Origin of the sequence: Sulfurimonas hongkongensis, from assembly GCF_000445475.1 — a bacterium.
Taxonomy (GTDB): Bacteria; Campylobacterota; Campylobacteria; order Campylobacterales; family Sulfurimonadaceae; genus Sulfurimonas; species Sulfurimonas hongkongensis.
The window spans coordinates 1-57671 of the sequence record NZ_AUPZ01000017.1 but is presented as its reverse complement, the minus strand read 5'-3'; the positions used below and the strand labels follow the sequence as shown (position 1 = coordinate 57671).

At 35.5% G+C, this 57671-nt stretch carries 44 protein-coding genes and 1 tRNA gene (1 of these 45 running past the window's edge); 24 read left to right on the top strand and 21 right to left on the bottom strand.

All coding sequences use genetic code 11. The features are described from left to right. Together M947_RS22355 and M947_RS22350 are read left to right on the top strand one after the other, a co-directional pair. On the top strand, positions 1–69 hold the final stretch of the coding sequence (locus tag M947_RS22355) for a hypothetical protein (protein ID WP_021288396.1). Its footprint begins 717 nt before the window's first position; 69 of the gene's 786 nt are visible here — the last part of the coding sequence; the start codon falls outside the window, past its left edge; its stop codon occupies positions 67–69. 534 nt (positions 70–603) lie between these two features. Next, a complete protein-coding gene (locus M947_RS22350; RefSeq protein WP_021288394.1) occupies positions 604–816 on the top strand; it encodes a DpnI domain-containing protein in 213 nt (70 codons plus the stop codon). Here M947_RS22350 and M947_RS22345 read toward each other — a convergent pair. Genes M947_RS22345 through M947_RS22320 form a run of 6 tightly spaced genes read right to left on the bottom strand, consistent with a single transcriptional unit; the run spans position 800 to position 9891 of the window. Beyond that, positions 800–1969: an OprD family outer membrane porin gene (locus M947_RS22345; RefSeq protein WP_021288393.1), complete on the bottom strand. Its 1170-nt coding sequence runs from the start codon at positions 1967–1969 to the stop codon at positions 800–802. The genes M947_RS22350 and M947_RS22345 overlap by 17 nt on opposite strands. Beyond that, positions 1970–3349, bottom strand: coding sequence for a DASS family sodium-coupled anion symporter (locus M947_RS22340; RefSeq protein ID WP_021288392.1), 1380 nt, complete (start codon positions 3347–3349; stop codon positions 1970–1972). A 6-nt stretch (positions 3350–3355) separates the two neighbouring features. After that, a complete protein-coding gene (locus tag M947_RS22335) occupies positions 3356–4645 on the bottom strand; it encodes a TolC family protein (protein WP_021288391.1) in 1290 nt (429 codons plus the stop codon). After that, positions 4642–7788, bottom strand: a complete 3147-nt coding sequence (locus M947_RS22330; protein ID WP_021288390.1) for an efflux RND transporter permease subunit — start codon at positions 7786–7788, stop codon at positions 4642–4644. Before M947_RS22330 ends, M947_RS22335 begins: the two co-directional genes overlap by 4 nt. A 4-nt stretch (positions 7789–7792) precedes the next feature. Further along, positions 7793–8956, bottom strand: coding sequence for an efflux RND transporter periplasmic adaptor subunit (locus M947_RS22325; protein ID WP_021288389.1), 1164 nt, complete (start codon positions 8954–8956; stop codon positions 7793–7795). A gap of 29 nt (positions 8957–8985) precedes the next feature. Then, complete coding sequence (locus tag M947_RS22320; RefSeq protein WP_021288388.1) at positions 8986–9891, bottom strand: energy transducer TonB family protein; 906 nt, start codon at positions 9889–9891, stop codon at positions 8986–8988. A gap of 108 nt (positions 9892–9999) precedes the next feature. On the opposite strand from M947_RS22320, the gene hemL reads away from it, so the two are divergent. The 3 genes from hemL to M947_RS0112115 are packed head-to-tail and all read left to right on the top strand — an operon-like array spanning position 10000 to position 12113. Further along, positions 10000–11295 (top strand): glutamate-1-semialdehyde 2,1-aminomutase, encoded by a 1296-nt coding sequence (hemL, locus tag M947_RS22315; RefSeq protein WP_021288387.1) that lies wholly within the window; start codon positions 10000–10002, stop codon positions 11293–11295. Next, positions 11285–11626 carry an AtpZ/AtpI family protein gene (locus tag M947_RS22310; protein WP_021288386.1) on the top strand — a complete coding sequence of 114 codons (342 nt, stop codon included), beginning with the start codon at positions 11285–11287 and terminating at the stop codon, positions 11624–11626. The genes hemL and M947_RS22310 overlap by 11 nt, the downstream gene beginning before the upstream one ends. Beyond that, positions 11610–12113: a hypothetical protein gene (locus tag M947_RS0112115; protein ID WP_021288385.1), complete on the top strand. Its 504-nt coding sequence runs from the start codon at positions 11610–11612 to the stop codon at positions 12111–12113. Before M947_RS22310 ends, M947_RS0112115 begins: the two co-directional genes overlap by 17 nt. Positions 12114–12119: 6 nt before the next feature. Here M947_RS0112115 and rpoD read toward each other — a convergent pair whose 3' ends face one another. Continuing rightward, the gene (gene rpoD / locus M947_RS22305; protein WP_021288384.1) at positions 12120–13973 is read right to left on the bottom strand and encodes an RNA polymerase sigma factor RpoD; all 1854 of its coding nucleotides are present in this window, start codon (positions 13971–13973) and stop codon (positions 12120–12122) included. A gap of 139 nt (positions 13974–14112) precedes the next feature. Between rpoD and M947_RS22300 the strand changes: the two genes are divergently transcribed. From M947_RS22300 to M947_RS22285, 4 genes are all read left to right on the top strand, one after another. After that, the gene (locus M947_RS22300; RefSeq protein WP_021288383.1) at positions 14113–14934 is read left to right on the top strand and encodes a flagellar hook-basal body protein; all 822 of its coding nucleotides are present in this window, start codon (positions 14113–14115) and stop codon (positions 14932–14934) included. A 10-nt stretch (positions 14935–14944) separates the two neighbouring features. Next, a complete protein-coding gene (flgG, locus tag M947_RS22295) occupies positions 14945–15733 on the top strand; it encodes a flagellar basal-body rod protein FlgG (protein WP_021288382.1) in 789 nt (262 codons plus the stop codon). A gap of 118 nt (positions 15734–15851) precedes the next feature. Next, positions 15852–22436 carry a calcium-binding protein gene (locus M947_RS22290; RefSeq protein ID WP_021288381.1) on the top strand — a complete coding sequence of 2195 codons (6585 nt, stop codon included), beginning with the start codon at positions 15852–15854 and terminating at the stop codon, positions 22434–22436. A 93-nt stretch (positions 22437–22529) separates the two neighbouring features. After that, positions 22530–23345, top strand: a complete 816-nt coding sequence (locus M947_RS22285; RefSeq protein WP_021288380.1) for an HDOD domain-containing protein — start codon at positions 22530–22532, stop codon at positions 23343–23345. 260 nt (positions 23346–23605) lie between these two features. Here the strand turns inward: M947_RS22285 and M947_RS22280 are convergent, their stop codons facing one another. The 9 genes from M947_RS22280 to M947_RS22240 form a co-directional block, all read right to left on the bottom strand. Next, a complete protein-coding gene (locus M947_RS22280) occupies positions 23606–24493 on the bottom strand; it encodes a tetratricopeptide repeat protein (RefSeq protein WP_021288379.1) in 888 nt (295 codons plus the stop codon). Continuing rightward, the gene (locus tag M947_RS22275) at positions 24490–25041 is read right to left on the bottom strand and encodes a hypothetical protein (protein ID WP_021288378.1); all 552 of its coding nucleotides are present in this window, start codon (positions 25039–25041) and stop codon (positions 24490–24492) included. The genes M947_RS22280 and M947_RS22275 overlap by 4 nt, the downstream gene beginning before the upstream one ends. A gap of 8 nt (positions 25042–25049) precedes the next feature. Further along, positions 25050–27140, bottom strand: coding sequence for an EAL domain-containing protein (locus M947_RS22270; protein ID WP_021288377.1), 2091 nt, complete (start codon positions 27138–27140; stop codon positions 25050–25052). Next, positions 27140–29425 (bottom strand): TolC family protein, encoded by a 2286-nt coding sequence (locus M947_RS22265; protein WP_021288376.1) that lies wholly within the window; start codon positions 29423–29425, stop codon positions 27140–27142. Before M947_RS22265 ends, M947_RS22270 begins: the two co-directional genes overlap by 1 nt. A gap of 25 nt (positions 29426–29450) precedes the next feature. After that, positions 29451–30104 carry a hypothetical protein gene (locus tag M947_RS22260; protein ID WP_021288375.1) on the bottom strand — a complete coding sequence of 218 codons (654 nt, stop codon included), beginning with the start codon at positions 30102–30104 and terminating at the stop codon, positions 29451–29453. Positions 30105–30109: 5 nt separating this feature from the next. Further along, positions 30110–31192: a hypothetical protein gene (locus tag M947_RS22255; protein ID WP_156022392.1), complete on the bottom strand. Its 1083-nt coding sequence runs from the start codon at positions 31190–31192 to the stop codon at positions 30110–30112. A 14-nt stretch (positions 31193–31206) separates the two neighbouring features. Next, a complete protein-coding gene (locus M947_RS22250; RefSeq protein ID WP_021288373.1) occupies positions 31207–32160 on the bottom strand; it encodes a hypothetical protein in 954 nt (317 codons plus the stop codon). Positions 32161–32335: 175 nt separating this feature from the next. Beyond that, positions 32336–33610 (bottom strand): HlyD family type I secretion periplasmic adaptor subunit, encoded by a 1275-nt coding sequence (locus M947_RS22245; protein WP_021288372.1) that lies wholly within the window; start codon positions 33608–33610, stop codon positions 32336–32338. Continuing rightward, positions 33607–35709, bottom strand: a complete 2103-nt coding sequence (locus tag M947_RS22240; RefSeq protein ID WP_021288371.1) for a type I secretion system permease/ATPase — start codon at positions 35707–35709, stop codon at positions 33607–33609. Before M947_RS22240 ends, M947_RS22245 begins: the two co-directional genes overlap by 4 nt. A 181-nt stretch (positions 35710–35890) precedes the next feature. Between M947_RS22240 and M947_RS22235 the strand changes: the two genes are divergently transcribed. The 9 genes from M947_RS22235 to M947_RS22200 all read left to right on the top strand — a co-directional run bounded on the left by M947_RS22235 (position 35891) and on the right by M947_RS22200 (position 41900). Further along, entirely contained in the window at positions 35891–36394 is a 504-nt protein-coding gene (locus M947_RS22235) for a 3-isopropylmalate dehydratase small subunit (RefSeq protein ID WP_021288370.1), read from the top strand. Beyond that, the gene (gene leuB / locus M947_RS22230; RefSeq protein ID WP_021288369.1) at positions 36394–37461 is read left to right on the top strand and encodes a 3-isopropylmalate dehydrogenase; all 1068 of its coding nucleotides are present in this window, start codon (positions 36394–36396) and stop codon (positions 37459–37461) included. The genes M947_RS22235 and leuB overlap by 1 nt, the downstream gene beginning before the upstream one ends. A 9-nt stretch (positions 37462–37470) precedes the next feature. After that, positions 37471–37719 carry a tetratricopeptide repeat protein gene (locus tag M947_RS22225; RefSeq protein ID WP_021288368.1) on the top strand — a complete coding sequence of 83 codons (249 nt, stop codon included), beginning with the start codon at positions 37471–37473 and terminating at the stop codon, positions 37717–37719. Then, positions 37710–38120: a CiaD-like domain-containing protein gene (locus M947_RS22220; protein ID WP_021288367.1), complete on the top strand. Its 411-nt coding sequence runs from the start codon at positions 37710–37712 to the stop codon at positions 38118–38120. Before M947_RS22225 ends, M947_RS22220 begins: the two co-directional genes overlap by 10 nt. Then, complete coding sequence (gene purU / locus M947_RS22215) at positions 38117–38953, top strand: formyltetrahydrofolate deformylase (protein WP_021288366.1); 837 nt, start codon at positions 38117–38119, stop codon at positions 38951–38953. The genes M947_RS22220 and purU overlap by 4 nt, the downstream gene beginning before the upstream one ends. A gap of 100 nt (positions 38954–39053) precedes the next feature. Beyond that, a complete protein-coding gene (locus tag M947_RS22210; RefSeq protein ID WP_031348153.1) occupies positions 39054–39527 on the top strand; it encodes a tRNA (cytidine(34)-2'-O)-methyltransferase in 474 nt (157 codons plus the stop codon). After that, the gene (locus M947_RS23560; RefSeq protein ID WP_021288364.1) at positions 39527–39685 is read left to right on the top strand and encodes a DUF3149 domain-containing protein; all 159 of its coding nucleotides are present in this window, start codon (positions 39527–39529) and stop codon (positions 39683–39685) included. The genes M947_RS22210 and M947_RS23560 overlap by 1 nt, the downstream gene beginning before the upstream one ends. Before the next feature lie 214 nt (positions 39686–39899). Beyond that, positions 39900–40559 carry a LexA family transcriptional regulator gene (locus tag M947_RS22205; protein WP_021288363.1) on the top strand — a complete coding sequence of 220 codons (660 nt, stop codon included), beginning with the start codon at positions 39900–39902 and terminating at the stop codon, positions 40557–40559. A gap of 9 nt (positions 40560–40568) precedes the next feature. Continuing rightward, complete coding sequence (locus M947_RS22200) at positions 40569–41900, top strand: SH3 domain-containing protein (RefSeq protein WP_021288362.1); 1332 nt, start codon at positions 40569–40571, stop codon at positions 41898–41900. 12 nt (positions 41901–41912) lie between these two features. On the opposite strand, the gene M947_RS23720 is transcribed toward M947_RS22200, so the two are convergent. Next, on the bottom strand, positions 41913–42218 hold the full coding sequence (locus M947_RS23720) for a flagellar basal body rod C-terminal domain-containing protein (protein WP_021288361.1): 306 nt from the start codon (positions 42216–42218) through the stop codon (positions 41913–41915). A 137-nt stretch (positions 42219–42355) separates the two neighbouring features. Then, the gene (locus tag M947_RS22190) at positions 42356–43555 is read right to left on the bottom strand and encodes a tetrahydrodipicolinate N-succinyltransferase N-terminal domain-containing protein (protein ID WP_021288360.1); all 1200 of its coding nucleotides are present in this window, start codon (positions 43553–43555) and stop codon (positions 42356–42358) included. Between the two features lie 119 nt (positions 43556–43674). Here M947_RS22190 and M947_RS22185 point away from each other — a divergent pair, with 119 nt between their 5' ends. Continuing rightward, positions 43675–44178: an ankyrin repeat domain-containing protein gene (locus tag M947_RS22185; protein ID WP_031348151.1), complete on the top strand. Its 504-nt coding sequence runs from the start codon at positions 43675–43677 to the stop codon at positions 44176–44178. Positions 44179–44200: 22 nt separating this feature from the next. Here the strand turns inward: M947_RS22185 and M947_RS22180 are convergent. Next, positions 44201–44285: transfer RNA gene (locus tag M947_RS22180), tRNA-Leu, on the bottom strand. Between the two features lie 138 nt (positions 44286–44423). Here M947_RS22180 and M947_RS22175 point away from each other — a divergent pair. Then, positions 44424–46547, top strand: a complete 2124-nt coding sequence (locus M947_RS22175) for a flagellin N-terminal helical domain-containing protein (RefSeq protein WP_021288358.1) — start codon at positions 44424–44426, stop codon at positions 46545–46547. 106 nt (positions 46548–46653) lie between these two features. Continuing rightward, positions 46654–48810 (top strand): FtsK/SpoIIIE family DNA translocase, encoded by a 2157-nt coding sequence (locus M947_RS22170; RefSeq protein WP_021288357.1) that lies wholly within the window; start codon positions 46654–46656, stop codon positions 48808–48810. Positions 48811–48873: 63 nt separating this feature from the next. Here the strand turns inward: M947_RS22170 and fumC are convergent, their stop codons facing one another. Further along, on the bottom strand, positions 48874–50271 hold the full coding sequence (fumC, locus tag M947_RS22165) for a class II fumarate hydratase (protein ID WP_021288356.1): 1398 nt from the start codon (positions 50269–50271) through the stop codon (positions 48874–48876). 199 nt (positions 50272–50470) lie between these two features. Between fumC and acnB the strand changes: the two genes are divergently transcribed. Next, positions 50471–53014 carry a bifunctional aconitate hydratase 2/2-methylisocitrate dehydratase gene (gene acnB / locus M947_RS22160; protein ID WP_021288355.1) on the top strand — a complete coding sequence of 848 codons (2544 nt, stop codon included), beginning with the start codon at positions 50471–50473 and terminating at the stop codon, positions 53012–53014. A gap of 31 nt (positions 53015–53045) precedes the next feature. Here acnB and lolA read toward each other — a convergent pair whose 3' ends face one another. Continuing rightward, positions 53046–53561: a LolA-like outer membrane lipoprotein chaperone gene (lolA, locus tag M947_RS22155; protein ID WP_021288354.1), complete on the bottom strand. Its 516-nt coding sequence runs from the start codon at positions 53559–53561 to the stop codon at positions 53046–53048. A gap of 178 nt (positions 53562–53739) precedes the next feature. Between lolA and secA the strand changes: the two genes are divergently transcribed. Together secA and M947_RS22145 are read left to right on the top strand one after the other, a co-directional pair. Beyond that, positions 53740–56334 (top strand): preprotein translocase subunit SecA, encoded by a 2595-nt coding sequence (secA, locus tag M947_RS22150; protein ID WP_021288353.1) that lies wholly within the window; start codon positions 53740–53742, stop codon positions 56332–56334. Then, positions 56331–57533, top strand: coding sequence for an ABC transporter permease (locus M947_RS22145; protein WP_021288352.1), 1203 nt, complete (start codon positions 56331–56333; stop codon positions 57531–57533). The genes secA and M947_RS22145 overlap by 4 nt, the downstream gene beginning before the upstream one ends. The last annotated feature ends 138 nt before the right edge of the window (positions 57534–57671 follow it).

Genomic DNA, 57671 nt, shown 5'->3' with positions numbered 1-57671 from the left:
AAGGCTATAAAAAGATTAAAAGACACAATGGTTCAGTCTATGATGAGCATGACTAACTCTAAGCTTTAGCTTTACAAATTTTTTTGTAAAAAAAGAAAAACTGCAAATACTAGATTTGTAGTTTTAAGCCACATCTTTGATAGTGTAGATATAATTTTATTCATGTTAGGTAAGAAATTTGATTTCTGCTTTTTTAACTGTTTAAAAAATTGAATGCAATTATCAAAATAGATCCTAAATTAAAACAAGAGAATTGCTTGTTGCTATACAAAAATGTTTCTTTAGAGTTCAGATGACGCTCGCTCCGTCATTCCATGTTTGACTGGATCCTGAATCACGTTCAGGATGACGCTCGCTACATCATTCCGTGCTTGACACGGAATCTAGTTTATAAATTAATCAGAGGGTTCAATTAAATTGGACACTTCCTTGGCAAGTGGCTCATAATTGTAAAAAAATAACCATAGTGATAATTAAGAAAGAGAGTGTTTGTTATGAGGGTTATTAAGTGAATTTAAGTTTATACTCTTCTCTAAGTGATGAATATAAAAACAATAAACCAGTTGCAGATTTTTTTGTTCAAGATGCAGTGAAGATTATGAGTTGAAAAGTAAAAAAGGCAATCCACTTGGTAAAACTATCGCCGATGGTGCATATAACACTATGATTGAGCGAATTATTGGTGATACTAGTCTAAATTTCTTCTTTAGAGAAGAAATAAGCGAAGAAATAGTTTTAGATTATTCTGACTTTAATGATAATGTTAAGATTGAAATGATTTGCGAAAAGAATGAAAGATCTAAAACTTATAAGTAGCTATGGCTCTAAAGTAGTTTGCGTCTTTTTTGCTAGAGGTGAATTTTAGACTTTCATATCTTAGATAGATGGATGCCTCTTTTGTAAAGAAGTGTTTGAAGTGAAGGTAGTAAGCGTTAAAATCATCGCCTCTTTGATCTTTTGTTTGTGTGTTTGTTAGTGTGAGTGCTACTTCACTGTGATATTTTCCAAGATCTAGATCATAGTTGCCTTTTAGCATCCAAGTCTCTGGTTTATAGTTTCCTCTACCGTTTGCTATCATTGAAGTTGTATAGACTTTTGCTGCACCACCGTAACCTCCTACAACACCGCTTAGTCCAAAGTTTTGGGAGTAGTTTAGAGAGAGCGAGTAGTTTTTTGCATCTATGCTAGATCTTAGTGCTACTAAGTTTATGTTATCTCCACCATTTTTATCATCTGTTTTTGCATACTTCCCGCCATCACCACTCTTAAAATACTGTACACCAAAACATAAGAGCGTGTTTGCATTTAACGCTATATCGTAGTCACCTTGAGCTACAAAAGTAGAGTAGAGTTTTGGCGAATAGTAGTAATAAAATCCAGTTTTAAGGCCACTGATGCCATTGTAGTGAAGTGAGAACATTGTGATGCTATCAAACTCACCACTTGCACTCTGTTTTTTGTACTCATCTGTCGTATTAGAGCGGATAGCATCAATATAGTAGAGTTGAACTTTTAAGTTTTTGATACTCTCGCCGGTATATGCAAAACCCCTGTATGACCACGGAACTATTCTTGTAGTATCATCATTCATCATGGGAGTGTTTAGCATAAAGTTACCAACCTTTAAGATTCTGCTTTTGGTTCTATAGGCTAAAAATGACTCACTTATTGCTGTTAATGCAGTGCCATCTTTTTTAAAAAGAGCAGTTTTTTCTCTGTTTGTTGAGTCAAAAGTAGGGTTTGAGGTGTGGAATCTAATAGACGCAAAAAAAGGATTTTTAGTATCAGTTGAGTATTTTAGATATCCACCAGTAGAGGTAGCGTAAGCATTAGAGCCATTTTTTTTGTCTATGTTGTAGTAAAAGAGTTGTATCTCTGCATTAATATCTCCATCTGTAAAAGCTTTTTGAAGGGTTGGCTCAGCACTAAGAGATAGACTTAAAAAAACTAGAGGTAAAAGCTTTTTCATCTATGTGACCAAGAGCAACCAAGCTGTACCAAGAGTTAGAAAGACAAAGGTATTTAGAAGCGTTATAATTCCACCGACCTTGTAAATCTCTTTTGCTCTTAAGTAACCACTTCCTGCATATATAACATTCGCTGATGAGCCTTGTGGTGTTATGATGGCGTTAAAATTTGTAGCAAACAAAAGCATCATAGCCATAAGTTGCGCGGGAACTCCAGCACTGATACCAACACCTAGAAACAGAGAAAAAAGAGCTAGCATTTGAGCGGTTTGTGAGACAAAAAAGTAGTGAATGAGGACATAGATAAGGGTGAGGATAAGATAAACAATGCCCCAACTATAACCCTCTACTAACTCTGAGACATGAACGCCAATCCACCCAATAAACCCAAGTGCCTCAAGGTCAACACTCATAGCATAAAGAATTGCAAACCAAACTAACGTTAGTAGTGCATTCCCTTCACTTCTCATATCATCAACGCTTAGTATATTTGTTAGCATCAAAATACCAAGCCCTAAAAAAGCAACCGCAGTTTTGTCAATGTTATAACTAGCCGAGACTACCCATAAAGATATCATACCAATAAAAACAGCCATCATAATCCACTCGTTTCTGCTAACTTTGCCCATGGTTTTTAGTGCTTCATCTGCTAACTTTGGAGCTTCTGGTGTCTCTTTTATCTCTGGTGGATAGATTTTATAAATAACCCAAGGAACAAGAAAAAAAAGTACAACCACAGGTAGTGAAGCTCCTAGTGCCCAAGAACCATAAGTCACATCAATCCCAAACTCACGAGCCATTTGTGCGCCTGCTGGATTTGCTGCCATGGCAGTTAGCCACAGGGTTGAAGAGATGGTAAGTCCTGCCATTGAACACATCATCAAAAATGAGCCCAATTTTTTTCGAGTTCCATCAGTTACTTTCGAGCCACTATCGGATGAGAGAGAGTGAACTATAGGGTAGAGTACTCCTGAGCGAGCAGTATTACTTGGAAAGGCAGGAGCTATAAACATATCTGCTGCAATAACAGAGTAGGCTAGTCCTAAGCTAGATTTGCCAAAGCGTTTTATAATTAAAAAGGCTATACGTTTTCCAAGGCCTGATTTTATGATGCCTCTTGCGATTAAAAAGGCAACAATAATGAGCAAGATAAAAGCCTCTGAAAAGCCACTATAAGCCTGCTTGATTGTCATAGTTTTAGTTAAAACTGCCGCACTAAGAGCGAGTATAGACGAGGTGAAAATTGGCATCGCTTTTATGATTACTGCGAAAATAGAACTTATAAATATAGCAAAAAGATGCCACGCTTTTGGCTCAAGTCCAATAGGTGTAGGGCTAAACCAAATAACAAGTCCTAAAATTAAAACAAGAGCTAATCTCATACTTCTCTACTTCCCTATAGCATTATCAAGCAGTGCTATTGCATCATAATATTCATAAAAGGATACCACTAGGTTTGACTTAGCATCTATGTAACCTTGTCTTGCTTGTTGAAGCTCTATAAAGTCTGATAAACCATACTCATATCTCTTTTGAGCTTGTTCAAATTTCTCGCTAGAGACTTCTAAAAGACTTTGTGATAGTGTTACTGAGTCTCTTGTTTTGTTAAGGTTTATATATGCTTGTGTGGTCTGTTTTTTTATAAAAAGCTTAGAGTTGTTTAACTTTGAGTTGGCCATATTTAACTCTATCCTCTTTTCTTCTTTAAATGCCGTACTTGCTCCACCTTCATAGATATTGTAGTCTAAATTTAGAGCTATTTTGTATTGATCTTTTGGCATTGTATCTTCAAACTTATCTGCTTTTTGCTTAGTATAGTTAGCTCCAAGATAAAGCACGGGAAAAAATCCAGACTCTGCAACTATATTTTGTGCTTCTGCGGACTTTATATCAGATAAATTTTTCTTTATCTCAAACCTATTTTTATAAGCAAAATCAATAGAGTCTTGCAAATTTAGAGCATAGCCAGCGAGTAAGTCTAAGATGTTTTCAAAATTAAGCGCTTTAGAATAGACTTCATAGTTGGTAGAATTCCCCATAAAACCAACAACTTCATCTAAAGACGCATAAGCCAACTCTAAGTCATAGAGACTCTTTTTTAAGTCTAGTTTTGATTTTATAAGCTCGACCTTTGCATCTGAGACATCTATCTTTGTTTTGATACCAGATTCAAAATACTTTTGTGCACGGTATAGTTGGGCTTCATTTAATTTTACATTTTCTCTATTTACATCTATGAGAGCTATAGCTTGAAGAACATTATAGTAAGCACTCTTTACATCTCTTTTTTTATCTGAGATTTTTTGCTCATTTGCGTTTAGGTATGCATCAGAATCATACTTTAAACTATCAACACTTCCACCAGTTTTTCCAAAGTCATATATGATTTGTTTGAGTGTTAGTTGCCCCAAAAGCAGAGTGTCATCTACCATGCTGTCTTTGTTTGTTGGTATATCACTCATACCCATCTCTGCTGCACTTAGACTCAAATCCACCTTTGGCAAATAAGATGCAAAACCTTTGTCATAACGACTAAGAGATGCTTTGTAGTCATCTGCACTTATCTTTAAGTCTGGTGAGTTCTCTAGCGCTTTGATGATTAACTCATCGATAGTGTAGATATCTTTTGCATTTAAGCTTAGAGTTAGTAAAAGTATACTTAACAATCTTAGCATCATATAGACTCCCTTCTTTTTATCTCATCTTCAACGCTTATAAATTTCTCTCTCATAGATTCTAAGAGTACATACAAAACTGGCACAAAGAGCGTAGATATAAAAGTTGCAGTTATCATTCCAAACATAAGCACAATTCCTATGGAGACTTGAGTGATGGAACCAGCTCCAGTAGCAAAAGCTAAAGGAATGATACCAAACATAAAAGAGAGTATTGTCATCATAATTGCACGAAAACGAAGTGAACCACCCTTGATGGCAGACTCAACTATGCTAACTCCACTCTCTCTTTGCTCTTTTGCAAACTCTACTATTAGGATGGCATTTTTTGCAGCAAGGGCTACGAGTAGGACGAGTCCGACTTGTGCAAAGGTGTTTAGTGGAAGATCCACGAGATGAAGCCCAACAATTGCACCAGCAACAACCATTGGAACTGAGAGGAGTATCATCAAAGGGAGTATCCAGCTCTCATATTGAGCAGAGAGTACCAAAAATACAACAAGTAAAACAAATATAACAACATAGATTTGAGCATTTCCAGCTAGAGTCTCTTGATAACTCATCCCAGCCCACTCATAGCCATAAGATGCAGGCAAAACACTCTTTGCTATCTCATCCATGGCAGCCATGGCATCTCCTGAACTATATCCAGGTGCTGCTGATCCGTTTATCTGAATGCTCCTGTACATATTGAAGTGTGAGAGGTTTTGAGGACCTACAATCTCTTTAACGCTTAGAAGTGCATTTAGGGGTATCATATTGTCAGAGTTGTTTTTTACAAAGAGTTTATCTATATCATCCTTTGTACTTCTAAACTCTTTATCCGCTTGAACAAAGACTCTAAAAACCTTACCAAACTTTGTAAAGTCATTTACATAGATGGAACCCAAATAGGCTTGCATCGTTGTAAAGAGGTCAGAAATATTTACCCCAAGTGCATTCGCCTTTTCTCTGTTGATATCTATGTTATACATAGGATAGTTTGTAGCAAAAGTTGTAAAAGCATAAGCAATTCTAGGATCGCCAAATGCTTCTTTTATGACTTCATTTGCATAGTGTTGAAAATTTTCTAAATCACCTGAGAGATAGTCTTGGAGTCTAAAGTCAAAACCTCCAACGCTCCCAACTCCTGGGATTCCTGGCATATTAAAAGCTGCAATATTTGCCTCACTAATAGATGCAGTCTTTTGCTTTATAAGCTCTACGATTCCATCAACACTACTCTCTTTAGTAGTCCTTTCATCCCAGTCTTTTAAAGAGACAAACATCGCTATAGCTGAACTATCCATTGCCGAAGTTATGATATTGTATCCCTCAACACTAACAACATTTGCAACTCCATCTATATTGTAGATAATATCTTCGACTTTTTTTCTAACCATACTACTTTGAGATAGTGAAGATCCAGGTTTTAAGTTTACTGAGACCATACAAACACCTTTGTCTTCTGATGGAACAAAGCCTGTAGGAGTTGTGCTAAAGAGATAGTACGTAAAGTAAAAAATTCCTACCATAATAGCAAGCATGATATATCTAATCTTTATAAGATAGCCTATAAGAAGTGTATACTTTTTAGTTAGATAGTTAAAAAATATATCAAACTTATGAAAGAGTATAAACTTTTTCTCCCCCTCTTTTTGTCTTTTAATGATGATGGCACTAATGGCAGGAGATAGCGTTAGAGCATTTAGGGATGATACTAAAACAGCAAAAGCAATAGTAAGTGCAAACTGCTGATATAAGGCTCCAGTGATGCCAGGTAGCAAGGATACGGGGATAAAAACAGCAACCAAAACTAAGGTTGTAGAGATAATAGGACCAATAAGCTCTATCATAGATTTTTTAACAACCTGAGGCATAGTTAGTTCCGGTTCTTTGTTCATAATAACTTCAACATTCTCAACAACCAAAATTGCATCATCAACAACTATTCCTATGGCTAGTATAAGTCCAAAGAGGGTTAGAAAGTTTATAGAGAAGCCTCCAGCTAACTGCATTGCGGCAAAGGCACCGATAAGCGAGACAGGAATGGTAGCAGCGGCAATGATTGTCGGTCGCCATGAACCTAAAAATATAAAAATGATGAGCATAACTAAAAAGATCGCCATGTAGAGATTTTCTACAACATTATCAATAGCTACTGCAACATACTTAGTTGTGTCGTACGGGACTGAGTAAGTAACACCATCAGGAAACCTAGATGAGAGTCTTTGCATTGTATCTTCTATGTTTTTACGAATCTCAAGAGCATTTGCCTCGCCTAGTTGATAGACTGCGATAAGTCCAGTTGGTTTTCTATCACTAATAGCATTCCAGTCATAACTCTCACTTCCTAGCGAGATGTTTGAGACATCACTTAGGCGAATCAAAGAGCCATCCTCTTTGTGCTTGATAACTATGTCCTCAAACTCTTTAACCTCGCTAAGCCTGCCCTTAGTTGTAAGTATAAACTCTTGTTTTTGTCCATCATAAGATGGATTTCCTCCAATTTTTCCAAGAGATGCTTGTTTATTTTGTGCTTTTATTGCACTTATGGCTTCCATGGGAGTCATGTTTAATGATTTTAGCTTATCTGGGTTTAACCAAACTCTAATTGCATACTTTTTCTCACCTAAATTTTGAGCTTGCCCAACACCAGAGACCCTTTTTATCTCATCTAAAATATTTATATTTACAAAGTTACTTAAAAATTTATCATCATACTTTTCATCTCCGTTTATCGCTATGAGGCAGACTAGTGATGGGCTTCTTTTATCTACTATAACACCTTGCTGTGTTACCTCTGGAGGCAGAAGAGCATTTGCTGTAGATATTTTATTTTGAACATCAACTGCACCTATATCTATGTCATAACCTGGTTCAAAGTAGACATTTATATTTGAAGTCCCGCTAGAAGTAGAAGATGATTCTATGTAGATAACACCTTTGATGCCATTTAACTTATCTTCTAATACACGAGTTACACTATCTTCAACAACAAAGGCATTTGCACCTGTATAAGTAGCACTTACGCTAACTGTAGGAGGAGCTACATCAGGGTACTCAGAGATAGGTAAAACTAACATAGAGACAAACCCAGCTACTATAATTATGAGAGAGATTACAATGGCTAGTATAGGTCTTTTTATAAAAGTTACACTAAACATTTAGCTACTCTTTTGGGATAAGTCTATTTTTCTTTAAAACAGCCTTTATCCCCTGTCTGTCTGTAACGTCTTTTGGGTCTACTTTCATAGAGTCCCTTATCTTCACAAGAGCAGAGACTATAACTCTATCTCCATCTTTTAATCCACTCGCTACATCTACATAGTACTTTGATGAGTATCCTGTTTTTATGTTTACTCTTTTAGCTCTGTTATCACTGTCAACTACGTAGATATAACTTCCAAGCTGATCAGCAAATATAACCTCAGGTGGAATCATTAAAAATTTATATTCATCAGTTATAAAGAGATTTACATATACAAAGGTACCGGGTAAAACCTTTGCATCTTTGTTTGAAATGGTCGCTCTCATAGTTATAGTAGAAGTTTGTGAATCCACCTCGTTATTTGAGAAATCTATAAAGCCATCAAGCCTTACAGTGTCATGTTCACCTTTGATCTCTATAAAAGCATCAGGTTTTTCCTTTTTGCTATACTTCTCAAACATTCTTACATCATTTTGAGATGGAGAGAAGTAGGCGTAAATAGGGTCAACACTCATAATAGTTGTCAAAAGCGTAGCCTCACCTTGACCTACAAGGTTTCCAACATCCACTCTTCTAGAACTTACTTGGCCACTGATGGGGGCTAAGACAGTTGTATAGCTAAGCTCTAGTTCTGCTTTTTTTATCTCAGCAATATCCCCAGCAATGATAGCTTTTAGTCCAGCTTGTTGTGCTTGGTACTGCTCAAGAGTAGCACGAGGAGCAAGTCCTTCTTTTACAAGCGGTGCATATCTTGCAACATCAGCATCTGCTAACTTTAATGAAGCTTCATCTTGTTGTTTTTTAGCTATAGCCGCATCTAAAGTAGCTCTATATAGATCTTGTTCTATTAAAAAAAGTTTTTGACCCTTTGTAACACTCTGTCCATCTTTGAAGTAGATCTCTTTTAACACTCCAGCAACTCTAGCACGAATCTCTTGTTCTGAAGAGGCTTTTGTTGTGCCTGTATAGTCTCTCCAAATAGGAATAGCCTCTCTTTTTACTGTAATAGTATTTACGCTAAGTGATGGGATTTTTTTTGGAACTTTTGTTGGTTTTTCTTCAGAACATGCACTAAAGAAGAGTAGAGCTGGGAGTAAAATAACGCCTATGGTCTTTGTTTTCATGTATTACCTTTTATTAGTGTGTTATTGTATCAATATCCTGCTAAATTATAAAATACATTGTACCTTATAAGTATCTTCTCCTTTGGTCTGGGGTAACGAGCATAAGCGTACTCTATAGTCTCTTTTGTAGTGTCATCTAGTACATAAAATCCACTCTTTTTTAGAAATCTAAAGTCGCTCATATCTCCATTTGGGTGCAGATAAAACTCTATCACATTTACTCTGTTTACATTTAAATCTCTTGAGAGATTAACACTAGCAACTCTTGTGAGAACCTGCTGTGTTATTCTTCGCATTATCTCTTGGTTATCTAGTATATATTTTTGTTGACCTTCACTTAACTTACCAAACTCATCTCCATAAAGCTCTTTTATGTTTTGGTTGATACTACTTCCTCTATATGTCTTTTTCTCCTCTACCTTAGCCTCTTTTGATGACTTGTCTTGTGCGAGCAAAGCATAGAGTGGATCTTCTGGTTTTTTAATCTCTTTTTTTTCTGGTTCTTTTGTAGTGTTTTTATCTTCTTTTGCTAGAAGAGGGATGTAAGGCTTGGTTGGTGGCAGTGGCTCTATTTTTGGTTGAGGTTTAGGCTGGGGCTTTGGTTTAACCTTTGGCTTTGGTGGCGGGTTAAGTTTTGGCTCTGTATGTGGTTTTTTTGGTTCATATTTTACTGGCGGCTTTACTATCTCTTTGAGTTGCGAGCCTTTTGGCATAGGTGGAGCTTTCATAGGTTCAGGTTCTACCTTTTTCTCAACTTCACCTATCTCTTTTTCTCTCTTTGGCATCTCTTTTAAAGAGATCTTTATCTTTTTTTCTTCATCTTTTTGCTGTGGTTTTTTAACATCACTAAGTATAGTTCCAAGAAACCAAAATATAAGCAGGAGTAGTAGATGGATAAGCAAGGCTACAAAGAGAGCAAAAGAAGATCTATTCAAATTAGTCCATTTATTTTAAAATTTTAAGATTATAACTAAAGTAATATGAGTTAATACTACTTAGTTTTAGTTTGGTTATAATAGCGAAAATTTAACAAAGGTTTTTAAATGGGTACACAAGCATCATCAGAAGCTTTCAAAAAAGCACAAGGTCTTATTCCTGGTGGAGTGAATTCGCCAGTTAGAGCATTTTCAAGCGTTGGGGGCACACCTCTTTTTATCACAAAAGGCGAGGGCGCTTACTTAGTTGATATAGATAAAAATAGATATATTGACTTTGTTCAAAGTTGGGGTCCTTTGCTATTTGGTCATAGAGATGAAAGTATAGAAGAAGCTGTTATAGAGGCTGTAAGAAATGGTCTAAGTTTTGGTGCTCCAACTGAGGCTGAGACAGATTTGGCAGAACTTGTAGTTTCTATGTTTGACTCTATAGATAAGGTGAGATTTGTAAGTAGTGGAACTGAGGCTGTTATGAGTGCTATTCGTTTGGCTCGTGGATATACTGGTCGTGATGATATTGTAAAATTTACAGGCTGTTACCACGGACATAGCGATTCACTTCTAGTTCAAGCTGGAAGTGGAGCTGCTACTTTTGGAAACCCAAGTAGCCCAGGAGTTCCAGCAGACTTTACAAAACATACACTCTTAGCTACTTACAACGATATAAAAAGCGTTGAGAAATGCTTTGCTGATTCAAGCGATATAGCTTGTGTTATCATAGAACCAATAGCTGGAAATATGGGACTTGTCCCTGCCGATAAAGAGTTTTTGATCCAACTAAGAGAGCTTTGCGATGCAAATGGCACTCTGCTTATTTACGATGAAGTTATGAGTGGTTTTCGTGCATCTATAAATGGTGCAGAGTCCATCACAGGAGTAAAACCAGATATCTTAACTCTTGGTAAAGTCATCGGTGGCGGTATGCCAGTTGGTGCTTTTGGAGCAAGAGCAGAGATTATGGCAAAACTAAGCCCTGATGGTCCAGTCTATCAAGCAGGGACACTAAGTGGAAACCCAGTTGCTATGGCAGCAGGTTTGGCAGCTCTTGGCAAACTAAAGAAAAATGCAGCTGTTATGAATACTCTAAATGCAAGAGGAATAAGACTTGTCAAGGGTATGAAAGCAGCGGCAGCAGAATTTGGTATAGAGATGCAAATAGATACAAGAGGAAGTATGTTTGGCTTTTTCTTTAATGATAAACCAGTTAAAAATTTTGCAGATGCTAGCAACTCTGATGCTAATCTTTTTGCTACATTTCATTCTAAGATGCTAAAGGAGGGTTACTACTTTGCATGTTCACTCTTTGAGACAGGATTTATCTCAACTGCCATCACTGATGAGATGATTGAGGATGCTATTAAAGCGAGCAAAAGAGTTTTTAAAGAGATAGCAGATGCAAGATAAGCAAAAAGAAGAGAAACAAGAAGAGGAAAAACCAAGGATTAAGCCCATCATAGAAGCAGCTGATAGCCTCTCTCTTGGTATCTCTATGGTTGTAGCTGTTGCTATGGGTGTTGGGATTGGTTATCTGCTTAGAAGTTTGACCTCTGTAGCTTGGCTTTTTTGGGTTGGCGTAGCCATAGGAATTGCAGGTGCTCTCTTAAATGTTTATAAAGCTTACGCAAAACAGTACAAAGTTTTTGATGATCTCTCTAAAGAACCTAGATATGCCATAAAAAAGAAGCTTCAAGATGATGACGAAGATGACGAGGATTATGGTGAAAAGAAGTATTAGACTTATAGTTGCAAGTGAGTTAATTATCTTACTTACCTACTTCATATCTTTAGAGTTTTATCTTAACTTACAAGTTGCATTTTTGAGTAGTTTTTTTGTCATACTTGGCTCCTCGTATGCTTATAAAAAGATGATTATAAAAGATGGTGCATCTGATATGTTTGAGGGCAAAAGAGAGCTATTAGAAGTAATAGAAGATCCACATGAGCTTTATGAAGAAAATGATATAAATGATGCGCCATTTGAGGAGTTAGACCTAAAGGCAATAGTAAAAGAGGAGAAGAAAAAGATAAAGACCTTTAGTCTAGCAAGTATGAAAAAGGGAGCAAAAGGCAGTACCTCTGCTTTTAGGCTTCTTCCGTATCTTTTTTTAGTTTTAGGTTTTATTGCTCTGGCAAATAATGAGATGCTAAATTTAGCCATCTATCTTCCATCTCTGCTTGTGGGGATTGTTGTGGGGTATCTTCTCTCAAAAGAGATGACATAGAAGATTTTACTCTTCTATGTAACTTTTTAGCTTTCTTCCTACTTTAGGATGCTTTAGCTTTTTAATAGCACTTGATTCGATTTGGCGAACTCTCTCACGAGTTACACTTAACTCTTTTCCTATCTCTTCTAGTGTTCTATCACTCTCATCATCCATGATGCCAAAGCGAAGTTTTATAACAGCTTTTTCTCTCTCATTTAACTGCTCTAAAACACCTTCTATCTGTACTCTAAGATCATCTTTTAGTATAGAGTCTGATGGCGAAATAGAAGACTTGTCTTCTATAAAGTCACCAAATCTTCCATCATCTTCATTTCCAATTGGCGCTTCTAGTGAAATAGGCTCTTTTGTAATTTTGATAACATTCTTAACCTTTTCAACTGAGAGTCCAACCTCTTGAGAGATCATCTCAACATCTGGCTCTTTTCCATGCTCTTGAAGATGTTTACGCATGATTTTGTTGATACGGTTTATGGTCTCTATCATATGAATAGGGATGCGGATAGTTCTTGCTTGATCAGCTATGGCACGGCTTATCGCTTGACGAATCCACCAAGTAGCATAAGTTGAGAACTTGTAACCTTTTTTGTACTCAAACTTATCGACAGCTTTCATAAGCCCGATATTCCCCTCTTGAATAAGGTCTAAAAATGGAAGCCCACGGTTTGTATATCTCTTTGCGATAGAAACAACAAGTCTAAGATTTGACTTTGCCATCTTTGTTTTAGAGATTTCAGAGATATTTTTACCTCGTTTAATCTGTTCTAAGATATCTAAGAGTTTATCTGGTTCCATATCAAAACTATTTTTTGAAGCCTCTTTTGTTTGAACTAGCTTTTTTATCTCCATATATGTACTAACCATAGTAGCTTCTGGAACCATGCCAGCTATATCTTCTTTTGTTAAGCTACAGATTTTCTCTACTAAGATTTTATGGTTAGCCCTTAGTGTAGCGTTAAAAAGTGGTAGTTTATACTCTAGTCTTTTTAGCTCTTTATCATATCCATCATCACTCTTAAGTGCCGTCTCCATAGCCTTTACAAGCTCATTTATAAGTTTAGAAGTTGGCCCTAAGTCTAGTAGTTTTTCTTTTAGAACTGATTTTTTAAAAGTAACATTTAAGTAGTACTGAACTATCTCAGGAGTTACTTCTCCATCTATATCATCAGGAACCTTTTCAGATACTTTAACCCACTCTTTTTTAGCTTTTTCTAGTGCTTTAAAGCTTGTAGTTACTTTTTCAACTCTGCTTTTATCTTTTGCAGTGACTGCTTTTGCTTCATCTTCTTCATCAATTTCAGCTGCATCACCATCATCTGCCTCTTCTTTTTCATCTTCAAAGCTTTTAAAGAGTTCTTTTACTCGTCTTTCACGATTTATAAGAGGCTCTTTATAGTCTAAGATAAATCTTATAAGATATGGAACTGAGCAAATAGCATCTATAATAATGCTCTCTCCACCTTCTATCTTTTTGGAGATTTCAATCTCTTCTTCTTTTGTAAGCAGTGGGATTTGACCCATTTCACGAAGATACATACGAACAGGAGAGTCCGAGCGAGACCACTCTAAGAGTTCATGCTCTTTTAGTATGTCAAATTTATCTGATTCGTTATTTAGAAGCATCTTTCTTTGTGCATCTCGTCTTGCATCTGCTTCTCTATCGTTAAGCTTTTTAGCGTGTTCACTTGAGGTGTATAAGCATTTTTTATGTTTTACCATCAGTTTGTGGATATTTTTAGCTTGAGCGGAAGTTGGTTGTTTGTCAAAAAGTTCTATAAGAGACTCATAAGTTGCACAATCCTTTGATTTGTGGTCTGCAAAGTATGATTCTATGGCTTTGTTGAGTTCTTTTGCTGTCATGTTTTAGTAAGCCTTGTTAAGATTTTTCAAAGAGTGGATTATACCCAAATGCTATTAACAGAGACTTAAGTATGATTTTCTTATTTTTTGGAACACTGATTGCTTTATCACAGAAAATATATGCAAATAAAGGGACTTTATGCAAAGTGGATACTATAGTTCAGCAGCTGGAATGGTTACTCAGTTTAACAGACTAGATACCATCGCAAACAACCTTGCAAATGTAAACACTATAGGTTTTAAGGAAGATAACCTAGTAGTTGGTGACTTTTCTCGCCTTTACAAAGAAGCAAGAGATGAGTTACCAAATGAAAACCACTCAAAAGAAGGTGCTCAGTTTTTAAATCGTGCCATGACAAAAGCACCACAAGTAGTAGATGAGTATACAGACTTTACTGTAGGAAACACTCAAAGAACTGACAATGATATGGATTTTGCTCTTACAAAAGAGGGACTTTTCTTTTTGGTAAAAACTCCTCAAGGCATTAGACTCACTAGAGACGGTTCATTTACAAAAGATGATGAGGGAAGACTAGTTACTAAGAGTGGTTATGAAGTTTTGCCAGAGGATTATTTTGAATCTGGTCAAAACATAATTTTTAATGATGATGAAAATATTATAAAAGTTGATAAAAATGGGCAGATGTACACAAACATCCCAAATACTGCAAACTTAGCAGTAGGTTCACAACTCTTTATAGCTCAACCTGAAAATATGGCTTTTTTGAAAAAAGAGGGTGATAACCTTTACAGATATGAGGGAAATAGAGACCTAAAACATTTAGGAGATACCCAAGCAGTTGCACAAGGCTTTGTTGAGAAGAGTAATGTAAATGCGGTTAAGATGATGACACAGATGATAGAGACAAATCGCTTAGTTGGAATGTACCAAAAAGCTATGGATGCACAAATGAACGACATGAACACTGAAGCAATAAATAAACTAGCTAAGAAAGCTTAAGGAGCTTAAGATGATGCAATCACTTTATACTGCTTCAACAGGGATGTTGGGAATGCAGACACAGATAGACACAACAGCAAATAATATCGCCAATGTTAACACCATAGGCTTTAAGAAGTCTCGTGCAGAATTTGCAGACTTGATGTATAACACAATGCAATATGCTGGAACTTCTACGAGTGATGTGACAAAGAGTCCAACTGGTATAGAAGTGGGGCTTGGAGTTCGTCCTACTGCGATAAACAAAATCTTTACAGAGGGAAGTCTCAAGCAAACTGATAATCAACTAGATATTGCCATCACAGGTAGAGGTTTTTTTAAGCTTGAACTCCCAGATGGTACAGAGGTTTATAGTAGAAATGGCGCTTTTAAAGTTGACGATAATGGTACAGTTGTAAATAGTGATGGATATACACTAGTGCCTCAAATAGTTATTCCACCTGATGCTACAAATGTTAGTATTGGTACTGATGGAACTGTATCTGTAGTTCAACCCGGTCAAACTCAAGCTACTCAGATTGGGCAGATTACTCTTACAAACTTTATAAATCCATCAGGGCTTCACTCAAGAGGTGATAATCTTTATATGGAGACAGATAGTTCAGGTCAGCCAGTAGAGGGAACTCCAGGACTAGATGGTCTAGGAGTTCTTAGACAAAACTTCGTTGAGCTTAGTAATGTTGAGCTAGTTGTGGAACTTACAGACCTAATCACTGGTCAAAGAGCTTATGACTCTAACTCAAAAGTAATCACAACAAGTGATGAAATGCTACAAACCACTAACAATCTCAAGAGATAATTAGCTTCAAATATGAAGCTAATATCCTTCTAAATAACATAACAAATCAAATATTAATCTAAATAATGCTAGAATGGAGACATTTAGAAAGCCCCTAAACATTACTTAAGGAGGATTTATGTCACTAGATTTAAACAGCACAAGCATAGAGTATAAAGACAAAAAAGTTATTATAAAGAGTATTCCTAAAGATGGGGAAAATATATCTGTTTTTATGAGACCTGGAGATGAAGTAGTTTTTGATATAGAGGGTTTTGACTCTGATGCGCTAGAGTATATTTTGGTAGGTGGAGATATTGTTGTCTCATTTGCTAATGAGGGCGTTCTTACCTTTCCATCTCTTGGTCTGATGGGCTTTAGTAGTAATCCTCCACAATTTAGTCTTGGTGGCAATAAATCCATCTCAGTCGATAATATTTTATCAAAAATTCAAGAGATAAATGAACTACCTATCACCTCAGTAGATGCAAGCTTTACAGTTACTACAAGTAACAAAGATGAAGATGAAGTACCACTATACAACCAAGAAGATAGAGTGGATGAGGCAGACAATGGAAGCGGGACAGGTCAGGCTCAAGTTATTGTAATTCCACAAACACAATCTTTCTCAGATACACAATCAAAAAGAGAGAACTTTACTCACACTGAGCAAAATGATGCTATCTCTAATTTTACCTCAAATCTAGAATCTACATCTAGGAGCACACCACCACAAAGTGCATATACAAACCCTTATAGTAGATACACAAGACCAAACGATTTTGATGCATATAAACCTGATGAAGAGATGATTCCAAAACCTGATGAAGAGATGATTCCAAAGCCTGATGAAGAGATGATTCCAAAGCCTGATGAAGAGATGATTCCAAAGCCTGATGAAGAGATGATGCCTGAAAATGATTTTACGGACTACTTTCCTGAAAATGATTTTGATGGATATGGCGATGGAGATGGGGATGGCGAGGGAGAAGGAGTTCCGAATTTTGGGTTTAAAGCAACAGCGCATCAAGTTAGATATAGCGAGACGACAAATGACGAAGGACAGGTTGAAATTTTAGGTGGTGGTGGGAGTGTTCTTGGGTATGAAAATGCTTCTATAACCAATCAGTTTGAACCAGAAACAATAGACATGAGTGCAAGAAGTGAAGACATGGTCATAAGAGCGGAAGACTTCACCTATTTTAGCGATACACCATCAAGCCTTACAGGCATAAATAATATAACTTTTAAAGACCTTAGCAAAGGACAATCAGTCACTGTTGATGGATTGAAATTAACTGCAACTGATGAAATTAGTGCAGCTGAGATTGCAACCGCTTTTGCCTCTTTAAGCGCTGGTGCAACTACTGGAAATGTTGTAACAAATGGTGATTGGAGTGGTGCACTATCAACTGGATGGAGTTCAGACCCTCTTTTACTCAACACTGTTACATTTACAAGTCAAACCCCAACGGAAGATGTTATAGACCTAACTGTTAGCGATTCCCAAGAAGCAACAGCTCCAACACTCGTAACAGTTCTTGATAAACAAGGCAATGAAACTACAACAGAAACATATACCATAACATTTAAAGACTTAGTTGCTGGGCAATCAGTTACTATCGATGGATTAACACTGACTGCTACTGATAATATTAGTGCAGCCGAAGTTGCAGCCGCCTTTGCCTCTATAGATGCTAGTGGTACTGGAAATAGTATTGCTGGCGGTTTTTGGGATGGTGCGTTATCTGCTGATTGGGCTTCTGGCGTAGCTGTTGCTGCTAATAGTGCTGTTACTTTTAAAAGTACAGAAGAAAATAGTGATATTTCTGCTTTTGAAGCAAACTCAGCAGGGTTAACAATCGACGCACCTGACGATCTTGAGATAGTAGCTACTCAAGGAGTTGATGAAACTACAACGGAGAGCTATGATATTACATTTCAAGATTTGATAGCTGGTCAATCAGTAACTATAGATGGATTGACACTTACTGCAACTGATGCAATTAGCGCAGCTGATGTTGCGGCTGCTTTTGAATCTCTAGTTGCAGGAGCTACAGAGGGAAATGTTGTAGCTGGTACATGGGATGGAGAATTGTCTGCTGAGTGGGCTTCTAGTGAAGCAACTGATGCAACTGTAACTTTTACAAGTCAAACCGAAAAAACTGATGTCCAAGACTTAGTTACAACCTCTAAAGGCTCAACAATTAACACAGCACAAGAGATAGAAGTTACATCTTCACAAGATAAAGAAGATGCTTATCTCTCAAGAGTATTGCGTTTTGAGCCTCAGATGCCTGAGGGTTTTTATGTTGATAGTTTTTCGATAGAGGGGCTTCCAACAGGCGTTACAATCTTAGATAAAGACGCTAATGAAATAACAGGTTCTAATATCACAAGAGATAATATGCTTTTTAAAAATGAACTGGGTGAAGTTATAGAGTATGACAGCGTTGACTTTTTGACTAGCTTTAAAAGTTTAGAGTTTACTATAAAATATCCAAACGATATATCAGATCCATTTAATGCCTCTATAACTGCCAACTATAAAGTAGATGAAGCTTACGCTCATAGTGTAACAGAGCCTGAAGAGTCTTATACAAATGAGTACACTTTTGCACTAAAAGATATAACATCTGCATCTGATTATACATACAATAAGAGTGATTTTAAAAATGGCTTAGATGAGGGGTTTATCTTATCAAAAGAACCAAACTATAACATCATAAAAGATGGTAGTGGCGATAGCACTATATATGGTGGTACTGTAAGGGATGTTGTTTATGATGGTGCAGGAGATGATAAAATCTATCTTAGTGCAGCAGATGACTTAGTCTATGGTGGAAGTGGTACAAACTATATCTATGGTGATACAGATAATGACTCTCTTGATGCAAAAAAACATACAGGTGAAGATACTGTTAGTTATGAAGAGGTACAAAGTTTTGGAACTAGCGAAGTTGAGTTGCTTCGTACAGAAGGAGTTCTTACTCCAGAAGATGGTAAGAAACTAAGTGGTAATTACGAAGTTAAGGATGAAAATGATGTTATTATCCCAAACTCTTTAGATATAGATATGTTAGCTTCTCATAAGGGAGTGTATGTTGATTTGGAGGGTGTTCATATAGACTCTCTTGATATTGATGTAAATGGAGATGGATCTATTGATGAAAACGATAAAATAAACGCAATCTCAAAATTTGCTAATAGAGAGGAAAGGTTTACCTATGACGATGATGGGTATGCAGTTGACACTACAATAGGTAAAACTATAACTTTTATAAGCGAAACTCCAAATGCAGAGGTTGAGGATATTGCTGTTGTTATATCTCCTACAGCACCTAGTGTTGCATCTACTCAAGGAGTTGATGAAACTACAACAGAGAGCTATGATATTACATTTCAAGATTTGATAGCTGGTCAATCAGTAACTATAGATGGATTGACACTTACTGCAACTGATGCAATTAGCGCAGCTGATGTTGCGGCTGCTTTTGAATCTCTAGTTGCAGGAGCTACAGAGGGAAATGTTGTAGCTGGTACATGGGATGGAGAATTGTCTGCTGAGTGGGCTTCTAGTGAAGCAACTGATGCAACTGTAACTTTTACAAGTCAAACCGAAAAAACTGATGTTGAGGATATAACTATAGCATCAGCAGGTGTTAGTGGTGTTGATACTTCGGCTGTTGATGTTACTATCGCTCAAGGTAGTAGTGATATTGATACAAAACAGAGTGAAAAAGCAACTATTGTTTTTAAAGATCTCATAGATGGACAGTCACTCAGTATTGGTGGACTGACACTAACTGCAGATGGTGCTAATATTAGTGCAGCTAATGTTGCGGCAGGATTTGCTAATCTGAGTGCTGGTGCAATAGAAGGAAATAGTATAGAAAATGGCACTTGGAGCGGTGAGCTTAGCTCTTTTTCATCAGGAGAATTAGAGAGTGGTTTATCTAGCATTCAAGCAATAGGTTATGATATTTACGAAGATATAGAAAATATAAATGGAAGCAATTACAACGATACTATTTATGGAAATGATAATAAGGACAATGTTTTATCAGGGCTTGGCGGAAACGATACAATAGATGGTAGAGGTGGAGATAACAAACTATATGGTGGAGATGGCTTTGACACACTTATCTCAGGTAGTGGCAAAGACTTTATAGATGGTGGGGCTGATACCGATACTGTAAGTTATGTCAATATGGATGATGACAAAGGTGTTACTGTTAGGCTTGACAGACCAAATGGTGAAGAAGAAGACTATGCTGGATACTATGTTGATGCTAATGGGGATTATGTTGCAGAACCTGTTGATGATGGTAGTTTTGTTATAAAAGATAAGATAATAAATGTAGAGGATATCACAGGCTCTAAATATAACGACACTATCTATGGTAGCTCAAGCACAAACTACATTGATGGTGGAGAAGGAGATGATCGTATATTTGCAGGTGGAGGATACGATTTTATAGATGGTGGAGCTGGAAGTGACTGGATAACATATAAACCATCAGATTATGACGCAAATGTAGCCAATCCTAACTTTATGCAAGTATTTCAAGGTATTACTGTTGATTTAAATGCTTCTGATTTTGTTATGGTAAAAGAGACAACAACAGGTACACTAATAGACTTGATAAAGAATGTAGAGAAGATAAGTGCAACTGATGGAGCTGATGTAATATATGGTTCAAACAGTGCTGATGAAGAGTTTTGGGGTTGGGGTGGTGATGATACGCTATATGGTAGAGGTGGAAATGATATACTTCATGGTGGAAGCGGAGATGATCATATCAGACCAGGCAGGGGAGTAGATTATAGTGATGGTGGTTCAGGAGTTGACTTTTTGCATCTTTATGACGATGCGCTAAGAAGTAAAAGTGTACAGCAGATTAGATTAAGTGATGAAGTAGGTAAAGTCGGAACTGTTCAGTATTCTACAGATAATGGAAATAATTGGAATGATGGATATTTAACTCCTGAGAGTCATAACAATAATAGTGAATATGATAGCGACATATTTAATATAGATAACTTAAGCAAAGCTGACAATATAGAAGGACTTCACGGTTCATATTATGATGACTATATTATTGGTAACTCTCAAGATAACCGCTTTATCGCTCATAATGGAGACGATGAGATATATGGAATGGACGGAGATGACTTTATAAGAGGTGGTAATGGAAAGGACATTATTTACGGTGGAGATGGAGATGATATTCTCTATGGAGATGGAGATGATGATATTATCGAAGGTGGAGATGGAGATGATACTATCTATGGTCACTCAGTTCATAATAAAAATGCTACAAACAATGATACCATTGATGGAGGAACAGGTAACAATACTTTAAACTATAACTCATCTGCCTACGCTTTTGTTTTAGATATGAGTGATGTTGTTGATGACTATGCTACTGTTGACTTCTCTGCGTCACTGCCAACCTCACACTCACAAAATAATACTGGAGATGCTAATTCCTTTAATGACAAAATTAAAAATATTCAAAACATACATGGAAGTAGAGGCGCAGATCATATTACAGGTGATGATAGTGCAAATATCATAAATGGTTGGTGGGGTGCAGATACCATATATGGTGGAGCTGGAAATGATATACTTTATGGTGGTGTGCATGTAGACATTATATATGGCGGAGATGGAGATGACTACATAAATCTTGACCAATACTCAGATACAGATGAGAGAGTCCATGGACAGCATAATGAATATGCCTATGGTGGAGCAGGAGACGACACTATAGTCTCTCAAGGTGGAAGTGATTACTTATATGGTGAAGCAGGAGATGATACTTTTATAGTTAACTACAGACCTCATGAACTACACGGTGGAACTGGTAGAGATACTTTAACCTTGGGTGATACTTATCTATATCTTAGAAATAGTGACATTCAAGGTCTAGAAGAGTTAAATGTAGGCTCAGGAAGGACATACTTTAATCGTGATCAGTTTTTTGATGACAATGCTTTTGACAAAATAACAGGAGATGATAACTCTCAACTTTTTATCTACGGTAGCAACGGAGTTGATGATAATTATGATTTAAGTAGTCTTGACTTAAGTGGATATAGTGGTATGCTTAACTTTTACGCTTATAACGGAACAGATAGTTTAAAAATAGGGGCAAATCAAGATATAAACATGAACGAATACTACTACAATACTTTTGAAGAAATTGAAGTTGGTGCAAATTCAAGCTTAAATATCGAGGCGTATGCTGATAATGGGCGATCATATTATGTGCATAGGGATTTTAGCAATGTAGATGTCAGCAGTGATATAAATGTTACTGGTGGAGCTGGAAATGACACTTTTTATGCTAACTATGAAGCTCTTTTAGCAGGAAAGTTAAATATTGATGGTGGAAATGGTAGTGATATAGTTGATTTAAGAACAACTCAAACAAACAGTAGTACTATAAATCTTAATGATGCTGGTATGTTTAGCAATATTGAGACACTAAGACTTACAAATAATGATACTAGAACAAATGATATAGAAATTGATGCTGAAGTTATGAGAAGTTGGTTTAATGGAGATGAATTTACTCTTGATTTATATAATAATACACAAGGTGATAAAGTTATAATCAACAATACTAAAGGTGATGATATGACAGGTTTTGAGATAGGCCAAACTTATGACATCACTTTAGATGATGATAGCACCTTTACAATGCAAGTAGTTTAACTAAGTTAAGCTACTTTTTTGCAAGTTCAAAGCTTTAATGAAGTAGTATTTCTCACATAAAATCTATAAAGATATAACTAGGAATTAAAATAAATGAATAACGATATTTTAGCTGAAATAGACTCTCTTCCACCTCTGCCACAAACAGTGATACATATAGAAGAGTATAAAAATAAAGAAGATAAATCCCCAAAAGAGTTGGCAGAGATCATAGGCAAAGACCCACTAATCTTATCGACACTTCTAAAAGTTTCAAACTCAGCTATGTTTGGCTTTAAAAAACGCATAGAGACCTCACAGATGGCAGTTAGCCTTTTAGGAGTTAATTTCACTATCTCTTTAGCACTTGGAAGTGCTATAAAAAATCTCGTAGAGACTTCACTAGAGCCATATGGTGCTGACTCAGAGAAGTTTTTAGAAACTGCAGGACAGGCTATTATTATGGCATCTAAGCTTGCTAATGAGATAGACCCAGAGCTTAGAGATAGACTTCTACTTCCTACTTTTTTACTTGAGACTGGTAAGTTTGTCATCTCTAGAGTTATAAAAGAAAAAGATCAAGTAGATGAATTTTATGCAGAGGTAAAGGAGAGTACAAATATCGCAGAAATAGAGAAAAAGTATATAGGCGTATCTACATCTATGGTAACTGCGGCTATGTTTGAGAAGTGGGGACTCTCTCAAACTCTTATAGATGACATAAAGTATGTAGATGAACCATCAAGTCCTGAAAATAAAAGTTTGCTAGTATCTCAAATCATCCATATTGCAAACAAAGTTTGTAGCCTCGTTCATCCTTTTAAAGAGGAGTCGATAAAAGAGGCGATAGAGTATGCTAGAGCAAATGACTTAAAGCCAGATGAGTTAGAAAAAATCATCAATGGGATGAAAGCGAAGCTAGAAGAGTAGTTGAATGTTCTGAACAATTAGCGAACTAGATCCTGAATCAAGTTCAGGATGACGGTTTTTCCTTCAAGATGATGGTTTTTCCTTCAAGATGACGGTTTTTCCTTCAAGATGACGGTTTTGTTTCAGGATGACGGTTTTGTTTCAGGATGACGGTTTTGTTTCAGGATGACGAGCTTACTTCAGGACGATGCCCCGCCGTCATTCCGTGCTCCGACACGGAATCTAATTTATATACTAACCAGAGGGTTCAGTTGTAAAACTTACAACAAAGAGTTTCGCTCCATAAATCTAGTAGCATCTTCATAACCTTGGTTATGAGCTTTGCTTAACCACTCTTTTGCTTTTAGTTTGTCAACTTCTACTCCATGACCATAAAAGTAAAAAACACCAACTTGATAGATGGCTCTTAAAAAACCATTATTTGCAGCTCTTTTATACCATTCAAATGCAATTTTAAGATTTTTATCAACTATAATTCCCTCAGTATACAAATCACCGAGTTTGCTCTGGGCATGATTACTACCATTTTTGGCACTTCTCTCAAGCCAAAAGAGTGTCTTTTGAGCGTCATAAGAGACATACTCAGATTTGTAGTACATCATGGCTAGGTTGTACTGCGCTAGTGCATCATCAGCCCAGGCAGCTTCTTGAAACCAGAAAAATGCTTTTTGCAGATTTTCTCTTACTCCATTTCCAAAGTAGTATAGCTTTGCCAAGTTATTTTGAGCAACTCTATCTCCACTCTCTGCTGCTTTTTTGTACCAGTAGTAAGCCTTTTGCATGTTTGAAGGGGTAGGGTTGTTCTCGTAAAAAAGTCCTAGATTTAGCTGTGCTTCTACAAGTCCAGCCTTTGCAGCTCTCTCATAATACTCTTGTGCTAAAGAGTTGTCTTTTTCAACCCATAATCCGTGTTCATACATATATGCTAAGTTATTTAGTGCTTTTAAATCCCCAACCTTTGCTGCTTTTTTGTACCAATGAAAAGCCGTTTTATAGTCTTGTTTAACTCCATCTCCACTAAAGTAAACTAGGCCTAAACTAAACATAGCACTAGCATTGTTCTCTCTAGCTTCTTTTTTATACAACTCTAGCGAAGGATTTGCCCAAAGTGTAGAGAAAAAAAGCATAGATGCAAAGATAAGCTTCATTGTGGTTCTCGCTCTTTAGTCTCTTCTTTTAGCTCTGTATCTTTTGGTCTTGCCTTATCTTTATCTGCGTTACAAAGCATATGATTGTGCGATAGCATGGTTTTTAGGTTAAGATTACAATTTATCCACTCATCTTCTAGACCTAAGATAAACTCTAGCCTATTCCAAAAGAGGCTGTGTAAAAAGCTATCAGGCTTAAAGCTAGTTACTTCATCGTTTTGTGTTGAGTAAATCTCTAAACTTAGCTCTTTAGTTCCATTTTTATCAAGAGTTTTACTACTAAGTACTACGTTTTGAACCTCTACATCTATATCTATAAAGCCAGTTATAACTCTTTTACTCATATGAAGTGATGTCCAGTTAGTATCTAAGATATGTTCATGCTGGCTTGTGTAAAAAACTCTTTTTATGGAGTTGTATAATTCCTGTTCATTATCTATGTTAAATATTTTTATAGAGATATTGCTATCTTGCTCTATTGTCTCTGTAGCTATTAGTTGTGATGTAAGTAAAAAAGCGCTTATAAAAAAGATTGAAAAAAGTTTCATAATATATCCTAGCTTGAAGTTCCATAGACACCTAGCATCTCAAATGCAAGATAGTCTTGTCTGCTCTTTAGTGAGTCACCTATAACTTTGATGTTATGCTCATGAGAGAACTCTATGATCTGTTTTACTACACTGTGTTTTATACTGTCTTTTTTAAAGTCTTGACAAAAGCTTCTATCTAGTTTTAAGTATGTTGGTTTTAAATCTTTTAGGCTATCAAGATTTAAGTCTGTTGGGTCGTATTTTTTAATCATAGACCCTATGTTTAACTCTTTTAATATGCTGTAGAACCTGCTAAACTCTTCAAAATTACTAGCTACGCTGTAACTAGGTGAGGTAAAGATAATTTTTTGCATAAACTTATTCTCTTTAGACATCTCTTCTAGCCAGGAGATAAAGAGTTTATTTGTTATAGTCGAGACTGATAGAACTATACCTATTTGATGCTCAATCTCTCCTAATTCTATCTGCTCTAATGCTTTTATGATGAGTGCTTTGTCAAACTCAGTCACAACACCAAGTCTCTCAGCCACTGAGATAAACTTTCCTGTTGGGATATTCTCAAAAGTAAAACTATCTATAATAAGAGGTGATATCTCTTGGATAAGAGTTTTTGGTTCTTCTCCAAACTCAACTGTATCATAAAGATATTGTAGTACAAAGTCATTTCTTTTGATGATATCTTTGATACTTCCTTCTAATTTTTTCATAGATTCTGCTTGTTGTTTAAAGTCAACTATATGGTAGAACTTACTCTTTTGCGTAAGTGCACTCTCATAGGCTTCTTGAGCACTTTGTATGTTTGACTCTATTGTTCCATATTGGTCAAAAGGGACTGCACCAAAGTAGATGGAGCGGTCAAAGAAGTAGTATTTATCTACTAGTTTATCTATGAGTGTTAGTATTTCTTCTAAAAAACTCTCTACATTTTGTATGTTTTTTTCATATAAAAGTATAGAAAATTCTCCACCAAAGAACCTGTAGATGGCACCATCTCTCTCTCTTGAACTATTAAAGTAGTGCTGCACGGTCTTTGCAAAATCTTCTATAAGTGAGTTTACAATCTCAGGTCCATGGTTTTTGGTAAAGATACCAATCTTGTCAATCTTTAAGTAGATAACATAACCTTCTCTATTTGAGATAAACATATATTTGAGATCATTTTCAAAGGATTTTTTGTTTGGAAGTCCTGTTAACTCATCACTTCGCTCTTTTTGATAGATGATATCTCTACTAACAGTTAAGTCATTTGTTGTATTTATAAACTTCTTGCTAAGCTCGATAGTGTTTTGGCTTAAAATATCAAGCTCTTTGAAGTTAGTCTTTTGCTCTTTAAAGTTAAGCATCTTGCCTTTTAGCACATTTGTAAGATAGGCATTTAAGTTGCCCATTGAAGCTTTTAAGCTCTTATATATAACAAATCTATAAATCAAGTAAGCAAAAAGAGTTATGATGAAAAGGAGTGTGCCAAGTGCTAACATAAAAGCATCTAGTTTTGCATCTAAGGACTCTTTATCAAAACTATTTTCATATGAGATCCAAAGAGAAAATTTATCTTTATCTATCTTTTGAAGCGTTGTCGTTGAGTAAGAATCACCATTTTGCAAAAACTCAGTTTTTATCTCAAGAGGAACTAAGAAATCTTTTATAACACTATCTTTTATGGCTTGAAATTTTATATTTACACTATGTAACTCCTTTTTATCATCAGCTAGTGTTATTTTGTAAAGTCCTGTGTCAATTATGTCTATCTCTGCTATATTTACGTCTATTGTAACATCACTAACAAACCAATCACTCTCTTTAAGATAGACTTTATCAAGAAGTGTTTTATCACTAAAAGTGTAGTCTTTTAGCTCTAGCTTTGCATCGACTAAGGATGATGAAGTTTGTCGTAAAATATATATAGCATTTTTAAATAGCTCAAGGTTGTTTTGCTCTATGGAGTCTTTAGTAATTTGTAGTAACCTTGACTTTAGCATAGCTTCATCTAATGATGCTCTTGCAAGCTCCCTAGCTTCTATGTGCTCTTTGTACAAATTAGAAGATATTGCAAAAGTAACAATCAAAAAAGCTATGATATATACCAAGGTTTTCATTATTCGTTAAACTTCCTATAGAGTCTCTGTTTTGAAGAGATCTTCTCTATAACTGGCATATACTCTGTTTTTAAACTCCCAAGTGACTCTAGTGCAAAGCTTGCGTCTTCATAAGTAGGATAGACTCCCATCATAAGTTTTACCCACTTTTTATCTTTACCAAAATAAAATGCAAAGCTCTCCTCTGCAATGCCTGCATCTTCTATGATTTTTCCCGCGGTATCCATAGAAGAGAGTGTGGTTATATTGATAGTAAAGCTGTCTTCTGGGGCTGCTAGAAATTTCTCTCTAAAGCTAGTATCAGTTTGAAACTCTAACTCTTTTTTAGCTAGCAACTCTTTGTACCTCTCTAACTCTTTAGCATCTACAAACATAAGTTTTGCAAACTCTTTAAAGCTTTTTTGAACTCTTTTAATAAGCTCTACTTTTATTTTTTTGTTATTTTTTAGTTTTATTTTATCTAACGCGATATCGGCATCTGGCTTGGTTGTAAAGATGCCATAAGCGATATTTGTTTGAATCTTTTTATCATTATAAAACTGATATATAAAAGCACTATCTGCAATACTTAGCTCATCTATCACCTTAAGAGCTTCTATAGAGTTGTCAAACTTAGATATAACTATAGTGTAGTTTTGTGGGTCTTCAAGTAAAAAGTTTTCATGAAAAGACAAGATACCATCAAGCATAGGTTTTTTACTTACAGAGTCTGGTTCTTTTTCTTCTAACATAACTACTTCAACAGGTTTAGTGCTTGTATTTTTGTCTACTATCTCTAAGCTGTCATCTAAGATTACATACTCTTTTTCTTCTTTTAGTAAAGTCTCTTTATGCTCTGCTCTATAAGTTGTTTTTGCTAAATCAAGAAAGCTTTCATTTTCTATATCTATATGAAAATAATCAAGTAGTTCACCTGAGAGACGAAGTATCTCAAAGTAGTCTTTCATACTGTCTTGCTGGTTTCGTATAAGATTTAACTCAGCTGTATTTAACTGTCTTTGAGCCTCAAGAAGAACATATAAATCTTGCTCACCATTTCTAAAACTCTCCCAGTAAGATTCAACCATATTTGTTGTTGCATCTACTTCTTTTTGAGCATTGCTCATATTGTCTTGAAGAGATGTAAGAGATGTGTGAAACTTCTCTAAGCTCCATTTTATTCTTCTAACCTCTGCCTTTTTATCAAATATCTTCTCTTTGATCTTAGAGAAGGCTTTAAGATATTGTTTCTCATCTCTCCCACCGTTGTAAAGGTTATAATTTAAGACAAATTTTGCATAATATTTATCTTCATTATGCTCAAAATCTTCCTTATCTGTTATTTTTTCAACACCTGCCATAAAGTCAACTTTTGGTCTAAAAGCAGATTTTAGTTTTTTGAGACTATACTTGTTGCTTATTACTTGGTACTCTAGTGCTTGTAAATCAGAGTTGTTTACTAAAGAACTCTCTAGCAAACTATCAAAATCTTTAAGCTCAACCTTTATAATCTTCTCGTGTAGATATGCCTCATGAAATACCTCGCCAACAATAAACTCAAAATATTCTAGTGCATTTATGTATGTTGAGTTTGTTCTTGAGTATTGAGATTTGGCATTTGAGACACTTGCTTCAATACTGCTAAGTTCACCTACCGATAAGGCTCCAGCATCATATTTTGTTTTTACTATATTAAATATTTTCTCAAGCTCTTTTATGTTTTTATCACTTGCTTCAAGAGACTCTTTTGAGAACAAAACATCAACATAAGAAGTAATGGCTTTTTGAACTTCTGCTTCTAAGAGTTTTTTAAACTCTACTTTAGAGAGCTGATAGAGAGTTTTGAGTCTTTGTATATCATTGTATGTTTCTCCGCCTGCATAGATGTTTTGAGATAGTCTTAAAGCGTAAATCTCATCACCATAATATTTAGAACCACTTAGAGATTCATCTGATTTTCTATCACCTGGCTTGAGTTGAGTCTTAGTTATAGAGTATGAAGCATCAACAGATGGATAGTAGTTTGCATAAGCGATATCAATATCTTCTTTAGCCTGTATCATCTTTTCTCTTTTAGATTTTACCTTATGACTTGCTAAGAGTGTTTGAAGCACAACATCAATGAGATCAACTTTTTGCATCTCTTTTAAGTCTTTTTTTTCAAGAGAAGTTATCTGCTTATCTTCATTTGTGTCTATTTTGATATTTTTATAGCTTTGTGTAATATCTTCACTTTTAACTATAACTTCATTTGCAAAAGAGCTTAAAGAAAATATGAAAAATATTAAAACTACTATTTTTTGCACTTAAGATATCCTTTATTAAAAATTATCATCTTTTTCTATTTATAAGGATAACTGCATATCCAGACTCATGTTCGACAAGATTGTTTTGTGGAATCTTCTCTTTTAATCTAATTACTACATCATCATTTGCATAGTCTAGTTTACGAATCAAGTTTCTTATATTTAAGATTCTAGATAGTGCTAACTGTTTTGCTACAGATGCACTCACTTGATTTTGCGGCTCTTTTATATAGATGGAGACATAGTGACCAAAATACTTCTCTTTAGCACTAAGTAAAAATTTTTCTATCTCTTTTATAGATTTTTGATCTAAAATAACTTCACTGTTTAGATATTTTATAACCATCCAGTCTTCATAGATAAGATTGTCTTGTTTTGTGTTATTGTTTTCAATGTTACTATAATCCAAACCAGCGCTTATAATTTTTTTCTCTTTTTCTTTCTCTTTTTTTAGCTCAACTTCTGTTATAGCTGTTTTGACAACATCTACACTCTTAACAATGGTCTCTTCTTTTATAGGGACAGTCCCAGTATAAGATATCTTATACTTAAACTGTGAATAGTAAGAGATGTTAATGATAAGAACAAGCATAAACATCAGAATAACCATAATAACCGAAGCAAAAAGATCCACAAATCCTGGCCACGGGTTAAATGGTTCTACCCTTTTTTTTGCCATTCTACTTAAGCCTTTGCATCTAGTTTGCTAAGTAGCTTACTTAACATTTCATTGTTTTTTTCTTGAAGTTCTAGCATTGCTTTTATGCTTCTTCCAGAGTTAACAGTAGCAGCTGAGAGGTCTTCTATGGAGCTAACTAAAGATGATGAACTCTGATAGCTACTTATGTTTAAGTCTTTTATACCAGCTGAGATATTCTCAAGTGCGAGCATCTCATTTTTTGCGGCTTGTGACTCTCCATCTATGCTTTGAGATAAGATTTTTAATATGTTCTCATTTGCTTTGTTTGACTCTTGCATGCTACTTGTAAAGTTGCTTATCTTATCTGTAAAAATCTCCATAATTTGAGACATTGAAGAACCACCACCACTTACTGCAACACCTGATGAGCTTACAGGAGACTCTATAATTAAAGAGCTTATCCAGTCATGTATATCTTCTATAAAGGTAGCTTGATTTTTTTCTAATATGTAGCCCTTTACGCTAAGTATGATAGCAGAAGCCACTCCAAACAAAGATGAGCCAAAACCTATAGACATACCGCTAATAGGGCCCTCTAATCTTCTCATAACTTCACCGAGGTTTACATCACCTTGTAGAGAGAGAACTATTGTCCCCATCTCATTTAGTGATATCAGTAGTCCCGAGAAAGTTCCGAGAAGTCCTATCATCAAACACATACTAACAAAAAAGGTAATAAAGCTTTTTTGATTTATAAACTTCTCTTCAAGCCAGTCTACTACATCAGCTGCTTCGCTATGTGTAAAGTATATATTTTGATGTGATGCTCTTTGTGCAAACATCTTAGCAACATTTTCTGGAAATATTTTATCTATTCCATTTAGGTAAAACTCTAAAGAGCCACCTTTTTTATATCTAACTACTGCAAATGTACCTGTTAGCATTACAAGTTCCATAGAGGCCTTTAAAATAATTACTATTCCGATAGATAGAACTGTAAGTACAGCGATGTTAAACGTTAAGGTTGTGATAAAAAAACCATAAATGGCAGAGAGGTTTGAATATACTATAAAAAATATAAATAACCATAAAATTCCATAAACTTTAAGTATCCGTAATCTACGCATCAGCTAATATCTCCTTAAAGTAAAAACAGTAGTAGTGAGACAATAAGCCCAAGAGTTATCATAACTACTTGATTTGCCATTTTTTGGACCATATTTATAAAGCTACTATCTTGGCTAATACTCTCACCTAAGATGACAAGCCCAATATCTACGCCATTTATATCTCTTATGATTGTTGAGTTTAAAAAGTACTCTTTATCAGATATATAATTTTCCTTAGTGAGGTCTTCTAAAGTTTTATCATCAAGGGCACTAATATATGAAACTATTTTGTTGCCATGCATCTTAATATTTACTATGTGGTTTTTTCCTATATCACTATAGACACCATCTCTGTTTTTTAGTGATAAAAAGGGCAACATTTTCTTATCTAGTAAAAAGGTAAACTCTTTAGCTCTTCTATCAAAACTGTTCTTTACAGAGTAGATGCTCTCTTTTGCTTCAACAATACCAATGACCACATTATCTTTAATGATGGGCGAGAGATATACATAAAAAACACCATCAAAGAGAACTTCTATACCAAAGATATTATTTTTAGTCTGCAAGGCAGAGACTACGGAGCTACGAAGTTTCTCAGTAGTGTTTTGTGCGGAGTAAAACTTAACACTAAGAGTGTTTTGATTTTTTTGAGTTAGTTTTGCTTGTATACTTTCTTCTATCTTTGTAATACTCACAATGTTGTTATCTTGTAGGGCTTGGATAAGAGTTGTATCGTAAGAGGCAAGCATTGAGATCTCTTGAAGTTTTATCTCTTGTAGTTTTTCTAAATCTTTATATGTTTGAACAAACTCTTGAGTTTGACTAGCATAAACCTCTTTTGAGATGTTGTCTGTTGTACTTACTAACATAAATAAAGCTAAGCTTATCCCAGCACAAGCTACAATAAAAACGGTTGTAAACCACAATCTTTTGTTTTGCTTCAATTTAGTCATTAAATTGTTAAGCATCTTTATAAAGCCAAACACTACTCTAATCCTTTTTTGAAGTTGTTAATTTGACACTCTTCATATAGTTTCCTTGGGGCTAATTCATCTTGCTAAAATCTATATCTTAATTTTCTTTTAAACATAAATGTTAAAAATAGTCATTATTGTATCTAAAATGTTCTTATAATTGATAAATATCTCTAAAAAACACTATCTAGTGCTCAGTTAAAGCTCTGTATTTTATATCTTTCATAGGTTTTAGCAAGTAGTGGAGGATAGTTCTTTTACCTGTGAGTATATTTACATTTGCTGTCATTCCTATTAGTATGGGAGAGTCATCATCAAACTTATAGTTATTTGCTCTTACTTTTATGGTGTAAAAGTTTCCACCTTTCTCATCAGTTGAACTATCAGGCGATATACCTATGAGCTTACCCTTTACAAGACCGTATTTTGAGGACTCATAGGCTGTTATCTCTATAAAAACATCTTGACCAGGGTAGATATAAGCTCTATCCGCTGTGTTTATCTTAGCCTCTATCATCAACTCATCTTCTAGAGGTGATATCTCAGCTATGGTCTCACCAGATTTTACAATTCCACCAATAGTGTTATAGTTTATTTTATTTACTATTCCTTTAGTGGGGCTTGTAACTGCTATCCTTGTGTTTCTATCAATATCTGTTTGCATAAGCTCCTGTAGCTTTTTTATCTCAATTTGAACTTCACTGTTTTCTTGAAGAAGCTTAGACCTAATGTCAAGTTTTTTAGAGTTTATCTTGTTAACAAACTCCTTTATTTCTGTTTTTAAAACTGGTATAGTGTATCTTGTCTCTTGTAGCTGAGTGTAGAGTTTTTGTTTTGCGGATAGACTTTGTAGATACTTCTCTTTGGATATTGCACCTTTTTTACTAAGTTCATCTTGGATTTTCATATTTTGCTCTGCTAAGTTATACTCCATAGAGAGATTTTCTAGTCTTACTTCAAGCTCTCTTAATTGAGCCTTTTTTTGGTTAAGTTGCTCTTTTAAAATCGATAATTCTGAGTCATCTCTTCTCTTTTGAGACTCAAATATAGCAATCTCATTCTCTATAATATGAGGGATGCTCTCATAAATATCTTTATCGAAAGTCAACTCTTTTTCATCTTGGAGTAGGGCAGTTATTCTCTTTAGTTTGGCTTGATATGCTGTGAGTTGTATGATGTTTTCTTTCTGTTCTGATATAAAGTACTGGTTTTTAATTCTAAATAAAACCTGACCTTTTTTAACAACATCTCCCTCAGCAACTAAAATATCAGTGATTATCCCACCTTCTAAGTGTTGCAGGAGCCTAGTCTGCCCTGATGGGATAACCTTCCCAACTCCCTTAACACTCTCATCTATCTCAGCATAATAAGACCAGACTAAAAAAACAGTTATAAAAACAATGATAGGAAGCACAAAAAAACGATAGTTCCAACTTCTCTCTTCTAGGTATCTATAGCTCATTGTGTACCTTTTGGCTGGTTTCTAAGCGTCTCTAAAACTTTGTCTCTTGGTCCATCAGCTACAACTCTTCCCTCATTTATAACTAAAATCCTATCTACTAGTTCCAAGGCTGCTAATCTATGTGTGATAACTATAAGAGTCTTGTCTGTCCCTAAGCCACTTTTTAGTTTATCTATAAGCCTTTTTTCTAGTCCAATATCAAGCCCCGAAGTAGGTTCATCTAAGATTAGCATTGCTGGTTGTGAGGCTATTGCACGGGCTAGTGAGACCAAATGTCTCTGCCCAACTGAAAGATTTGAGCCTCTTTCGCCGACTTGAAAAGCATCACCTTTGCCAGATTTTTTAATCAAATCACCAAGTCCAACAAAGTTTACTATCTCTAACATTCTCTCTTTACTGATTGGGCGAAAAAGCTCTATATTCTCTTTTATAGTAGCATTAAATAAAAATGGCTCTTGAGGCATGATGCCGATATTTTGACGAATTTCTACTGGATGAATAGTAGAGATATCATGGTTATCAAGATAGATAGAACCAGATGTTGGCTTATATAGTCCCATCAAAAGATTTAGAAGTGTGCTTTTTCCAGCACCAGTTTGACCTATGATGCCAACTCTCTCGCCAGCTTCTATCATAAAAGAGACATTGTCAATGGCTTTATGTTTGCTCTCATCAAAAGAAAAGGAGACATTTTTAAACTCAACTCTTCCTTTGAGATTTCCAACTCCAGACTCAGCACTCTCTTTGTCTTCCGTTGGTTTTGACATAAACTCATCTATGCGATCTATAGACTCACTCATCTCTTTTACTCTAATAACAATGGCAGATAGACTAACTATAGGCACCATTGCGCGACTAGCAAGCATTGTAACGGCGATAAGTGCTCCAACACTTAAGTTCTTCTCTGATATCTCAAAAACTCCTAAAATAACGACAATAATGACTACAAGTTGTAGCAAAAACTGAGAGACATTCATAGAGAGTGTATGAAGAGACTGTATCCTCATCCCAATGCCATCAGCGAAAGCTACAATATTTCTCCAAAGATGCAATCTTGTGGGAGTTGCGTTGTTTAGTTTGATACTCTGCGTTCCTTGTATAGACTCATAGATAAAGCTATATTTTAGTTGAAGGTTCTCAGAGCTATTTTTACTCAGTTTTGAGATGGGTTTTTGCATTAAAAAATTAAAAAGTATGATAAGGACTGCGAAGATAAAAGGCACAATGGCAATAATAGGCGAGAGAAGATAGATAACTAAGATAGCTATTATAAAAAATGGAAAGTCTATGATTTGAACCATAGACTTGTTTGTAAAAAAATCACGAACCAGCTGGAGTTCTTTAAAAAGATTTGCTTTACTTCCTGACATATATTTGTCATGCTCTGTATCTATAAGCATCATCTTTCGCATCAACTCTTCTTCCCAAAAGAGTCCTAAATCTTTTGAAACATTCTCTATAATGTGGCTTCTTGCATACTTAAGTATGATGTCAAAGATAAGAATGAGTAGAGTTCCACTAGCTAAGACAAAGAGCGTCTCATAAGCCTGATTTGGCACAACTCTGTTGTATATATTCATAATAAAAAGAGGAATAGCAAGGGCAAAAATATTTATAAATAGTGTAAGTATCGCTATCTCAACATATACTCTCCAGTTAGCACGAAGAGGCTCATAAAACCAAGATTTCTTTTCATCTGAATCCATCTGCTTTATATGGTCTGTATCTCTAAATATAAGGAGTGCTTTTTTGTATAGCTTAAGCCCATCAAGGCTAATTTCAAGCTCTTTGTTGTCTGTAGGGTTGAGTATAGTAGCTCTGTCTTTTGTTTTTTTGAGATATACTAAAGGGTTGTCTTTAGCATCAAAGATTATGCAAGGAAGAAAGCTAGTTTGAATAGCATCGGCTTTAATTTCTCTTTGAAGCACGTTTAGTTTAAAACTTTTTAAAACCTCTTTTGCATGAGGTATATCAAAAACATCACTTTTTATAAAAAAAGCACTTATGCTTTTAAAACTAACATCTCCAAAATAAAAATCTAGCACATGCTTAACGCATTTTAACAATGGATCTTTTTTTAAAGTATCTTCTGTTAGCACTGTTGTTTATGTCCTGTTCTTTTAGTTAGTAGTTATTGTATCTAAAAGTAAAGTAAACTTTGATTATTTTAGTCACAATTGATTGCTATAAATATCTTTGATGAAAGTTTTTTTAAACTAATACCAATCTCACTTTGGATACAATCACGAAAATATTTTAAAAATATAAGTAGGATTTGATATGCAAAAAGCAAATATTGAAGGAAAAGTTTGGACTTTTGGAGGAGATATTGACACCGATTTAATAATCGCTGCACGTTATCTTAGTACATCAGTTCCAGAGGAGTTAGCAAAGCATGTTATGGAAGATGCAGATCCTGATTTTGTAAAAAATATGAGCGTAGGCGATGTTATAGTAGCAGGTGAAAATTTTGGTTGTGGAAGTTCACGTGAACACGCACCAATAGCACTAAAAGCAGCAGGTGTAGCAGCAGTTATAGCTCCAACTTTTGCAAGAATTTTTTATAGAAACTCTTTTAATATGGGGCTTCCTATATTTGAACTCAAAGAGAGTGACCAGATTTCACAAGGAGACAGCATAAGCGTGGATATGAACAACGGAACTATCACTAATAAAACTACAAATAAAACATATAACTTTACTCCTATACCTGAGTTTATGCAAGAGCTTATAGACGCTGGTGGTCTGATGAATTATGCTCAAAACGAAATAAAAGGTAAGTAATGAAAAAGTATAAAATAGCACTTATAAAAGGTGATGGGATAGGTCCTGAGATAGTAGATGAAGCTGTTAAAGTCTTAGACGCAGTTGCTTCTTGTAGTGATTTTAGTTTTAGCTATGAAGAGGCTCTGATGGGCGGTTGTGCTTATGATATTGCAGGAGATCCTCTACCAAAAGAGACTATAAATATCGCACTTAATTCAGACGCAGTCCTTTTTGGTGCTATCGGCGGAGAGAAATGGGACACGCTTCCTCGCGAAATGAGACCAGAGAGCGGACTCTTAAGGTTTAGAAAAGAGTTAGGTGTTTATGCAAACCTACGTCCAGCTGTTGTTTATGATGAGCTTATAAATGCCTCATCCCTTAAAGCATCAGTTGTAAAGGGAGTTGACCTTATGGTTGTTCGTGAACTAATTGGTGGAATCTACTTTGGAGAGCCAAAGGGTAGAACAGCAGACAAGGGTTGGAACACTATGGTTTATACTCGTGATGAGATTGTACGCATCGCCCATCAAGCTTTTAAAATTGCAATGCAGAGATCTAAAAGAGTTTGCTCAGTTGATAAAGCAAATGTTTTAGATGTTTCTCAACTTTGGAGAGATACAGTCATAGAAGTCGCAAAAGAGTACCCAGAAGTAGAACTTAGTCATATGTATGTAGATAACGCTGCAATGCAACTCATACGAGATCCAAGACAGTTTGATGTAATGTTAACTGGAAATATATTTGGAGATATACTGAGTGATGAAGCAAGTATGCTCTCAGGCTCTATCGGGCTCCTGCCATCGGCATCAGTTGGAGCAAAGATAGGCGTTTATGAGCCTATCCATGGCTCAGCACCAGATATAGCAGGTCAAGGTATTGCAAACCCGATAGCTACTATTGCATCTGCGTCTATGATGTTAAGATATGGACTTGATGAGATTGCAGCAGCAAAAAAGATAGATGATGCTATTAAAAAAGCACTAAGTGAGGGTTATAGAACTCAAGACTTAGCTCAGTTTGATGCTAAAGAAGTCTGCTCTACTAGCGAAATGGGTTCTATCATCGCTAACTATATAGTTAGATAAAGACTTTAGATGCAGACTCTCACACTAGCCAATATCTATGAACTCCAAGGCTTAAAAGAGGATGCTTTGGAGATTTATAAAAATATCTTGCAAAAAGATCCAACAAATAGCGAGGCTAAAATCGCTATGAAAAGGCTTCAAGGCCAGAGAAAAAAGTTTTCAGATCTAAATACACAAATGAGAGATTTTTTTGTAAAGATGGAGGCTGATGTTGAGTTTAAAGAGTTTGAAAGGTGGTTACTAAAGTCATGGAATTAAAAGATGTAATACTATCAACTTTAGCAGAGATGGAAGATAATGAGACTACAAAAAAAGTTCTCAATAGCTCCATAGAGGTTAAAAAGGTTCAAAGTAAAGATGAGCTAAAGAAACAAACACTCTCATCATCTCCAATAATAAAAGAGAAAAAAGAGTCAGAGCAAGAGATTCAGAAAACTTTTAAAGAAATAGAAAACAGTGATGACTCTGTTTCTATGGAGAGTGAAGAGTCTTTTTTAAACTCTCTTAGAGAGCGAATGTTAGTTCTTTTTGAGGGATTTCAAGCACCAAATAACACGGGCATTGATGCAAAAGTAGATATGACTCTGAACTTTTTAGAGTATGTATTAGCAAACATAGACCTAAGAAAAGAAGAGATTAAAAAAGGAAAACAAAGGTGAGTCAATATAGAGTTTTGATAGATGCAAATGATGAGATGGGACTAGTTCATAAAATATCTAGTGTTTTTTTTAGCCACAACCTAAATATGCTCTCAAACAGTGAGTTTGTGGATAAAGAAAATAATAAATTTTTTATGAGAAGTGTAGTTGATGGAGAGATAGATTTTAAAAGCTTAGAAGCTGATCTCATAAAAACGTTACCAAGTGATGCAAATATAAAACTAATAGACCCTAAAAAGAAAAACATTATCATTATGGCAACAAAAGAGCTTCACGCATTAGGAGATATCCTTATAAGGTATGAAGCGGGAGAGCTAGATGCAAATATATTAGCAGTTATCTCAAACTACGATGAGCTTGAATCTTTAGTAAGTAGATTTAAAATTCCATATATCACAGTTTCACATGAGGGTTGCCAGAGGCTTGAACATGAACAAAAGATTATGAAGTACATCGATAGTTTTAGTGATGTTGATTATATAGTTTTAGCAAAATATATGCGCATCTTAACTCCTAGATTTGTTGAGGCTTATGAGGATAAAATCATCAATATTCACCACTCATTTTTACCAGCTTTTATAGGTGCAAATCCTTACAAACAAGCCTACAACAGAGGTGTTAAAATCATCGGTGCAACTGCACACTTTGTAAATAATAACCTTGATGAGGGCCCAATCATAGCTCAAGAAGTTATCCATGTGGACCATGCTTATAACTGGAGAGATATGCAAAGTTCAGGAAGAGATGTTGAAAAAGTAGTCCTCTCCCGTGCTCTAAAATTAGCACTTGAAGATAGAATCTTTGTGTATGCTAACAAAACTGTCATCTTTTAATGAGATACACTAAAATGAGCAAAGCCCATTTCAGCGGCAGGGACTCTAGTCCCTACAACCCCCTAAAGTTACAAAAACAAGTTTTTGAGATGTGCTAAGGATGGTAAAATTTAATTTAGTTTTGGTAAATCCACAAATCCCTAACAATACAGGTGCAATAGGGCGACTTTGCGTAAATGCAGGTGCATCTTTGCATATTATAAAACCCATAGCTTTTGAAATAGATGAAAAAGCAGTAAGACGGGCTGGACTTGACTATTGGAGTAAGCTTGATCTGCATGTTTGGGAAAATATTGATGAATTTTTTCTTAATAACAAGATAACAAACAATGCTCACTTTGCTACAACAAAAACAGATAGACCATACTTTGAGGCCGAGTTTAAAGAGGGTGATTTTATCTTTTTTGGAAGTGAAACCGCTGGAATAGATGAAAAAATCCTAAACAGATTTAAAAGTCAAACCATAACTATACCCATGACAAATGATGGAAGAAGTTTAAACCTAGCAATAAGTACAGGCATAGTTTTATACGATGCCATCAGACAAAACTACACTAGCTTTAAGGAAGTATAATGCACCCAATCATAGATACTATTATGGTTATTCTTTTTGTTATTTTTATGATATTTATCTTTGGAGGCTATCATAAAAATAAATCTGCTCAAAGAGAAGCCGAATTTAAAAGAAAAGAAGAGAACAAAAAAAGTGAGATAAAAGAGACTAAAAATTAACTTAGAAAATCTTACTCGCTAAAAAACCAACATAACTTTCAAATCGTTCAAATAAATCTTGTGCAATTTCAATTTTCATAACAAATCCTTTATATAATTTATAAAATAATACACAATTTTACAAGTTTTATATAAAAGTATGACAAATTGCAAAATATACTTTGACATAATGGCAAAAACTTAGTATAGTGTTAAAAAATCTAGGAGACATGACATGAAAAACTTTTTAGATATTGTTGAAGAGATAAAGAGTATCATCTCAGCAGAAGTTGGTTCAAAAAAGATTTTTGATAAAGATGTAGCGGATGTTTTAGGGGTTTCGCAGATGAACTTTGCAACTATGAAAAAGAGAAATAAAGTCCCATTTGGTGAACTTATGGATTTTTGTGCAGTAAGGAAGATATCTATAAACTGGATGCTCTATGGTCAATCACCTGAGAGTTTGGTAGAGGCCACTAACAAGTTTTACATGGTTAGGTATCTAAGCGAGGTTAATGCATCTGCTGGTGGTGGAGCTGATATACAGTGTGAAGATATAGAAGAGTTAGAGATTCCTGAGAGTTTTGTGGCTATTTTAGGTGGAGAGAGCGAGCTTAAAAACATAGAAGCTCTCAATGTTACAGGCGATTCTATGGAGCCAACTTTTAGCTATAATGATATCGTTTTTATAAATAGAGCAAAGACTGATTTGCAAAGGGGTGGAATCTTTACTATTAGAACAGAGGCTGGACTTTTTATAAAAAGAGTTCAAAAACGTATAGATGGTAAGATAGATATAATTTCTGACAATCCAGTCTACTCAACACAAACACTAAACCCTAACGAGATAGAGGTTTTAGGTAGAGTTGTTAGTAGATTTGGGGATGTTGATTAGGATAGAACTTTGAGATATATTGTTTTAGTTATAGTTAGTCTTTTTTTTATCTCTTGTGCAACAAAAGAGAGTACACTTGTAAAGTCTGAGAAAAAGAGTAAAAAAAACATAGAGATATATGAAGTATCAAACATCCCTCAAGATGTGGAATTTTTCACAAAAAATGCACCAAAAGATAGAGAAAAAGAGAGTGTTCAATCTCAATATGAAAAGTACTATTTTAGCGTGTGGAATTATGAAAAGCCTAGAGCTTCTCTTGAGAGTATTAAGTGGCCACTTAGAGTTTACGGAGTAAAAAATAGTTATGCAGAAAATTTTCATCCAATAAGTCAAGAGTTTTTTGATGAGATGCAAGAAAATTCAAACTTTGATGAGTATGGTTCTCTTAATGCTAACGCAATAACTCTAAGGCATGTAGATATGAGAATTTTTCCTACATCAAAACCACTACTAAAAGATCCAAACTTAGCTGGAGAGGGTTTTCCGTTTGATTATTTGCAAAACTCAACCCTTGGTGCTAATAAACCTCTTTTTGTATCTCACTACTCAAAAGATAGGGAGTGGCTTTACGCTTTTAGCAGTTTTGCCTCAGGTTGGATAAGGTCTAGCGAAGTTGTTTTCTTAAATAAAAAGCACACAGATGCATGGCAAAAAGCACAGCAGATATTTTTCATAAAAGACAAGCAAGCAATATACGACTCAGAGGGAAATTTTCTTTTTTCTTCAAAGCTAGGAACTCTTTTAGCCCTTATTTCTGAAGAAGAAGATTATTTTATAGCACTAGCCATCTCTTCATACAAAAACTCAAAACCACTGTTTGAGAGAGTGAAAATCTCAAAAACCATTGCAAAAAAAGAGGTATTAGATTTAGATAGAGACTCTCTAAGAGCTGTTATGAGTGAAGTCTTTAAAGATAATTATGGCTGGGGAGGTATGTATGGGCAAAGAGATTGTTCATCTATGCTAAGAGATATGTTCGCTCCTTTTGGTATCTGGCTCCCTAGAAACTCAAAAGAGCAGGCTAGAATAGGTGAAGTTATTAGCTTAGAAAATTTGAGCGATGATGAGAAAATCTATACAATAATAGAAAAAGCTATACCTTTTGAGACACTTTTATACATAAGCGGTCATATAGTTCTTTATGTAGGACTTTTTGATGATGAGATAATTGTTTTTCATAACACTTGGGGTGTAAAAACCATAGAAGATGGAGTTAAGGGTAGGGCAGTTATTGGAAAGACTATCTTTAGTACGTTAGAGTTTGGAAATGATTTACCAAACTATGACAAAGAGTCTAGCATACTAAGAAATCTAAAGAGTATGAATATCTTAACACGCTAGATACAAAATCATTTAAGCTTTTATATCTAGGAGCGAGCCTAGCATCTCATCTTGTGTTTTTATAGAAGTTACATTTGCCGCAGTTGCACTTTGGACTACTAACTGATCTGGAATCTCTTTAGCTAAATCTGTTTGACTCTTTATAGAACCAGTATCATCAGCCACTCTAGTATTGGCAGTAATTAAACTACTGTTGCTTGACATTCTTGTATCTGATGGAACAAACTTGTCTGTGTTTACATTTGCTATATTGTTAGCGTTTGTATTCATCATGCTTTGATGAGCGGTTATTGACGAGATATTGTTTGAGATATTCATGAAAGCTCCTTTTTTATCTTTACAAAGACTATTTGGTTACATTTCTCATTATAGTCTTAGTTTTCTAAAAGTTTGTTTATAAGTATAAAGTAGATAAAAAGCACATCTGAGATGGAGTATCAGATGGGCTTGAGGTTTTAGTGAAGCTCAGAGTTTAATTTTATCTCTTTAGTTGAGCGAGAAGCTGTAATCTCTCCAGTTAAAGAATTTTGTCTAAAATGAAGACCATTTAATCCTGCTAAATGTTTAGCTTTAAAAACTTCGCCCTGCATGGTTAAACCCTTGTTTACTTCTTGTATTTTAACTAATTCTTTTGGATATATTCCAACTTTAGTTCCCTCTAGTATTGCTAAGCCTGCATCTATAATACATCCATCTCCTAGTGGGATACCACAAGTAGAGTTTGCGCCTAGAAGTGTGTTTTTGCCAATGGAGATAGGGTTACCATCAGTTCCACTAAGTACTCCAAGTATTGACGCTCCACCACCTATATCAGAACCATCACCAACGATAGCAGAGCTAGAGATTCTTCCCTCGATCATGACAGAACCAGTTGTTCCAGCATTAAAATTTACATAAGAAGCTCCCGGCATTACTGTAGTTCCAGCTGCTATTTGAGCACCAAATCTTACTTTTGAAGTCTCCAGTATCCTAGTGTTATCTTGTGGGATGATATGCTGTAAAAATCGTGGAAATTTATCTACAAAGTCTATATGAGGATACTCATTTGCAAGTTTTAACTCTATCTCAAACTCTCTTAAATACTCAAGCTCTATTGGTTGCCCATTTGACCATGCAACATTAGGCAGTGCACCAAAAGCACAATCTAAGTTGATGCTTCTAAGCTCAACTTTTGCTTGGCTAATCGCATATAGCTTTAAGTAAGTAGCCTCAACACTTTTTAGTGGCTCATCTCTAAAGATAAATGTTACTTTAAACTCGCCCTCTAAAGAGCCGCTATTCATTATCTGATTATAAAGTGCTGAGACAACTTGAATGTTTTTATGTGCATCTCCATAGGCTTCATCAGAGTAGGGTGTAAAAGAATTTAAACAACTCTTTAAAAAAGCTGTATTTATATCGCATACAACTTCACTCTCACTAAAGTCTACTTCTATACCCTGCTCACTTAGTGCTTTTATAAAGATAGCCGCACTACCAAAATTTTCATTCCAGTTAACTATAGGATATGTAGCTTGAAGTGTTTTTTGTATGTTTATCTGACCTAAATCGACCCTTGTTATACCAAAAGCTATTGGATCTTTGTAGTTTGGGATACTCTCTTTTATATTTTTTATCAGCGCTTTAAAGGCATCTGTTGTTTGCAGTATTTCCATAGTTTCTCTCTTTATATTTTGTTAAAAAGATTATACTAAAAAAAACTACTAACAAAATTTATATATCATATATTCTAGGTTATAATAACTTTGAAATTTTAAGATAAAAAGAGAATATGGTGCATAATTGGATAAAAATTTTAAAAAATAATGATTTTATAGGTGCTAAAAAGTATATAAAGAGTGGCGCAGATGTAAATGATGCAAATGATACTGGAGAGTCAGTCCTAGCTTGCGCTATTAGAAATAGATGCGATATGGATTTGTTAATGCTACTTATTCAAAATGGTGCAGACATTTATGACTTTGATGATGAGGGTGTTAGTATCTTTGATATGTCCGTGAGTTATGACAATATTGATATAGTCAATTTTTTATTAGAACAAGGTATAGATGTAAACTCTACAAACAGAAAAAGTAGATTTACTCCTCTTATGGCAGCTGTATCTTATGGTCGCATAGAGATTGTAAAACTTCTTTTAAAGCATGGTGCAGACAAAGAAGCAGTAGATGCTAAAGGGTTCTCTTGTATAGATTTTGCAAGAAAGATGAATAAAAAAAGTATGCTAGTTATACTAGATTATGATGAAAATGCGCCAAAAAACAAGGCTTACGCAAGATAGTTTTTATCTGTTTTTGTAGTAGTGGTACCGATGGCCGGACTCGAACCGGCAAGCCGTGAAGCGGTTGATTTTGAATCAACTGAGTTTACCAATTTCTCCACATCGGCTAGTAAAAGAAGTGAGAATGATAGTGATATAATCCTTAAAAGTAAATAACTTTTGGTCGATTGTAGGCTATGGAACTTTTATTGCTTTGAGCATAGCTATAAAGAGTTTATAAGAATAGCAGTAAACGGAGGTGCGTTATGCGAGTTACATCTAGTATGTACTATGAAAGTCTCTATGGAGCAAACAATTCCAAACTTAGCAAGGAGCTCTTTGATGTAAATAAACAGATAGCATCAGGGCTTAAAATTCAATACGCAAAGGATGATGTTAGAACATTTGCTGAGACTATGAGACTCGATAATGAACTCTCAACTATTGGGCAGATTAAAAAGAGTACTCAAAGTGGATATAAGCTCTCAAACCAAACAGATGTTGTTTTAAATGAGTTTGGTACCACCATGGATAAAATGAGAACACTCTTAATTCAAGCTGCAAATGATGCTCAGAGTGACACCTCTTTAGATGCTATAGCAAAAGAACTTAGAGTTATAGAAGATCATCTAAAAAATCTATCAAACACGTCTATTAATGGACAATATCTCTTCTCAGGAACCGCGGTAGATATAAAACCTATATCCGATGATGGAACTTACAATGGTAATGATGGCTCACTAAAGGCATTTTTAGGCTCAAATTCACAACAGCAGTACAATATTTCAGGTGATGATCTCTTCTTAGGAGAGGAAGTTTTAACCAAAAGGACTATTACTACCAATGTGATGCAATCAAATTTAAGCAAAAAGTATGATTTTGCCAGTGGAGCTGACAATGAAACACTACCAACACCACTAAAACAGAGCGATACTATTCGTGACATGATGGGAGATAATGACAATAGTTCAGTCCCTGCAAATGATCACTATTTTTACATCAGAGGTACTACAAGCAGTGGTGAAGCAATCAAGTCAAAAGTCTCTATGCAGGATGATGATACTATAGAAGAACTACTAAAAAAAATAGGTGAAGAGTTTGGAAATACACCTAATCTAGATGTTGTAAATGTTAGCTTAAATGATAATGGGCAGATTGTTATAGAAGATAAAATAAAAGGCTCTAGCAAACTTGATTTTCACATGGTTGGAGCAGTTGATTTTACTGGTGGAGCTGCTGCGGATGTAGTTGATATAGATGCTTTAGATGGTGGAGAAAATGATTTTAATAAAATTATGAATGGGACAAGCACAAATCCAAATCTATATGTAAAAGAGTTTATTAAATCTGGTTACACTCCTGCTAATGGAGCTGCTTCAAATATAGAAGGATTGGTTTATGATAGAACTGCTTTTGATAAAAAAGGTTCTAGCTTAACATCAAACATACCTCAGATAGTAAAAAATTATAATACTTCAACCACACCACCTACGAAATTAACACAAAATGCTTTTGCAACACCATCTACAAAGATATCTGATGTAGCAGATTTATCACAAGGAACTGCTGATACTCTAGATGGAACTCAGTTTACTCTCAGTGGAACAAATGTAGCAGGTGGTGCTTTTACTGCTCAAATAGACTTTGCAAGTGCTGGTTCAACATTTTCACTAGATGGAGGTGTTACAAACTATGATATTTTTGACATGAGTAATCCTAGGGTTGCTGTTGATGCTGATGAGATGACATATCAGCAGCTGATGGATGTTGTAAATATGGTTGTAACTAATAATATTCCAACCTTAAACACCGAAGCTGATTATGATGCAAAAGCAAGTGACTCTAAATTGCAAGGAGATACTTTTTTAACTTATGATGGAAAGATAAAGTTTGAAGAGATAGGAACTGCACATACAAATGCAACTCTCTCTATGTATGATTCAAATAGTGATGATTTTGCAATAGGTGCAGACTCTTCTGTTTTATCGTTTAACTCAAACAACGCACTTACTATTACTGATCCAAAAACAGACTTTTTTAAAGAGATAGATGAGATGATCACGGCAGTTGAAGATCATAAAAACTACCCTGATGCATCAAGAGGAAGTCTTAGAAGTATAGGAATAGAAAACTCCATAGCCAAAATGGATGAACTTCAAGAACATGTAACAAGAACACACTCAAAGGTAGGTTCTCAGTCAAATGCACTAACACTCTCACAAGAGAGAGCGGAACTCTTAGAGATAAGCACAATGACTCTTCGCTCATCTGTGATAGATACAGACTTAGCTGAGGCCTCTCTTACTTTAACTCAGTTACAGTTAAACTATGAAGCAATGCTCTCAACTATTGGAAAAGTTTCAAAGTTAAGTCTTGTAAATTACTTGTAAACTAGTGTGCATTTTTTATTGCATATTGCCAAAAAAGTTCCTTAGTGGAACAATTTTGGCTATACTTCATCTATAATAATCATCCACATTTTAAAGGCAACTCGTTTTGAAAGAGACTCTATTTATCATCACATTTGGAATATTAATCTACCTAGGTTTTGCAACCATTTTTGGAGATAGCGGGCTAATGGGCAGTTATGGCTCTATCTTTGCATCTTATAATCAAAAATACTTTGGATATGTCTCTTTTGTTTATATTTTAGTTCTGCTCTTTCCTCTTTATTATGTTTATAGAGATACATCTTATAGTCTTAGAAAACTAGAGCTAGCTTTAGCGTCCTTTTTGATATTTTCATCATTTCTTTTAGCTCAAGCTATACTTATAACTGATGAGTTAAGGGGAGTTGCAGGTGGCGAGTTTGTTGACTTTCTAGCTCCATATATTGGACTTTTTGGGCTTTGGGTGTTTTGGTTTATTATCACTTGTGTATCTGTTCTTATGTTTTTAGATAAAAGCATATATGAGATAGCATCAAGTATCTCTAAGATGTTTAAAAGCAAAATAGAAAAAAAAGAGTGTGTAGAAGAAGATGACTATAGCATCTATGATGAACCAAGCTATACAAGAGAGAGTTTTGATAAAAATACAGATAAACAAAACAAGACAGAAGAACTTAAAAAAGATGATACAGTTTTTCAAGAAGCACAAAAAGAGATAGAAGAAAAAAAACTTGATAGTACGCCACAAAACATACTAGAGGTTGCAGCAAAGATAAAAGAGAAGAAAAATGCTTTAGTTGTTGATGAGTTAGAAGAAAACAGAAAACTTTTAGAGTCAATGGAGAGAGGTGAGGTTGAAAAGCCGAAAAATTTTATCCTCCCATCAGTAGATTTTTTAAAAAAAGTAGATGTAAAGTCTCATAGTGTTGATGAGAGTGAGCTTGATGATAAGATTCGTTATCTTATAGAAAAACTTGCTCACTTTAAGATTGAGGGTGATGTTGTAAGAACTTACGCAGGTCCTGTTGTATCTACTTTTGAGTTTAAACCAGCTGCAAACGTTAAAGTTAGTAAGATTTTAAATCTTCAAGATGACTTAGCTATGGCACTCTCAGCGGAGACTATCCGAATCCAAGCACCTATCCCTGGAAAAGATGTAGTTGGCATTGAGATACCAAATGAAACGGTTGATACTATCTACCTCAGAGAACTACTTGATTCTAAGCTATTTAAAGAGTCGGCATCTCCACTTACAATTGCTTTGGGTAAAGATATAGTTGGAAAACCTTTTATTACTGATCTTAAAAAGCTACCGCATCTTCTCATTGCTGGAACGACAGGAAGCGGTAAGAGTGTTGGAATAAATGCTATGATACTCTCGCTTTTATATAAAAACTCTCCAGACCAGCTAAGGCTATTGATGATAGACCCTAAGATGCTAGAGTTTTCTATCTACAATGATATCCCACATCTTCTTACCCCAGTTATCACAAAAGCAAAACAAGCTATTGTAGCTCTAAATAACATGGTCTCAGAAATGGAACGCCGTTATGAACTTATGAGTGAGACAAGAACTAAAAATATAGAAAACTATAATGAGAGAGTTAAAAAGGAGGGTGGTGAACACTTTCCTTACATAGTAGTTATTATAGATGAGTTAGCAGACTTGATGATGACAAGCGGAAAAGATGTTGAACACTCCATAGCTAGACTTGCTCAGATGGCAAGAGCCTCAGGCATCCACTTAATAGTAGCTACTCAAAGACCATCTGTTGATGTTGTCACTGGGCTTATAAAAGCAAATCTGCCATCTCGTATATCATATAGAGTTGGACAAAAAGTAGATAGTAAAATCATTTTAGACCAAATGGGTGCAGAGTCACTTTTAGGTCGTGGAGATATGCTCTTTACGCCACCGGGATCAACAGGACTTGTAAGACTTCACGCTCCGTGGAGTTCAGAGAGTGAAATAGAAAAAATCGTAGAATTTATAAAGTCTCAAAGAGATGCTAACTACGATAAGAGCTTTTTAGTAGAAGATGATGATTCAGATGCAAGCTCAAAAGGCGAAACATATGAGGAGTTAGATCCTCTCTATGAAGACGCAAAGAGCGTAGTTGTAACAGATAGAAAGACTTCTATCTCATATTTGCAAAGAAGGCTTCAAGTCGGCTATAATAGATCAGCTAGAATAGTAGAGCAACTAGAGGGCGAGGGCGTGCTATCTTCCCCAAATGCTAAAGGGGTTCGTGAGATATTATAGTGCCTAATCTAGGGGTGTTTTTATTTCACTCTATCTATCTATCTTGTAATGCAAAATAAAAATTTATAACTCTCTAGGACTTATCATATTTTCTGGCACTACCCACTCTTTAAACTGCTCTTCTGTTACAAGCTCAAGCGCTAAGGCAGCTTCAAGCAAAGTAGAACCATCTTTGTGAGCTTTTTTAGCTATCTTTGTAGCGTTATCATATCCTATATGAGAATTGAGTGCTGTTACAAGCATAAGTGATTCATCTCTTAGTTTTGCTATACGCTCTTCATTTGCTGTTATTCCTACTATACATCTTTTAGTAAAACTTTGGCATCCATCACTAAGCAAGCGGATTGATTGTAAAAGATTGTAGATCATAACTGGTTTAAATACATTTAGCTCAAAATGTCCATTTGAGCCTGCTATGGAGATAGTTGTATGATTTCCCATAACTTGTGCAGATATCATTGTTAGAGCTTCACTCTGTGTAGGATTTACTTTTCCAGGCATGATGGAAGAGCCGGGTTCATTCTCAGCTAGACTTATCTCCCCAATCCCACACCGTGGTCCAGATGCTAAGAAACGAATATCATTAGCTATTTTCATCATGCTAACAGCAGTAGTGTTTAAGGCTCCACTTGCTTCAACGATAGCATCATGAGCAGCAAGTGCTTCAAACTTATTTTCTGCGGTGACAAAAGCAATATCCATAGTTTTAGCAACCTGCGTGGCAAATGCTTTATCAAAACCTTTTATAGAGTTCATTCCAGTGCCAACAGCAGTTCCTCCTTGTGCAAGTTGCATAAGAGCAGGGAGTACGGCTTCAACTCTGCGAATAGAGTTGGCTACTTGTGCACTGTAACCTGAAAACTCTTGACCTAATGTCAAAGGCGTTGCATCTTGAGTATGTGTTCGACCTATTTTTACCAAATGCTCGAATGACTTAGACTTTTTATCTAACTCCTCATGCATATATTTTAAAGCGGGTAGTAGTTTGTTTATAATCTCTTCAACTGCTGCTATATGCATAGCAGTAGGAAATACATCGTTTGAAGATTGACCCATATTGCAGTGATCATTTGGATGAACTGGATCTTTAGAACCAATGACTCCACCTAGAATCTCTATGGCACGATTAGATATGACTTCATTTGCGTTCATGTTACTTTGAGTGCCAGAACCTGTTTGCCATACAGACAGGGGAAAGTGCTCATCAAACTTCCCCTCCATAACTTCACCGGCTGCTTCAATAATTGCTTCTGCTATCTTAGCATCTAAGAGACCAAAATCCATATTTACTTGTGCGCATGATTGTTTTACTATTGCTAAAGCTCGCACGAGAGATTTGGGCATCGTCTCTATTCCTATTGGAAAGTTTATAAGTGAGCGAGCAGATTGTGCACCGTAGTACATGTTTGAGGGCACTTCAAGCTTACCAAATGAGTCGCTCTCTTCTCTAAATAAGTTCATACTATTCTCCATTACTAATATATAAAGTACATAATAACATAAAAAGTTGTGTAAAAAAGTTCCGTAGAAGTTTCACTATGTTACTAAAGTTAACATATTGATTTAAATAAAACTAAAATATGTGTATTATAGTAACACTGTTTATTTTGAGCTTACTTATTAGGTTATAATCGTTGCAAATTAAAATATAGGACTAACTATGGCATTTATGCAAGATTATAAAGCACATGTAAATGAAAGAGAAGCACTAGGTGTTCCTCCTTTACCACTAAGTGCAGAGCAAACGGCAGAAGTTATTGAGCTTATCAAGAGTGATTGCACAGATGAACTACTTGAGTTACTTACAAATCGCGTATCTCCTGGAGTTGATGATGCAGCTTATGTTAAGGCAGCATTTTTAAATGATATTGCTAATGAGAGCGTTAAAGTAGATGCTATATCGCCTCAAAGAGCAGTTGAAATGCTGGGCATGATGTTAGGCGGGTACAATGTAAAGCCTATGATAGATGCATTGAAGTCTTCAAATAAAGATGTAGTTGGTGCAGCTACAAAAGCCCTATCACACACACTTCTTGTTTATGATGCGTTTAATGATGTAGAAGAGTTGCATAAAGCTGGCAACAAGGCTGCAACAGAGGTTATGACTTCATGGGCAAATGCAGAGTGGTTCACTTCAAAACCAAAACTCTCAGATAAGATTACAGTAACAGTCTTTAAAGTAGATGGTGAGACAAACACAGATGACCTCTCTCCTGCATCAGAAGCTTTTACTCGCTCAGACATTCCAGTTCATGCTAACTCTATGCTAACTGCTAAGATGGATGACCCTATAGGCATCATAACAGAGCTCAAGAAAAAAGGTAACACTGTAGCTTATGTTGGAGATGTTGTTGGAACTGGAAGTTCAAGAAAATCAGGCATAAATTCAGTTCAGTGGCACATGGGAGAGAGTATCAAGGGCGTTCCAAATAAAAAAACCGGTGGTGTGATTTTAGGTAGCACAATTGCACCAATCTTCTTTGCAACCGCTGAGGACTCTGGCGCTCTACCACTAGAGCTTGATGTTTCAGAGATGGAAATGGGTGATGTTATAGAGCTTTACCCATATAAAGGTGAGGCTCATAAAAATGGTAAGTGCATTGCAACTTTTAAGCTAAACCCTAACACTATAACTGATGAAGTAAGAGCAGGGGGGCGTATCCCTCTTATCATCGGTCGGGGGCTTACTTCTAAAGCTCGTAGTGTTTTAGGGATGCCTCAAAGTGATATCTTCTTAACAGCTGAGCAACCTGCTGATAATGGCAAAGGTTATACTTTAGCTCAAAAAATGGTAGGTCGTGCATCAGGACTAGATGGTGTTCGCCCAGGTATGTATGTAGAACCTGAGATGTCAACTGTTGGTTCTCAAGATACAACTGGACCAATGACTCGTGATGAGATTAAAGAGCTCGCAGCACTTGGCTTTAATGCAGACTTAGTTATGCAGTCATTTTGTCACACAGCAGCTTATCCAAAGCCATCAGATATAACTATGCATCACACCTTGCCAGATTTTATCTCAAACCGCTCGGGTGTAGCGCTTCGTCCAGGTGATGGAGTTATCCACTCATGGTTAAATAGAATGGTTTTACCTGATACTGTAGGAACTGGAGCAGATAGCCATACTCGTTTTCCAATAGGCATCTCTTTCCCAGGAGGCTCAGGGATAGTCGCTTTTGCTGCTGTAACAGGTTCTATGCCACTTACGATGCCAGAGTCTGTTCTAGTACGCTTTAGTGGAGAGATGCAACCAGGTATTACACTTCGTGACCTTGTAAATGCTATACCACATAAAGCTATTAAAGAGGGACTTTTAACAGTTGAGAAAAAGGGTAAGAAAAACATCTTCGCAGGACGCATTTTAGAGATCGAAGGACTGCCAACTTTAAAAGCTGAGCAAGCATTTGAACTCTCTGATGCATCTGCTGAGAGAAGTGCGGCAGCTTGTACGGTTCTACTAGACAATGAGCCAGTTATCGAGTACTTAAAATCAAATGTAACTCTACTAGAGTCTATGATAGAAGCTGGATATGAGGATAAAAGAACACTTCAGCGAAGAATAGACAAGATGAAAGATTGGTTAGCAAATCCTAGCCTAATGAAGCCAGATGCAGATGCAGAGTATGCAGCAGTTTTAGATATTGATTTAAATGAGATTAAAGAACCTATCTTAGCTTGTCCGAATGATCCAGACGATGTTGCGACGCTAAGTGAAATCTTAGCATCTGATAGACCTCACAAGATAGATGAAGTCTTTGTTGGTTCATGTATGACAAATATCGGTCACTATCGTGCTTTAGGCGAAGTGCTAAGAGGCGAGGGTCCTGTTCCTACTAGACTCTGGGTTTGCCCTCCAACTAAGATGGATGAAAAACAGTTAACAGAAGATGGATACTACGCTATATTTGGTGCAGCAGGTGCAAGGACTGAGATACCAGGATGTTCACTCTGTATGGGTAATCAAGCAAGAGTTGCAGATAATGCTATAGTGTTTTCAACTTCAACTCGTAACTTTGATAATCGTTTAGGTAAAGGCGCTCAAGTATATCTAGGTTCAGCAGAACTAGCGGCTGTTTGTGCGATTTTAGGTCGTTTGCCAACTGCCGAGGAGTATATAGAAAAAACTAAAAAGATTGTTGGAAAAGAGGGTGAGATTTATAAATATCTAAACTTCAACCTTATAAAAGACTATAAACTAGCTTAAGTTTTAAAAGATGGAGTTAAATCTCCATCTTTTAATCTCTGATAATATCAAAATCTAGTGGATACTTTGGTATAAAGATTTCTTGATTTATATCTTTGTTTTGCACTTGACTCTCAAATACAATTTTCACCCTGTTTTCAAATTCATCTATATATGAGATTGATTCAATAATCTCTTCGCTTGTAGTTATAGTAAATATTTTATTCTCAAAATTAGCTTCATACGTACCTTTTTTTATCTCTTTAGCATTTTTTATCATGTTAAAAAAATCCAAACTAGAGCCTATACTTCTTATAATGACTTGCTCTATCTCAGGCTCAACTATAATTACCTGATGGCTATTTATGAAAACATCTTTTTGAATAGGTTCTTTGTAGCTCCATAGTGCATTTTGTGGTTTGGAAGCACTTATGTGACCTTTATAAGTTAGAGTTTTACCTTTATCATCAGTAACACTTTGAGTAAAGGAAGCATCAAAAGAGTCAATCTTATCAAATGATGCAAAGCTAAGAGAGAAGCTTAAAAGTAGTATATATAAATGTTTCACGGAAGTTCCTTTTTTACAAAATTATATCTAAGGGCTTGTTTACATACTAGCTAGTCACAAAGTTTAAAATATAGCATTTTGGGATTTATGCTTATTATTATTATTAGTGTGTTAAAATGTCGCCAATTTCGATGATTGGAATGCACTAGTGTGTAACAATCTGTATATAAGGTTGAGGATGCTACAGGCATTAATGGGTAAGATCTTTGGTACTTCAAATGATCGCGAACTAAAAAAGTACGCTAAAAGAGTAAGAGATATAAATGCTCTAGAGGGCAAGTATGAAGCTTTAAGTGATGATGAGTTAAAAAGTGCATTTAACGAGTTAAGAAGCAGTGTTTTAGATGGTGCTAAGAGTTTAGAAGATGTTTTAGAAGACTCTTTTGCAATCACTAGAGAAGCGAGCAAGAGAGTCTTAAATATGAGGCACTTTGATGTCCAGTTAATTGGTGGTATGGCTCTGCATGAGGGTAGAATCGCTGAGATGAAAACAGGTGAGGGTAAGACACTTGTTGCAACTCTTCCTATAGTTTTAAATGCGATGACTGGCAAGGGTGTTCACTTAGTTACTGTAAATGACTACCTCGCATCAAGAGATGCTACTGAGATGGGAGTTTTATATAACTTTTTAGGTTTTTCTGTTGGAACTGTACTTGAGAGCAATTCTACGCCAGAAGAAAAGATAGAAGCTTACAAGTGTGATATTACTTATGGTACAAACAATGAGTTTGGATTTGACTATTTAAGAGATAACATGAGTTACTCAGCTGAACATATGGCTCAAAGAAATCACAACTTTGTCATAGTCGATGAAGTCGATAGTATTCTCATTGATGAAGCTAGAACTCCGCTTATAATATCAGGTCCAACAAACAGAACCCTAGAAGACTATAAAGTAGCTGATGGTATAGCTATGCAACTCAAAAAAGATGAGCATTTCACTGTTGATGAAAAAGATAAAGTAGTTCTTATAACAGAAGAGGGGATTACAAAAGCAGAAGAGCTTTTTGGTGTTGAGAATCTCTACAGTGTTGAAAATTCATCTTTGCCACATGCACTTGACCAAGCTCTAAAGGCGAACTATCTTTTTGAAAAAGATGTAGATTATGTTGTAAATGATGGCGAAGTTGTTATCGTTGATGAGTTTACAGGAAGACTTAGTGAGGGTCGTCGCTTTAGTGAGGGACTCCATCAAGCACTCGAAGCAAAAGAGAATGTTGAGATTAAAGAAGAGACTCAAACTCTAGCAGATATAACATTTCAAAACTACTTTAGAATGTATGATAAACTAGCTGGTATGACAGGTACTGCTGAGACTGAAGCTACAGAATTTGCACAGATTTACTCTCTTGATGTTGTCTCTATTCCTACAAATATTCCCATCACAAGAAAAGATCTTAATGACCTTATCTATAAAACAGAAAAAGAGAAGTTTGCAGCTGTGATAGAGACTGTTAAAAAGTTATCAAAAATAGGTCAACCTGTACTAATAGGTACTGCTTCTATTGAAAAATCAGAAGCTTTGCATGAAGTACTAAAAAAAGAGAAAATTGCACATACTGTTTTAAATGCTAAAAACCACGCTCAAGAGGGTGAAATCATCAAACACGCTGGAGCTAAAGGAGCAGTGACTATTGCTACAAATATGGCTGGTCGTGGTGTCGATATTAAAGTTAGTGATGAAGTAAAAGCTCTTGGAGGTCTTTACATCATAGGAACTGAGAGACATGAAAACCGCAGAATAGACAACCAACTTCGTGGTCGTTCAGGTCGTCAAGGCGATGCTGGAACTACTCAATTTTACTTATCACTTGAAGATAATCTCCTTCGCATCTTTGGTTCGGATAAGATAAAGTCTATCATGGAGAGACTTGGAGTTGAAGATGGAGAGTATATAGAGTCAAAAATGGTTACTCGTGCGGTTGAGAAAGCTCAAATGAAAGTTGAAAATATGCACTACGAGGGTAGAAAGCAGATAGTTGAATATGATGATGTAGCAAATGAGCAGAGAAAAATCGTTTACAAGTTTAGAAATCAACTCTTAGATAAAGAGTATGATATTCACTCAAGAATAGATGCTATTAGAGTTGAGTATATTAATAATCTACTTAATATTTGTGGTATCTTTGATGGTGGTGACAAGGATGATTTTAATCTTAAAAAAGTCTCTGAGATTTTAAAAGAAGAACTAAACTTTGATTTAGATGTAGAGCAACACTCATCTTTAGAGTTTGAAGAGCTTCATGATAAACTAGTAGAAATTGCAAAAAAATCTTATGATGACAAGATGAGCGTTTTAGAAGATGATATTCGCTCAGATATTGAAAGAGAGCTATACTTAAAGGAGCTAGATAGCGCTTGGAGAGAGCATCTTTACGCTATGGATAATATGAAAACAGGTATAAGACTTCGTGCATATAATCAAAAAGATCCACTAGTAGAGTATAAAAAAGAGAGTTTTAATCTCTTTGGAGAACTTATATCAGATATCAAGTTCAATACTATAAAAACCCTTCATATTATTCAGTTTAGAATGGACTCAGCTGAGGAAGAAGCAGCTAGTGTAGCACAACAGATGGAGATGCAAAGAAAATTTGATGAGGCAGCTATGATATTTAATCATTCGCAAAATCAAGAGGCTCAAACATCTGAGAAAAAAGTAGCTAGAAATGAGCCATGTCCATGCGGAAGTGGTAAAAAATACAAGCAATGCTGTGGTAAAAGTGGTCCCAAAAAGGGGGTATTTGCTGGAAACGGTATTTCTGCCTCTTGAGAGCATCACTAGTTCCTTATCTTGTCAAGCGTTTTCTTCGCTTTGACAAAGACCAGCCTTTTATCTTCTTATCTGCACTACTGGCTTTTTTAGGAATAACTCTAGGTGTAATGGTTCTTATTGTAGCTATGGCACTTATGAATGGTTTTGATAAAGAGTTTAAAAAGAAGCTTACCATTATGAACTATCCACTAACTATTATCCCAAAATTTTATGGGGCTGTTAATGAAGAGTTGCTCATAAAGATGCAAACAAAATTCCCACATCTTGAGTTTAGCCCCTATGTTCAGTCTGCTATTATGGCTAGAAATGGCTCAAAACTAGAGGGTGGATATATCTTTGGTGTAAACTTTGAAGATGAAGCAAAGGTAAATAGTGTTTTAGCAAAAGCAATAACAAAGGGGCAGTTTTCAAAATTTGATGTGCTTGTTGGAAAGAGTTTAAAAGATGAGTTCAACCTATATATTGATGATAAGCTTATGTATATTTTTACTCATGTGGAACCAGGTGGACTCTCTGTTACACCAAAGATAAAGCGTTTTAAGATAAAGGGCATTTTTGATTCAGGTCTTAGCGCTTATGATAAAGCCTATAGTTATACTACACTCTCTTCTATGCAAGCGATGCTAGGACTCTCATCTAGCCAATATGATGGGATTCACATATACTCAAACGAACCTCACAAAGATATTTTAAAAATCAAAGAATTTTTGCCAGTTAGTGTGAGTGTAAAAGGTTGGTGGGAAGATAATGTTAACTTTTTTGCAGCCTTAGAACTTGAAAAAGCCTCTCTTTTTATAGTGCTTATGCTTATAATTTTAATAGCAGCAATAAACATCATATCCTCTTTGCTTATGACTGTGATGAATAGAAGGAGTGAGATAGCTCTTCTTCTCTCACTAGGTGCTACGACAAAAGAGATCAAAAAAATCTTTTTGTATCTTGGCATAGTTATAGGAGTGAGTGGCATTTTAGCTGGAATAGCTTTTGGGATGAGCGGTTTGTGGATTTTAAGCACTTTTGATATTGTCTCTCTACCAAAAGATGTATATCCTACAACCACACTTCCACTAGATTTGAGTCTTAAAGACTTCTCTCTTATAGTTGTTGGTGCATTTGTGATTGTGATTGCATCTTCATACTATCCTGCAAAAAAGGCTAGCGAGGTAGATATTCTTAGAGTTTTAAGAAACGAGTAGCCTTTACTTTTCTTCTTCATCCTCAAACATTTTAAATGGCAGAAGAAGAGTCCGCTTTATAATGTTTAAGGGAGCTACTATTATATCTTTTGCTATAAGAGAGCTAACTTTAGGATCAGTTAGCTTACCGCTTACCTT

Excerpts from the sequence above, each read along its gene's own strand:
- M947_RS22340 (WP_021288392.1), bottom strand. The coding sequence starts at position 3,349 with ATGAGATTAGCTCTTGTTTTAATTTTAGGACTTGTTATTTGGTTTAGC.
- M947_RS22335 (WP_021288391.1), bottom strand. The coding sequence starts at position 4,645 with ATGATGCTAAGATTGTTAAGTATACTTTTACTAACTCTAAGCTTAAAT.
- M947_RS22175 (WP_021288358.1), top strand. The coding sequence starts at position 44,424 with ATGCGAGTTACATCTAGTATGTACTATGAAAGTCTCTATGGAGCAAAC.
- M947_RS22330 (WP_021288390.1), bottom strand. The coding sequence starts at position 7,788 with ATGTTTAGTGTAACTTTTATAAAAAGACCTATACTAGCCATTGTAATC.
- M947_RS22190 (WP_021288360.1), bottom strand. The coding sequence starts at position 43,555 with ATGGAAATACTGCAAACAACAGATGCCTTTAAAGCGCTGATAAAAAAT.
- M947_RS22325 (WP_021288389.1), bottom strand. The coding sequence starts at position 8,956 with ATGAAAACAAAGACCATAGGCGTTATTTTACTCCCAGCTCTACTCTTC.
- M947_RS22205 (WP_021288363.1), top strand. The coding sequence starts at position 39,900 with ATGAAAAACTTTTTAGATATTGTTGAAGAGATAAAGAGTATCATCTCA.
- M947_RS22310 (WP_021288386.1), top strand. The coding sequence starts at position 11,285 with ATGCAAGATAAGCAAAAAGAAGAGAAACAAGAAGAGGAAAAACCAAGG.
- leuB (WP_021288369.1), top strand. The coding sequence starts at position 36,394 with ATGAAAAAGTATAAAATAGCACTTATAAAAGGTGATGGGATAGGTCCT.
- fumC (WP_021288356.1), bottom strand. The coding sequence starts at position 50,271 with ATGAACTTATTTAGAGAAGAGAGCGACTCATTTGGTAAGCTTGAAGTG.
- M947_RS23720 (WP_021288361.1), bottom strand. The coding sequence starts at position 42,218 with ATGAATATCTCAAACAATATCTCGTCAATAACCGCTCATCAAAGCATG.
- M947_RS22345 (WP_021288393.1), bottom strand. The coding sequence starts at position 1,969 with ATGAAAAAGCTTTTACCTCTAGTTTTTTTAAGTCTATCTCTTAGTGCT.
- M947_RS22225 (WP_021288368.1), top strand. The coding sequence starts at position 37,471 with ATGCAGACTCTCACACTAGCCAATATCTATGAACTCCAAGGCTTAAAA.
- M947_RS22280 (WP_021288379.1), bottom strand. The coding sequence starts at position 24,493 with ATGAAGCTTATCTTTGCATCTATGCTTTTTTTCTCTACACTTTGGGCA.
- M947_RS22235 (WP_021288370.1), top strand. The coding sequence starts at position 35,891 with ATGCAAAAAGCAAATATTGAAGGAAAAGTTTGGACTTTTGGAGGAGAT.
- hemL (WP_021288387.1), top strand. The coding sequence starts at position 10,000 with ATGGGTACACAAGCATCATCAGAAGCTTTCAAAAAAGCACAAGGTCTT.
- M947_RS22260 (WP_021288375.1), bottom strand. The coding sequence starts at position 30,104 with ATGGCAAAAAAAAGGGTAGAACCATTTAACCCGTGGCCAGGATTTGTG.
- M947_RS22275 (WP_021288378.1), bottom strand. The coding sequence starts at position 25,041 with ATGAAACTTTTTTCAATCTTTTTTATAAGCGCTTTTTTACTTACATCA.
- M947_RS22290 (WP_021288381.1), top strand. The coding sequence starts at position 15,852 with ATGTCACTAGATTTAAACAGCACAAGCATAGAGTATAAAGACAAAAAA.
- M947_RS22245 (WP_021288372.1), bottom strand. The coding sequence starts at position 33,610 with ATGAGCTATAGATACCTAGAAGAGAGAAGTTGGAACTATCGTTTTTTT.
- acnB (WP_021288355.1), top strand. The coding sequence starts at position 50,471 with ATGGCATTTATGCAAGATTATAAAGCACATGTAAATGAAAGAGAAGCA.
- M947_RS22220 (WP_021288367.1), top strand. The coding sequence starts at position 37,710 with ATGGAATTAAAAGATGTAATACTATCAACTTTAGCAGAGATGGAAGAT.
- flgG (WP_021288382.1), top strand. The coding sequence starts at position 14,945 with ATGATGCAATCACTTTATACTGCTTCAACAGGGATGTTGGGAATGCAG.
- M947_RS23560 (WP_021288364.1), top strand. The coding sequence starts at position 39,527 with ATGCACCCAATCATAGATACTATTATGGTTATTCTTTTTGTTATTTTT.
- M947_RS22210 (WP_031348153.1), top strand. The coding sequence starts at position 39,054 with ATGGTAAAATTTAATTTAGTTTTGGTAAATCCACAAATCCCTAACAAT.
- rpoD (WP_021288384.1), bottom strand. The coding sequence starts at position 13,973 with ATGACAGCAAAAGAACTCAACAAAGCCATAGAATCATACTTTGCAGAC.
- M947_RS22285 (WP_021288380.1), top strand. The coding sequence starts at position 22,530 with ATGAATAACGATATTTTAGCTGAAATAGACTCTCTTCCACCTCTGCCA.
- M947_RS22270 (WP_021288377.1), bottom strand. The coding sequence starts at position 27,140 with ATGAAAACCTTGGTATATATCATAGCTTTTTTGATTGTTACTTTTGCA.
- M947_RS22255 (WP_156022392.1), bottom strand. The coding sequence starts at position 31,192 with ATGCGTAGATTACGGATACTTAAAGTTTATGGAATTTTATGGTTATTT.
- M947_RS22300 (WP_021288383.1), top strand. The coding sequence starts at position 14,113 with ATGCAAAGTGGATACTATAGTTCAGCAGCTGGAATGGTTACTCAGTTT.
- secA (WP_021288353.1), top strand. The coding sequence starts at position 53,740 with ATGCTACAGGCATTAATGGGTAAGATCTTTGGTACTTCAAATGATCGC.